This window comes from Delftia sp. NA_296.1 (assembly GCF_052692095.1).
Map to the genome: position 1 here is coordinate 227,180 of NZ_JBQZGF010000010.1, position 54,369 is coordinate 281,548.

Consider the following 54,369-nt stretch of genomic DNA (forward strand, 5'->3'; position numbering starts at 1 on the left):
CGCTGAACGCACAGGGCACGGCCATCCAGGGCGCCACCATCGAAGAGCAGACGCGCGCCGTGCTGGACCACATCGGCGCCAAGCTCAAGTCCCAGGGACTGGGCTATGAGGATGTGCTCTCGACCTCGGTCTTCATGAAGGACCTCAACGAGTTCGCCGCCATGAACAAGGTCTATGGCGAGTACTTCAAGACCGGCGCCCCCGCTCGGGCCACGGTGGAAGTGGCGCGCCTGCCGCGCGATGTGAAGATCGAAATCTCGGCCATCGTCGGCCGCCGCTGACCGCTTGCGCAACGACAGGAGGACCGCATGAACGCACGACACCCCCAGATCGCGGCCGAGCAGGCCACATCCCTGACCGCCACTGCGGCCGCCGGCGAATCCGGCTATCCCGCGCGCTGGACTTCCAAGCGCCGCGACTTCCTGCGCATGCTGGGCTACGGCACCGGCGCCGCCACGCTGGGCCCGCTGCTGGCCGCCTGCGGCAGCGGCAACGCCCAGACCTCGGCCGCCGCGCTGCGCGAGCAGCTCATGCGCGACGAGGCCTTCTGGACCGACGTGCAGAGCATGTTCATCCTCAAGCCCGAGAAGACCTACATGAACATCGGCACGGCCGGCTCCATGCCCAAGCTGGTGCTCGATGTGTTCGATACCGAAAACCGCAAGAAGGCCGCCGACTCGGGCAACGGCTACAGCAACCTGCTGGACCTGCGCAAGCAGGTGGCGCCGGGCTTTGGCGTGGATGCCGACGAACTGGCCTTCTCGGCCAACACCTCCTCAGGCATGTGCCATGCCATCCTGGGCATCGACTGGCAGCGCGGCGACGTGGTGGTCACCACCAACCACGAGCACGGCGGCGGCGACACGCCGCTGAAGATCGCGCAGGACCGCTACGGCATCGAGGTCTCGCGCATTGCGCTGCCCGTGGGCAACAACCAGACGGCCGCCACCTACGTGAACCTGTTCGACGAGCGCATCCGTGCGCTCAAGGCCCAGGGCAAGCGCGTGCGCGCCATGATGTGGTCCTCCCCCACCTACAAGACCGGCACCATGCTGCCCATTGCCGACCTGATGGGCGTGGTCAAGGCGCATGGCCTGATCAGCATCGTGGACGGCGCCCATCTGCCGGGCATGATGGCCTACAACTATGCGGAGCTGGGCATGGACTTCATGTCCGGCGCGGGCCACAAGTGGCAGTGCGGCCCGGGCTCGACGGGCATCCTCATCATCCGCAACAAGATGCGCGCCTCCAACCCGCTGCCCCTGCCCAAGTGGTACCCGGTGCACACCAGCGCCTACCCGGCGCTGGAGCGTACGACCACGGCCAAGGAGACCTACGACATCGCCGCCTCGGTCACCTCCTGCGGCAGCGTGCACACGCCCATGTTCATGGCGCTGGCCCAGGCCTGCGCGCAGTGGGACAGCATCGGCCGCAAGAAGATCGAGACCTATGACCTGACGCTGTCGTCCTACCTCAAGGAAAAGATCGTCGAGCGCTGGGGCGTGGACTCGCTGTACTCGCCCAAGGACGATCCCAAGCTGCTGTCGGCGCTGACCTGCTTCAACCCGTTCCAGAACAAGGACGACGTGATGAACGGGACCAAGTCATCGACCTTCGTGGCGCGCATGCTCAGCGACTATCCGCAGGGCTTTGTGATCCGCAACTCCAACTTCCCCGTGATCGGCGCGGCGGCAGACCACTACGGCGTGCGCGTCTCCACGCACCTGTGGCATGACGCGCGGGACGTCGATCTGCTGGTGGATGCGATGTGGGATTTGTCTAGAAAGATGTAGCCCCCTGAGGCGCTTACGCGCCTTCCCCCCGTTGCACGGCGCCTCTCTACCCGCTTCGCGGGGGAGGGGGACGACACCCTCGGTGCGGGGCGGCGCGGCCGGCATAGGCCCTTCCTCGGTGTCTCTGAGGTGGGCCGTGCTTGTTTTGAGGGCGCGCTTTCTGGCGCAGAGCGCTGTCCTCTGCCTTTCATCGTCAGCCGGGCTGTCCTTCGTCGCGGATGGCGGCGCGGACCTGGGGGAGCTGGCGGCGGGAGACCATGAGCAGTTCGGGGATGCCGTGCAGGCGCAGGGCCCAGCCTTCGCCTTCGGTGGGGTCGTCGTGGCGTTCCAGGGCGCGCAGGGCGCTGCGGGCCACCAGCGCGTTGCGGTGCACGCGCAGCAGGTGGTCGGCGTGGCGGGTCTCCAGGTCGGCCAGGGCGCCGTCGAGGATGTAGCTGCGGCCCACGGTGCGCACGGTCACGTATTTCTGTTCGGCCTTGAGGTAGAGCACTTCGGACAGGGGCAGGCGCACGGTGGTGCCCCGGTCCTGTATCAGCAGCACGGGGCCGCTGTCGCGCTCGGCCGTCTGGTGCACCGCCGTGCGTGCGGCCTTGGCCAGGGCCTGCTGCAGGCGCTCGCGGCGCACGGGCTTGGTCAGGTAGTCGGCGGCGTCCAGGTCGAAGGCCTCGACCGCATGGCCGGCATGGGCGGTGACGAAGACCACGGCAGGCGGCAGCGGCAGGCGGCGCAGTGCGTGCGCCAGGGCCAGGCCGTCCTGGCCCGGCATGTGGATGTCCAGCAGCGCCAGTTCCACGGCGCGCGGGCCCGGCGCCTGCAGCACGGCCATGGCCTGGCGCGCGTCTGCCGCTTCACTGACCTGGTGCGGGCCGGTGCCCGTGCAGGCTTCCACATCGGCCAGCAGGGTGCGCAGTCGCGCGCGGGCCAGGGCTTCGTCGTCAACGATCAGGATGTGCATGGTCCTTCTTCTTCGATACGGCCTTCGTGGGGTGGCTGGCAGGCGCAGCCAGCGGCAGGCTGATGCGCACCACGAAATGGCCCTTGAGCGTGCGCGCCGTGAGGTGGGCCTGCAGGTCGTGCAGCAGCGACAGCCGGGCGCGCACATTGGCCAGCGCAATGCCGTTGCCGCGCGTGCCAGCTGCGCTGGCGGAATCGATCTCGGTGGGCAGGGTGTTGGTGATGCGCACCTCCACCAGATCGCCACGGCGCTCGGTGCGCACCTGCAGCTTGCCGCCGCGTGCGCTGGGCTCCACGCCATGGCGTATGGCGTTTTCCACCAGCGGCTGCAGCAGCAGCGGCGGCAGCAGGGCGCCGTGGGCGGCAGGGTCCAGTTGCCAGCGCACCTGCAGCCGTTCGCCGAAGCGCACCTGCTCGATGGCCAGGTAGCGCTGGGCCAGCTCGATCTCCTCGGCCAGCGTGGTCGTGCTGTGCGGCTCGGCCAGCGCGTAGCGGAACAGGTCGCTGAGGTCTTCCAGCAGGGCCTCGGCCTTGGCGGGCTCGGCGCGCACCAGGGCGATGGCGCTGTTGAGCGTGTTGAACAGGAAATGCGGACGTATGCGCGACTGCAGCTCGGCCAGCCGCGCCTGCGTGTCGGCGGGGGTGTGGCCGCGTGCGCGCAGCACCAGGGCGGCCACCAGCAGGGCCGCCAGCAGTCCGCCGGACATGGCGCTGGCCAGCCAGGGGGCGCTGGTGCCGCCGGCCAGTTGCAGCATGGCGCAGGCATACAGCCCGGCCGCCATGCCCAGCAGCACGCCGGCTGCGTACTGCCCGGTGGACGGCAGGCGCTGCAGCGGATGCTTGAGCAGGCAGGCCGCCACCAGCCAGACCAGGGTGCCGGGCAGGCTGGCGCCGGTCAGCAGGGCCATGTTCTCCAGCCACTGCAGCAGCGAGTCGGCGCCGAACATCGCAGCCGTGGCCGCCACGGCCTGCACGAAGAGCACGGCGCGCAGTACCACGCCGACGTTGCAGGCGTCGAAGACCAGCGCCGCAGGCAGGGGCGGCGGGGCGGTGGTGGCGGTCGGCTGGGTCGGCAAGGGGCGGCAGGTAGTGTTTCGGCGGGTGGGGTTCGCGCCGCATGCCCGGATTATGGTCATGCCGGGCGGGCCTGCACAGCGGTCACACCGCCCATGCAGGCCCCTGCACGGGCGTGGCGCCGCCCAGGTCGATAGAATCTTCGCTTCCTGCCCGCGCGGGGGGCGTGCCGCCCGCCGCCTGCACCGCCTAATCGAAGATCGCGTCCTCACATGTCTGCCAATCAACCAACGTCCGCCTCGCACAACCAGCTCGACACCAAGGCCCAGGCCTGGTCCGCTCTCTTTGAAGAGCCGATGAGCGATCTGGTCAAGCGCTATACCTCCAGCGTGTTCTTCGACAAGCGCCTGTGGCAGGCCGACATCACGGGCAGCCTGGCGCATGCCGAGATGCTGGCGGCCCAGGGCATCATCGCCGCCGCCGACCACGAGTCCATCCGCAAGGGCATGGCGCAGATCACGCAGGAAATCGAGTCCGGCCAGTTCGAGTGGAAGCTCGACTTGGAAGACGTGCACCTGAACATCGAGGCCCGCCTGACCCAGCTGGTCGGCGACGCCGGCAAGCGCCTGCACACGGGCCGCAGCCGCAATGACCAGGTGGCCACCGACGTGCGCCTGTGGCTGCGCGGCGAGATCGACCTCATCGAAGGCCTGCTCGGCGAGCTGCAGCTGTCCCTGGTCGAAGTGGCCGAGAAGAACGTGGACGTGATCCTGCCCGGCTTCACCCACCTGCAGGTGGCCCAGCCCGTGAGCTTTGCCCACCACCTGCTGGCCTATGTGGAAATGTTCAAGCGCGACGCCGAGCGCATGCTGGACCTGCGCCGCCGCGTCAACGTGCTGCCGCTGGGCAGCGCCGCCCTGGCCGGCACCACCTACCCGCTGGACCGCGAGCGCGTGGCCCGCACCCTGGGCATGGAAGGCGTCTGCCAGAACTCGCTGGACGGCGTCAGCGACCGCGACTTCGCCATCGAATTCACCTCGGCCGCCAGCCTGTGCATGGTGCACGTGAGCCGCCTGTCCGAAGAGCTGATCATCTGGATGAGCCAGAACTTCGGCTTCATCCGCATCGCCGACCGCTTCACCACCGGCTCGTCGATCATGCCGCAGAAGAAGAACCCCGACGTGCCCGAACTGGCACGCGGCAAGACCGGCCGCGTGGTCGGCCACTTGATGGGCCTGATCACCCTGATGAAGGGCCAGCCCCTGGCCTACAACAAGGACAACCAGGAAGACAAGGAGCCGCTGTTCGACACGGTGGACACCCTGAAGGACACGCTGCGCATCTTCGCCGAGATGATCGGCGGCCAGGCCGACCCGGCCACGGGCGGCAAGAAGGGCGGCATCACCGTCAACGCCGAAGCCATGCGCGCCGCCGCGCTCAAGGGCTACGCCACGGCCACCGACCTGGCCGACTACCTGGTCAAGAAGGGCCTGCCCTTCCGCGACGCGCACGAGACCGTGGCCCATGCCGTCAAGCTGGCCTCGCAAAAGGGCGTGGACCTGACCGAGCTGCCGCTGGCCGAACTGCAGGCCTTCAACCCCGGCATCGAGGCCGATGTCTTCGAGGCGCTCAGCCTGGAAGGCTCGCTCAATGCGCGCAACACCCTGGGCGGCACGGCGCCGGCCCAGGTGCGCAAGCAGCTCGCAGGCCACCAGGCGCGCTTGAATGCACGCCTGAACGCACGCCTGGGCTGATCCCCCCGTTCGCCGGAGCCGCGCCATGACATCCTCCCGCCGCCAACTGCTGACCGGGGCGCTGCGCGCCGCCGGCGCAGTGACTGCCGTTGCCGCCTCGTCGGCCCTGGCTCCGCTGGCCTGGGCACAGCCCGGGCAGGCCATCCGCATCCTGGTGGGCTTTCCGCCGGGCGGCGGCACGGATGCCATCGCACGCCTGCTGGCCGACCGGCTCAAGGACGTGCTGGGCACAACGGTGCTGGTGGACAACCGCCCCGGCGCGGGCGGGCAGATCGCGGCGCAGCAGCTCAAGGCGGCTGCGGCCGATGGCCACACGCTGTTCCTCACGCACGACCACACCATCTCCATCCTGCCCCAGGTGGTGAAGAAGCCGGGTTTCGACCCTGGCCATGACTTCGTTCCCGTGGCCGGCTTTGCCACCTTCGTGAACGCGCTGGCTGTCTCCGCCAACACGCCGGCGCGCAACCTTGCCGAGTATGTGGAGTGGGTGCGCCAGGGCGCAAAGCGCGGCAGCATCGGCATACCCGCGCCCGCGTCCACGCCGGAATTCCTGGTCAGGCTGCTGGGCGAGCACTACAGGCTGGACCTGGTGGCCGCGCCCTACCGGGGCAGCGCGCCCATGCTGGCCGACATGCTGGGCAACCAGATTCCGGCCGGCATCGCCTCGGTGCAGGACTTCATGGAAAACCACAAGGCCGGCAAGCTGCGCGTGATCGGCGTGCTGGGCACGCGCCGCCAGGCCACCATGCCCGAAGTGCCCACGCTGGCCGAGCAGGGCGTCAAGGGCTTCGAGGACACGCCCTACTACGGCATCTACGCGCCGCGCGGTACGCCCCAGGCCTTCATCGACCGCTTCTCCGCCGCCGTGGCCACCGTGCTCAAGCAGCCCGATGTGCACGAGCAGCTCACCGCCCTGGGCCTGACCGTGGGCCACATGCCGCCCGCACAGCTGGCCGAGCGCGAGCAGGCCTATACCCAGGTCTGGAAACGCATCATCCAGACCAGCGGCTTCCAGCCGCAGTAAGCGCGCGTCCAGCGGTCCCGCATGTTCTACGCGATTCCGCTGGAGGACCGGCCCCGCTGGAGCAATCCGCCGTGGATGACGCTGCTGATCATCCTCGTGAACGTGCTGGTGTTCTTCGGGCCGCAGCGCTCCGAGGAGCGCGCCCAGCAGGCGGCGGCGCAGTTCTATGCCGCCAGCGCGCTGCCGGGCATCGAGTTGCCGCGCTTCGTGGACTGGCTGCAGCGCACGGATTCGCCCATTGCCAAGCAGGCGAAGGTGCTGCAGAAAAAGGGCCTGGTCGAGCCGCTGTTGCAGCGCATGGAGCGGGAGCCGAAATTCCTGGCGCTGCTGCGCAGCGGGCAGATCGTGCCCGAAAGCGATCCCCTGCACGAGCGTTGGCAGACCGACCGCAGCCGCTACGAGGCGTTGCAGCCGGAACCTTTCACCACGCGCTGGGCCAAAAACTATGCGCTGGACGCGCCGATGCGCCCGGTGACCTGGATCACCGCAGCGTTCCTGCATGTCGACACCAGCCACCTGGTGGGCAATATGCTGTTTCTCTTCATGTTCGGCTTCTCGGTCGAGTTGATGCTGGGGCGCGGCACCTATCTGTTGTTTTATCTGCTGGGCGCCGTGGGTGGCTCGGTGCTCTCGGGCTGGGCCTATGCAGGCACAGGCAGTTACGGTTTGGGCGCCTCGGGCGCCGTGGCCGCCCTGATGGGCATGTACGCCGTCATGTACCGGCTGCGGCGTGTCCGTTTCTTCTATCAGCTGTTTTTTTATTTCAACTACGTCACTGCGCCCGCCTTGATCCTGCTGCCAGCCTGGATCGCCAATGAAGTGCTGCAGCATTTTTTCAGTGGCCAGAGCGCAGGCTACATGGCCCACCTGGGCGGCCTGCTCACAGGCGCGACCCTGATGGCCCTGCATCTGCGCCGCAAGCCACGGGCGGCGTTGGCGGTCCGCCATTCGGCGCCGGACGATGGCTTCGACGCACATGTCGCCAACGCGCGACGCCTGGGCCAGGCGCTGGACATGGAGGGCGCCCTGCGCGCCTGGCGCGCCGCAGCCCAGCTGCGGCCTGCCGACACCGAGGTGCTGCGCGCCTGGTTTGCCGCAGCCCGCTATGCGCCTGCCAGCGAGGACTTCCACCGGGCGGCCCGGCGCATCTTCAGGCTGCCGGCCCGTGATGCCGCCACCCTGGCCTGGCAGCACGCCAGCTACCGCATCTACCTGGACCTGGCCCGCCCAGGCGCCAGGATCGCGCCCGAGGACATGGCCAGGCTGGTGCGCCGCTTCACGCGTGCCCGTGCGTTCGACGATGCCGAGAAGCTGTGCCACGCGCTGCTGCAGGCAGCACCCGGCCAGCCGGGCCTGGGCGAGACGCTGTGCCTGCTGGTCAACGGCCTGCTGCAGCAGGGGCTGGCACAGCGCGCCCGCGCCTGGCTGCCACAACTGCAGCGCTGGGCGCCCGATGAGGCCGTGACCCGGCTGTTGCTCGACGGGCAGGCCCGGTCCCAGGCCACGGCGTGATCAGTGCGGGGCCGGGCGCGGGTCCGGTCCCTGTTCCGGTTCCGGGTCACGCAGCAGCCACCGCACCTCCTGCGTGGCCTCGCTGTCGGGATGGCGCGCCTGCAGCGTGGCCAGGATGCCCTGGGCCATGTCCCGGCGCCCGAAGCCCTGCAGCATCAGGCGCGCCGCCAGTTCATAGGCATGGGGCACGGCGGCATGGCCCTTGAAGCGTTTGTCGAAGCCCGAGATCAGGGTCAGCGTCGCCTGTGCATCGCCCGCGCGCCAGGTGCTGCGCGCCAGGGCCAGTGTCTGGTCGGCATCGTCCAGCGCAAAGCTCGCTTCCTTGGCGCGGCAGGCCTGGAACACCTTGAGCGCCTCGGCGGTCTGGCCCTGGCGCAGCAGCAGGGCGATGAAGCGCCGGCCGTGGTCCAGCAGCGTGGCCGTCTTGTCCGACAGCAGCAGCAAGCGGTGGTAGCGGCGCTGGGCATGCGTGTCGTCGGGGTGGGTGCGCTGGTCCTCGTAGGCCAGGCCCAGCGCGGCGGCCAGGTCGCCAGCGGCCACGTGCTCGGCCACGTCCTCGTCCAGCTGCTGGCGGGCGATCTGTTCGGGCGTGCGCGCAGGCGCCCCGTCGGGCCCGCTGTCTGCCTGGGGCACGGCGTCGATGCCCAGCGCCTCATGGTGCTGGTACATCACATAGCCCAGCAGGCTGGCCATGACCCAGCCGAAATAGATCATGGCGAAGTTGAACAGCGGCAGCAGGATCAGCCCGCTGAACAGCGGCAGCAGCAGCGACATGGCAATCTGCGCACCGCTGCTCAACAGGAACAGAAAAAAGCACAGCAGCGCATAGGGCTTGCCGATGATGCGCACCGTGTCCAGGATCAGCAGCGGATTGAGTGCGGAGAAAAAGCCCGTCGTCTGCACCAGCACGATGATGCTGGCCGGCAGCAAAAAGGACAGCAGCAGCAGGGCCAACTGCGCCATGCCCAGGCTCACCCGCGCACACCAGCCGACGATGATGCCGTGCACCACCAAAATGGCGAACAGCTTCCAGGGCAGATGGGTCCAGTCCGGGTCCAGGTGGCGAGGATAGTCCGCAGCGCGCGATATGCCCTGCGAACCCAGCGCTGCCACCTTGAAACCATAGCGGCTGGCGGCCAGCAGGATACCGATCTGCACCAGCCCGATGGCCAGGGGTGCGGGCAGGAAGAACAGCGTCTTGAACAGCAGGCTGCCCAGCGACAGCAGCAGCGCATAGCCCAGCGGCTGTGACTGGAACGGAAAGGCGAAGAACTGGTTGATCCGGTGCCAGAACGGCTGAGGCACGGCAACGTGGTTCGGCTTCATGGACGGACTCTCTCCCTGTGTTGTATCCGCGCAGTATAGGCAGCACGCTGTATGTAGTCTGACGGGACCTGTGGTGGGAGGTGAGCCCTGTGATTGCACGGATATGACGCGTTGATGCGCCGATGTCTTACAGATGGATACACCGCAGACCCGGTTCCGGGCACCCGCAGCAGGGCCTGCAGCGGATGCGGGCCGGTATCATCCCGCGCAGTGGTTTTCAGCCGCAGCGGATGCGGCCCTGCATTCGGTGCATTCGGTGCATGCGGGCGACAGGCCTGCGCCTTGTTCCAGCCCTTGCCGCCGAGCCCTGCCTGCAGCGCAGGGTTTTTCATTTGCAGCGTGTCATGCGGACAGCTCGCATCGCAGTGCTGAAAGCCTGCTCATTCCAAGAAAACAGCGGGCCATCTGAGCCCGACAGAAGGGATTGCCATGGGGGTGCTTCGCACGAAAGCGATCAGTGGGTTGCAGGGGGCTCCGGCGCACAGCCGGCCCTGGAGCCGGTGGGGGTTGGGGCTGCTGCTGGGATCGGCGGCGCTGACGGCGCAGGCCGTGGGCGTGCGCCAGTTCAGCCCGCAGGGAGAGGTGGCCAAGGTCGAGCAGGTGGTGGTGCAGTTCGATGGCACGGCCGTGCGCTTTGGCGACCCCAAGGCGGCCGCGCCGGTCACGCTCAGCTGCAGCGATGCGGCGGCCACCCAGGGCACGGGCCGCTGGAACAGCGACCGCGAATGGGTGTTCGACTTCAAGCAGGCCCTGCCGCCAGGCGTGCGCTGCACGGCCCAGCTGGTGGCCGGCTACAAGTCGCCTGCGGGCACGGCCGTGACGGGCGCTGCCAGCTACCAGTTCCAGACCGGCGGCCCGGCCGTGCTGGACATGGCGCCCGACACCTATGAACAGATCGACGAGGAGCAGTACTTCGCGCTGCGCCTGTCGGGCCCGGCCACCGTGCAAAGCCTGCAGCAGCACATGTGGTGCACGGCCGAAGGCGTGGGCGAGCGCATTCCCGTGCGCCTGATCGAAGGCAAGGAGCGCGACGAGCTGCTCAAGCACCGCGGCTGGGACAAGGCCGCCGCCAAGAACCCGCTGCAGTACGCCACGCTGGCCTGCAACCGCCGGCTGACGGCGGGCACGACCATGAAGCTGGTTTTTGGCGCCGGCATCGCCACGCCCAATGGCGTGGCCAGCCGCCAGGACAAGCGCTTCGAGTACCGCGTGCGCGAGCCCTTTGCGGCCGAGTTCAGCTGCGAGCGCGAGAACGCCCAGGCCGCCTGCCTGCCGATCCGCCCCATGCGCCTGAACTTCAATGCCCCCGTGCCGCGCAAGCTGGCCGAGGGCATTCGCCTGAGCAGCGGCGCCTCCAAGGTGGCGCCCGTGATCGACGGCGAATACGGCGAAAAGCTCAGCGAGGATTCGCTGGTGCAGAACCTGAGCTTCCCGGCCACCATGCAGGCCCAGGCGCGCTACACGGTGGAGCTGCCTCCGCAGTTCAAGGACGCGGCGGGCCGCAGCCTGAGCAATGCCGACATGTTCCCGCTGCAGGTGGCCACGGGCGCGCTGCCGCCGCTGGCCAAGTTCGCGGCCTCGCCCTTCGGCATCGTCGAGCGCTATGCAGAGGGACCGGACGGCCCGGCCCTGCTGCCCGTGACGCTGCGCAATGTGGAGTCCGAGCTGGCCACCAAGTCCCTGGACGCCAGCCGCGTGAGCACCAAGCAGCCCGGCAGCGATGCCGAGATCATTGCCTGGATGCGCCGCGTGGCCGACTACGAGTCCTCCGACATGGACCGCAAGCGCGCCTCGCGCGACATCAAGGGCCCGCTGCCGCCCGTGATCGACAACGAAAACCGCGACTATGTGCAGACGCGCATGCTGTCGCTGCTGGCCGGCCAGGGCGACGTCAAGACGCTGGAGCTGCCCAAGCCCGTCAAGGGCGATCCGCGCCCCTTCGAGGTAGTGGGCATTCCGCTCACGCCGGGCTTTCATGTGGTCGAGATCGCCTCGCCGCTGCTGGGCCAGTCGCTGCTCGATGAGCGCTACGGCTCGGCGCGCAGCATGTATGTGCGCACCTCCGCCCTGGTGACCAATCTGTCCGTGCACTTCAAGCTCGGCCGCGAGAACGCGGCCGCCTGGGTGACCACGCTGGACAAGGGCCAGGCCGTGGCCAATGCCAAGATCCAGGTCTCCGACTGCAATGGCAAGGTGCTGACCTCGGCCACCACCGACGCCAGCGGCGTGGCGCGCCTGGAAGGCCTGTCGCCCGAGCCGCCCCAGTGCACGGGCGGTGTCGGCTACCGCTCGCCTGCCTACTTCGTCAGCGCACGCGCCCAGGGCAAGGACGGCCAGCAGGAGCTGGCCTTCACCTGGAGCGACTGGCAGCGCGGCATCGAGTCCTGGCGCTTCAACGTGCCCACCAGCCGCAGCGCCCAGCGCGACGAGGTGGCCCACACCATCTTCGACCGCACGCTGCTGCGCGCCGGCGAGACCGTGTCCATGAAGCACCTGATGCGCACCCAGACCGGCATCGGCCAGGGGCAGGGCGGCTTTGCGCTGCCCGAGCAGCGGCCCACGCAACTGGTCATCACCCATGAAGGCAGCGGCCAGCAGTACACGCAGCCGCTGCAGTGGCGTTCCACGGGCACGGGCGGCCTGAGTGCGGAAAACAGCTTTTCCGTGCCCAAGGGCGCCAAGCTCGGCTCGTATTCCGTGGAGCTGCGCGGCGATGGCAACGGCTCGCGCGGGCGCAACAACCGCTTCGGCACGGGCAGCTTCCGTGTCGAGGAATTCCGCCTGCCCGTGCTCGAAGGCCGTGTGGGCCCCGAAGGCAAGCAGGCCCTGGTCGGCGTCTCCAGCCTGCCGGTGCAGGTGCAGGTGAACTACGTCTCCGGCGGCCCGGCCGCCAACCTGCCGGTGCGCGTGTCCGCCCTGGTGCGCTCCACCTGGATGGACCGCAGCGACTGGCAGGGCTTCAGCTTCTCGGCACCGCGCAGCGCCCAGGACACGGGCCAGAGCGATGACGAGGAGGCCACGGCCTCCCAGGACAGCAAGGTGGTGGCCGACAAGCTGCCCGTGACGCTGGACCGTGAAGGACTGGGCAAGCTCAAGATCGAGAACCTGCCCAAGCTGCGCGAGCCGCGCGAGCTGCTGATCGAGGCCACCTATGCCGACCCCAACGGCGAGGTGCAGACCCTGCGCAGCACGCAGATGCTGTGGCCCGCGGCCATCGTGGCCGGCGTGCGTGCCGAAAGCTGGATCACCACGGGCCGCAAGCTCCAGTTCCAGGCGCTGGCGCTGGGCGTGGACGGCAAGCCCCAGGCCGGCGTGCCGGTCAAGGTCGAGGCCATCTCCCGCGTCACCACCAGCAGCCGCAAGCGCCTGGTGGGGGGCTTTTACAGCTACGACAACCAGACCACGCTCAAGTCCATGGGCACGGTATGCACGGGCAACAGCGATGCCCAGGGCATGGTGCAGTGCGAAGCCCAGCTGTCGCAGCCCGGCGAGGTGGAGCTGATCGTCACCGCCTCCGACAAGGATGGCCGGCCCGCCCAGGCCGCCTCCAGCGTCTGGGTCACGCGCCAGGGCGAACTGTGGTTCGGCGGCGAGGACCATGACCGCATGGACGTGCTGCCCGAAAAGCGCAGCTACGAGCCCGGCGAGACCGCGCGCTTCCAGGTGCGCATGCCCTTCCGCTATGCGACGGCCCTGGTCGCCGTGGAACGCGAAGGCATCGTCAGCACCCAGGTCATGCAGCTCAATGGCCAGAACCCCACCGTGGAGCTGAAGGTCCAGCCCGACTGGGGCCCCAACGTCTACGTGAGCGTGCTGGCCCTGCGCGGGCGACTGCGCGAGGTGCCCTGGTACAGCTTCTTCACCTGGGGCTTCAAGGCGCCGCGCGAGTGGTGGAACGCCTTCTGGCACGAGGGCAAGGAGTACATCGCGCCCACGGCCCTGGTCGATCTGTCCAAGCCCGCCTACCGCCTGGGCATGGCCGAGATCCGCGTGGGCACCAAGGCCCACCGCATCGACGTCAAGGTCACGGCCGACCAGGCCAGCTACCAGGTGCGCGGCACCGCCAAGGTCACCATCAGCGCCACGCTGCCCGACGGCAAGCCAGCCGCTGGCGCCGAGGTGGCGCTGGCGGTCGTGGACCAGGCCCTGCTGGAGCTCATGCCCAACACCAGCTGGCAACTGGCCGACGCGATGCTGCGCCGCCGCGAGTGGGGCGTGCAGACCTCGACCGCGCAGATGGAGGTGATCGGCAGGCGCCACTACGGCCGCAAGGCCGTGGCCGCTGGCGGCGGCGGTGGCCGCAGCCAGACGCGCGAGCTGTTCGAGACGCTGCTGCTGTGGAATCCGAGCGTGGTGCTCGATGCCCAGGGCAAGGCCCAGGTCAGCGTGCCGCTGAACGACTCGCTGACCACCTTCCAGGTGGTGGCGGTGGCCGACCATGGCGTGTCGATGTTCGGCACGGGCCAGGCGCCCATCCGCACGGCCCAGGACCTGCAGATCATCAGCGGCCTGCCGCCGCTGGTGCGCGAGGAGGACCAGTTCCGTGCCATGGTCACGCTGCGCAACACCTCGGCCAAGGCCATGAAGGTGCAGGTCACGCCGCGTGCCACGCTGCTGGAGCTGGCAGCGCAGACCGTGGAGATTCCCGCGGGCGAGGCGCGCGAGGTGGCCTGGAACGTCACTGCGCCGGCCCAGCTGGGCCAGACGCGCGCCGAGGCGCTGATCTGGGAGATCGAGGCCCGTGACACCGCAGGCGGCGACAAGCCGGCCAGCGACAGGCTGAAGGTCAGCCAGCGCATCATCCCGGCCGTGCCGCTGACGGTGCAGCAGGGCACGCTGATGCAGGTCGATGGCAGCATCAACCTGCCCGTGCAGCTGCCGGCCGATGCGCTGTCCGGCCGCGGCGGCCTGCGCATGTCGCTGGCGCCCAAGCTGGCCGAAGGCCTGCCGGGCGTGCGCGACTGGTGGGCGCGCTATCCCTACAGCTGCCTGGAGCAGGTCACCAGCAAGGCCGTGGGCATGAGCGACGCCACGCTGTGGCAGTCCACCATGGGCCAACTGCCCAGCTACCTGGACAGCGACGGCCTGGCCAGCTACTTCCCGCTGGCGGGCGACGGTTCGGGCCGTGCGGCCCGCGGCAGCGATACGCTGACGGCCCACCTGCTCAACCTCTCGGCACTGGCACAGGGCGTGGACAAGCGCTTCGTGCTGCCGGTGGCCGAGCGCGAGCGCATGGAAAACGGCCTGATCGCCTTCGTCGAAGGCCGCATCCAGCGCAGCTTCTGGAGCCCGCGCAAGGATCTGGACATGCGCAAGCTGGCCGCCATCCAGGCGCTGGCGCTGACGGGCCGCGCCAATCCGCGCATGCTCGACAGCATCACCATCGCGCCCAACGACTGGCCCACGCATGCCGTCATCGACTGGGTGGCCCTGCTCAAGCACATGCGCGAGCTGCCCCAGCGCGAACAGCAGCTGGCCCAGGCCCAGCAGATCCTGCGCGCCCGCCTGAGCTACCAGGGCACGCGCGTGGCCTTCAGCAACGAGCAGGACGACCAGTGGTGGTGGCTGATGCAGGGCCCCGAGGTCAACCTGGCCCGCCTGATGCTGGTCAACATGGACGACCCGACTTGGAAGGAAGAGCTGCCGCGCCTGGCCAACGGCTTCATCTCGCGCCAGAGCAACGGCGCCTGGGGCACGACCACGGCCAACCTGTGGGGCGCGCTGGCACTGCAGCGCTTCTCGCAGCAGTTCGAGGCCACGCCCGTGACGGGCGCCACCCAGGCGGCTTTGGGCGCGTCCCAGGCCCGCGTGGAGTGGAGCCAGGTCACGCGCATGCGCGCCAGCGACACCGAGGGCGCGGCGCACCAGGCGTCCAGCTTCGGCGCGACCACGGTGGTCGGCGGCCTGCGCAACAACACCATGTTCCTGCCCTGGAGCGCGGTGGGTGATGCCCGCAAGGGCCAGCTGACGGTGACCCAGCAGGGCACCGGCAAGCCCTGGCTCACGCTGCAGTCGGTGGCGGCCGTGCAGCTGAAGGCGCCGTTCAGCGCCGGCTACACCGTCACGCGCACGGTCAAGCCCGTGGAGCAGGCCGACAAGAGCCTGCCCGCAGGCCAGTACTCGCGCGGCGACGTGCTGCGCGTCACGCTGGAGGTGCAGGCCCGCACCGACATGACCTGGGTGGCCATCACCGACCCCGTGCCCACGGGCGCCACCATCCTGGGCGGCGGTCTGGGGCGCGACTCGGAGATCGCCTCGGGCGGCGAGCGCGCGGAAGGCGCGGGCTGGCTGGCTTATGAAGAGCGCAGCTTCGAGGCCTACCGCGCCTACTACCAGTACCTGCCCAAGGGCAATACGCGCGTGGAGTACACCGTGCGGCTGAACAATGCCGGCGACTTCGCGCTGCCGCCCACGCGGGTGGAGGCGCTGTATGCGCCCGAGATGTTCGGCGAGGTTCCCAACGCCCGCATCAAGGTGAGCGACAAGCGCTGATGCAGCGTTGATGGCGCCCTGACAAGGGGGCGGCCCTGCGGCCTATGATGGCTGCAGGACCGCCCCCTTTTTTCATCACCCTCCGCTCCATGGCACAAGTCATCCTCTCTCCGGTTCCCGCAGGCAGCGCCCTGCAGGACCGCCTCAAGACCGCCCATTTCCACGACAGCTACCAGCTGCAATTGCCGGACGACGGCAGCAGCCCCATGGCGCTGTACCTGCGCTGCGTGGGCCGCACGCCGGGCTGGATCGACTTTCTGATGCGCCTGCGCAACCGCGTGGTGGCGCCCTTCGGCATCAAGGACCTGGGCACGCTCAGCGGCGTCGATGCGCAGCGCCAGCCATCGAGCTACCGCGTGGGCGACCGCGCCGGCATCTTCCGTGTCCATGCCCTGAGCGACAGCGAAGTGGTCCTGGGCGACAGCGACAGGCATCTGGACGTGCAGGTCTCCCTCATGCGGCTGCCCAGCCCCGAGGGCGCGCCGTCCGGCACCTTCACCGCCGCCATGTCCACCGTGGTCCATGTGCACAATGCCCTGGGCCGTATCTACATGCTGGGCGTGGCGCCGGCCCATCGCGTCATCGCCCCGGCCGTGGTGGCCAAGCTGGCCGGCTGAAAGCTGCGGATGGAGCCGTCGGCTGTCCAGGCCATCAAAATGGCCGTCGTGGGTGCCTCGGGGCTGTCCAAGGACGCCTTGCATATCTACGTGGGCCTGACGGTGGCGCTGGTCGCCTGCGCCGTGCTGCGCAGACCCCTGGGCAGCTGGACGCCCCTCCTGGCGGCCCTGGTGGTGGCCATGACGGGCGAGCTGCTGGACATGCGCGACGATATCGCGAGCCTGGGGTACTGGCGCTGGGGCGCCAGCCTGCACGACATTGCCAATACCGTGTTCTGGCCCGCCGTACTGGCTGCGCTGGCGCGCTGGAGCAGCGTGCTGGGGCGTCGGCCCTGAAGTCAGCAAATCGGAAGCCTTTGGCGTTGGCGTCCGACGCCTGCTTCCACGCCGCCCTTGCATACTTGCGGCCTTTGCCCGGCGGACATCCCCCGAGCAGGGAACGCGGCCCGCCCCACAAGGGCAGGGCCGCCACCATTGCGAATCGGTTCCCGGGCACACCATTGATCACAAGAGAGAGGGTATATGCCAGACACGACCACCGATCCCCGACCGGCGCCACCCGCGCCACCAGTGGTTCCGCCACCGGATGCACCGCAGGCGGCCACGCCATCGCCTGCCGAGCCTGCACCGCGCATCACCTTCTCAGGCCCCGTCGTCATTCCTTCCCTGCTGGTGCTGGGCCTGCTGCTGCTGTACTGCGGCCTCATGCCCGACAGCGCCGACCGGCTGTTCTCCAGCGCCCAGGCCTGGGTGGTGGGGCACATGGACTGGTTCTATGCCGTCTCGGTCACGCTGTTCCTGGTCTTTCTGATCTTCGTCGCGTCCAGCCGTTTCGGTGATATCCGCCTGGGTCCTGATGATGCGGAGCCCGAGTTCAGCTTCATCTCCTGGACCGCCATGCTGTTCGCCGCCGGCATGGGCATCGGCCTGATGTACTTCGGTGTCGGCGAGCCGCTGCAGCATTTCCTCAAGCCGCCCACGGCCGTGCCTTCCACGCCGGCTGCCGCGCGCGAGGCGCTGCAGTCCACCTTCTTCCACTGGGGCTTTCATGCCTGGGCCGTCTACGGAACCATGGGCCTGGTGCTGGCCTACTTCGGCTTTCGCTACAACCTGCCGCTGACCATGCGCTCGGGCCTGTACCCGCTGCTGGGCAAGCGCATCAACGGCCCCATCGGCCACAGCGTGGATGCCTTCGCGCTGGTGGGCACCATCGCGGGTATCGCCACCACGCTGGGCTATGGCGCGCTGCAGCTGGCCGCCGGCCTGCACACGCTGACGGGATGGGACACCTCCACGGCGCTGTTCCGCATCTCGGTCATCGTCATCGTGGTCGGCCTGGCCGGGCTGTCGGCCGTCTCGGGCCTGGACAAGGGCGTGCGCCGCCTGAGCGAGTTCAACCTCGTGCTGGCCTTCATCCTGCTGGCCTTCGTCATCGTCGCCGGGCCCACGGTCTTCCTCTTCGAGGCGCTGAGCGAGAACATCGGCAACTACCTGTCTGGCCTGGTCCAGCTGTCGTTCCGCACCTTCGCCTACGAGCCGCCCAGCCAGGAAGGCTGGTTCGGCGGCTGGACCATCCTCTACTGGGCCTGGTGGATCTCCTGGTCGCCCTTCGTGGGCATGTTCATCGCGCGCATCTCGCGCGGGCGCACCATCCGCCAGTTCGTGACCGGCGTGCTGCTGGTGCCCACGGCCTTCAACCTGCTGTGGATGACGGCCTTCGGCAACAGCGCCATCTGGATAGACACCCACGTGGCCATGGGCGCGTTGGGGCAGACGGCCTCGAACGTGGATGCGCTGCTGTTCCGCTTCTTCGAGTACCTGCCCTGGTTCAAGCCCGTGGCCTGGCTCACCATCGTGCTGATCGCGGTGTTCTTCGTCACCTCGGCGGACTCCGGGGCCTTCGTGGTGGACAACATCGCCTCGCGCGGCCATGCGCGTTCGCCGGTCTGGCAGCGGCTGTTCTGGGCTGCCGTGCTGGGCGTGACGGCCATGGTGCTGATGCTGGCCGGCGGCCTCAAGGCGCTGCAGGCCATGACCCTGGTGGCGGCCCTGCCGGTGGCCGTCATCATGCTGGCCCTGTGCTACGGGCTGTGGCGCGGGCTGCAGGCCGACCGCGCACACTTCTCGCCCGACCTGGCTCCGGCCACCAGCTTCTGGAGCGGCCAGCACTGGCGCAAGCGCCTGGAGCAGATCGTGCACCAGCCCTCGCGCGCCGATGTGCGCAGGTTCCTGGCCGGCGTTGTGCTGCCGGCCATGAACGAGGTGGCCGCCGAGATGCAAAGGCGCGGCGTGCAGGCCGTGGTCACCGAGGACCTGGACGGCGAGGGCGCCGTGCGCCTGACCGTGCCCGATCCCTCGCTGCGCGACTTCGTCTACGGCGTGCGCGCCACGCGCCGCACGGTGCCCACCTTCCTGGTGAGCGAGGCGGCCAGCGAGCAGGAGCGGCGCCATGTCTACGAGCCCATCACCTTCTTCGAGGACGGTCGCCTGGGCCACGACATCCAGTACCTGCGCAGCGAGGAAGTCATCGCCGACATCCTGCGTCACTACGAGCGCTACCTGTCGCTGAGCGCCGACCAGCGCACGCATCTGCTGAACCGGGCTCCGGGCCACAGCTGAGCCGTGCCTGGCAGCGCCGCCGTCGCGGCACCCCGGGCCTTTGGGTAAACACCGGGGTGCCAGCCGGCGGCCGCCTGCGGATACTGGGCGCTGCCATGCAGCTCGAATACTCTACCCATTCGCAGGAGCCACGCCATCGTTTCGACTACTGGCACGAGGTGGTCTGCCGCCACTGCATCCCGGCCGACAGCCACCGCGCGCAGGGGGATGGTGCCGGTCCCGGCGGCTTCGGGGCCACGCTGTCCGTGCGGTCCCTGGGACTGCTGGAGATCAGTGCCATGTCGGCGCCCAGCCACCGCTGGGTGCGCAACGCAGCCCACCTGCGCCTGCATGCCCGCGACGAGCTGTGGCTGGGCTATCTGCTCCAGGGCCAGGCCGAGGTGCGCCAGGGCGGGCAAGTGGCCCGGCTGAGTGCGGGCAATCTGGTGCTTTATGACGCTGCGCAGCCTTTCGAATTCTCGGTGGCGCCCCGCGATATCTTGCTGATGCGCATTCCGCGCAGCGAATTGTTGAATCGCTTTGCCCGTGCACCCTTGCACGCGGGCCGGGTGCTGCATGGCCATGCCCCGGCCGTGGCGCCGCTGCGGGCCATGCTCGGCGAGGCCATCGCCATGCCGCCTGCGCCGCACGGTGATGCCTTGGCGCAGCGCTTCGGCATGGCGCTGCTCGACGTGCTGGCCCTGGCGCTGGAGATGCAGGAAATGGCCGTGCAGCCCCGCGCGGAACGGGACCTGCACGGCCGCATCCAGGCGTTTATCCAGGACAACCTGGGTTCGCCCGAGCTGTCGCTGCAATGGCTGGCGCAGCAGCACAACGTCTCGCCGCGTACCGTGACGCGGGCCTTTGCGCGGCACAACCAGACGCCCATGGGCCTGGTATGGCAGCTGCGGTTGCAGGCCAGCCGCCAGGCCCTGATGCAGGGGCGCTGCTCCAGCGTGACCGAGGCGGCCTTCGCGCATGGGTTCTCCGATGCGGCGCACTTCAGCCGAGCCTTTCGCAAGGCGTTCGGCTGCACGCCCCGCAGCCTGCTGGCCGCCTGAGCAAGGTCGCTGACCCTCACGAACAAGCGTCGGCGCCGCCGGCTCCCTAGCATGGGCCTGCCGCGCGTCCCGTGCGGCTTTCCTGTGCAACAACGGTGGCGCCCCGGAGCCGGGCGCCGGGAGACATGCCATGAACGACAGCGAACTGCACCATCTCGAACTGCTGGAGGTGGGGCGCGAGATCCAGTCCCGCCGCATTTCCTCGGAAGAGGTGACCCGCCACATGCTGGCGCGCATCGAGGCCGTGGATGCGCGGCTGCACAGCTACGTGACGGTGATGGCGCAGCAGGCGCTGGAGGACGCCCGCCGCGCCGACGCCGAGATTGCGCAGGGCCGCCGCCGTGGTGCGCTGCACGGCGTGCCGCTGGCGCTCAAGGACCTGCTGTGGACCCGGGGCGTCCCCACCACGCATGGAATGACGCTGCACCGCGACCATCGCCCCACGGAAGATGCCACCGTGGTGCGCAGGCTGCGCGAGGCCGGCGCCGTCATCCTGGGCAAGCTGCAGCAGACCGAAGGCGCCTTCGCAGACCACCATCCCGAGATCACTGCCCCCGTCAACCCCTGGGGCGCCCAGCTGTGGCCCGGGGCCTCGTCCAGCGGCTCGGGCGTGGCCACGGCGGCGGGGCTGTGCTTCGGATCGTTGGGCACGGACACCGGGGGCTCCATCCGCTTTCCATCGGCCGCCAACGGCATCACGGGGCTCAAGCCCACCTGGGGCAGGGTAAGTCGCCACGGCGCCTTCGAATTGGCCGCGTCCCTGGACCACATAGGCCCGATGGCGCGCAGTGCCGCCGATGCCGCAGCCATGCTCGCGGCCATCGCCGGGGCGGACCCGCTGGACCCTACGGCCAGCCAGTGCAGCGTGCCCGACTATCTGGCCATGATGACGCGCGGATTCTCCGGCCTGCGCCTGGGCATGGACCGGCAATGGGCACTGGACGGCGTGGATGCCCCCTCCCGCCAGGCGGTGGAGCAGGCCCTGGCGGTGGCGCAGCGCCTGGGTGCCAGCGTGCAGGAGGTCCGCTTTCCCGATGCCACCCAGGCGGTGGAGGACTGGCCGGCGCTGTGCGCGGTGGAGACCGCCGTGGCGCACGGCGCCACTTTCCCTGCACGGCGCGAGGCCTATGGCCCCGGGCTCGCCGGGCTGATCGACCTGGGGCTGGGCCTGTCTGCCACCGACTACCAGCGGCTGCTGCTGCGCCGCGCGGACTTCACGGGCCGTGTGCGTGCACTCTTCGCGCAGGTGGACCTGCTGCTGGTCCCCGCCACGGCCTTTGCGGCCCCCACGCTGCAACGCATGGCGCATTTCGGCTCCGATGCCGAGCTGTTCTCGGGCATGCTGCGCTACACCTGCCCCTTCGACCTCACGGGCAGCCCCACGATCACGCTGCCCGGAGGACGCACTTCTGAGGGCGCGCCCGTGGCCTTCCAGTTCGTGGCCCCCGACTTCCGTGAAGACCTGCTGGTGCGCGCGGGCTGGGCGTTCCAGCAGGCCACGGACTGGCACAGACGGCACCCTGCTGCCTGAGCCGCCTGAGCCGCCAGTCCGAGGGCGCGACACGGGCCTGTCACACAGCCTTCCTAGACTGGCGTGATGTCCTTGATCGAGATGGAAGGTGTCGCCAAGTCCTGGGGCGGCACCACGGCACTGCAGGCGCTGGATCTGCGCATTGAACCCGGATCCTTTTGCGTGCTGCTCGGTCCCTCGGGCTGCGGCAAGTCCACCACGCTGCGCATCATCGCGGGCCTGGAAAGCGCCACCTCGGGCCGCGTGCGCATCGATGGCCAGGACGTCACCCACCTGCCGCCCGCACGGCGCGGCATTGCCATGGTGTTCCAGAACTACGCGCTGTTCCCGCACCTGACGGTGGCGCAGAACATCGGCTTCGGCCTGTCCGTGCGCAAGGTCCCGGCGGCCGAGGCGCGCCGGCGCATCGACGAGGCCGCCGCGCTGCTGGGCCTGGACGCGCTGCTGGCGCGCCGGCCCGGGCAATTGTCGGGCGGCCAGCAGCAGCGCGTGGCGCTGGGCCGTGCCCTGGTGGCCCGCGCCCGGGTCTGCCTGATGGATGAGCCCCTGTCCAACCTCGACGCCCAGCTGCGCCAGGAAATGCGCACCGAGCTGCGCGAGCTGCAGCGGCGGCTGGGCCTGACCGTGGTCTATGTCACGCACGACCAGGCCGAGGCCATGGGCATGGCCGACCAGGTGGTGCTGCTCAGCCAGGGGCGCGTGGAGCAGTGCGCCGCGCCCCAGGAGATCTACAGCCGGCCCGCCACCACCTTTGCCGCGCGCTTCATCGGCACGCCGGCCATGAACATCGCGCGCCTCGACGGCCTGCACATCGCGGGCAGCCATGCCAGCGCCGCGCCCGCCGGCCTGCAGCAACCGGGCCAGGCGCGCTGGCTGGGCGTCAGGCCCGAGGACATGCGCCTGTCGCTCCATGGCGATGTCGGCAGCGGCCCCGTGGTGGCTGCCGACATCGAAAGCCTCGAATACCTGGGCGCCGACCTGGTGCTGCGCTGCCGCGTGGGCAGCGAGCAACTGATGGTGCGCACCGCAGGCAGCCAGCTCGGCGGCCTGCAGCCGGGCCAGCTCGTGGGCCTGCGCTGGGCGCGCGAGGCCACGCATTTCTTTGACGAACAGGGGCGGCGCTGCGCGGGCTGATGCCGAGGCACCGGCCCCCAATTCCTTCGCCAATTCACCGTTTCAGCCGTTCCGGCTTTCGCATCCGAAGCACCTTCCAGGAGAGTCCGCCATGCAACGCCATGCCTTCCTCAAAACCCTCGCAGCCGCTGCCGCCCTGGCCGCCACGGGCCTGCTGAACACCGCCAGCGCGCAGACGCCGCTGGAGGTGCCGTTCTACTACCCCGTGGCCGTGGGCGGCCCCATCACCAAGGTGATCGACGGCTATGCGGCCGAGTTCAACAAGGCCCATCCGCAGTACCGGATCACGCCCGTCTATGCGGGCACCTACCAGGAGACCATCGTCAAGGCGCTGACGGCCCACAAGTCGGGCAAGCCGCCGGCCAGCTCGGTGCTGCTGTCCACCGACATGTTCACGCTGATCGACGAGGACGCCATCGCCCCCATCGACGACTTCGTGAAGACCGATGCCGACCGGGCCTGGCTCAAGGGCTTCTACCCGGCCTTCATGGCCAACAGCCAGGCGGGCGGCAAGACCTGGGGCGTGCCCTTCCAGCGTTCCACCGTGGTCATGTACTACAACAAGGAAGCCGTCAAGGAAGCCGGCCTGGACCCGAACAAGGCGCCGCAGAACTGGAAGGAACTCAAGGAAGCCGCCCACAGGCTGACGAAGAAGGACGCCAGCGGCAAGGTCGTGCAGTACGGCATACAGATCCCGTCCACGGGCTTTGCCTACTGGATGCTGCAGACGCTGACCACGCCCAATGACGTGCTGCTGGCCAACGAGGCCGGCACCCAGGTCACGCTGGACAGCCCCAAGGTAGTGGAGGCGCTGGACTTCTGGGCGGGCCTGGTCAAGGAAGGCGTGCACCCGGCCGGCGTGGTGGAGTGGGGCACGACGCCCAAGGACTTCATGGAAAAGAAGGCCGCCATCATCGTCACCACCACGGGCAACCTGACCAACATCCACGCCAATGCCAAATTCGACTTCGGCGTGGGCCAGATCGCAGGCAACGTGCGCAAGGGCTCGCCCACGGGCGGCGGCAACTTCTACCTGTTCAAGAAGGCGCCCAGGGAGCAGCAGGAGGCGGCCTTCCAGTTCATGAAGTGGGTCACCCAGCCCCCGCTGGCCGCGCAGTGGAGCATGGACAGCGGCTACGTTGCCGTCTCGCCCGCCGCCTATGACACGCCCGCGCTCAAGAAGTACGGCCAGGACTTCCCGCAGGCCCTGGTGGCGCGCGACCAACTGCCGGTATCGGTGGCCGAGTTCTCCACGCATGAGAACCAGCGCGTGACCAAGGTGCTCAACGACGCCGTGCAGGCCGCCCTCAACGGCAGCAAGACCTCGGCCCAGGCCCTGCAGGATGCGCAAAAGGAAGCAGACCGCATCCTGCGCCGCTACAAGTGATGGCGCAGTGCCGCTGACCGCATGAGCTCCGCTCCCGCCTCCCTTGTCCGCGGCCGCCAGGCCGTCCATGCCTGGCTGATGCTGCTGCCGGCGCTGGTGCTGCTGGTGGCCTTCACGCACTGGCCGGCCGTGGCCACGCTGATCGACAGCCTGCATGCCACGCCGCGCGGCGGCCAGCCGGGGGCATGGGTGGGGCTGGAGAACTACGCAATGATGGCCGACGACCCGGTGTTCTGGCAGGCCGTGCGCAACAACCTGTGGTTTGCGGCGGCCACGATTCCGCTGTCCATGGCGCTGGCGCTGGCCATGGCGCTGTGGGTCAACGAGAGGCTGGCCGGCCGCGCCTTCGTGCGCATGGCGTATTTCACGCCCACGGTGCTGCCCATGATTGCCGTGGCCAATATCTGGCTGTTCTTCTACACGCCGCAGTACGGGCTGCTGGAGCAGCTGCGCGGCGCACTGGGCCTTCCCGCGCACAACTGGCTGGGCGACCCGTCCACGGCGCTGGCCTGTGTGACCGTGGTGGCGGTGTGGAAGGAGGCGGGCTTTTTCATGATCTTCTACCTGGCCGCGCTGCAGACCCTCAACCCCAGCCTCAAGGAGGCGGCGGCCATCGAAGGCGCCTCGCGCTGGTACTTCCTGCGCCGCGTGCAGTGGCCGCTGCTGATGCCGACCACGCTGTTCGTGCTGGTCAACGCGGTGATCAATGCCTTCCGCCTGGTGGACCATCTCTTCATTCTCACGCGCGGCGGGCCCGACAACGCCTCCACGCTGCTGCTCTATCACCTGTACGAAGTGGGCTTCAAGTTCTGGGACACGGGCTATGCGGCCGCCATCACCGTGGTGCTGGTCGCCGTGCTGGCGGCCGTGGCGCTGCTGCAGTTCTTCGTGCTCGACAAAAAGGTGCACTACCAATGAGCGCCGCACCCATTGCCCCGCGCCATGCGCCGCCCGCGCTGTACGGCGCCACCTGGCTGGACACGCTGGCCGCCTGGCTGCTGGCCCTGCTGTGGATACTGCCGCTGGCCTATGCGTTCTGGACGGCCTTCCATCCGCCCGAATACTCGGCACGCTTCGACCTGGCCGCGCCCTGGACGCTGGAGAACTTTCGCCGTGCCTGGCAGGCCGCGCCCTTTGCGCGCTATTTCCTGAACACGGCCGTGCTGGTGGTCATGATTTTGGCGGCCCAGCTGGTGCTGGGCACGCTGGCGGCCTATGCCTTTGCACGCTACCGCTTTCGCGGCCAGGGCCTGGCCTTTGCCCTGGTGCTGGTGCAGCTGATGATCATGCCGGACATCCTGCTGGTGGCGAACTACCAGACCCTGTCGCGCCTGGGCGCCGTCGATACGCTGCTGGGCATAGGCCTGCCGTACTTCGCCTCGGCCTTTGCGATCTTTTTGCTGCGCCAGACCTTCCTGGGTATTCCCCGGGAACTGGACGAGGCCGCGCGGGTGGAGGGTGCCAGCACCCTGCAGATCCTGTGGCGCGTCTACGTGCCGCTGGCGCGGCCCGTGTACCTGGCGTTCGCGCTGGTGTCGGTGAGCTTTCACTGGAACAACTTCCTGTGGCCGCTGATCATCACCAACAGCGTGCAGGCGCGCCCGCTCACCGTGGGGCTGCAGGTGTTCTCCAGCGTGGAGTCGGGCGTGGAATGGGCCACCATCACGGCCGCCACGCTGATGAGCTCGGGCCCGCTGCTGGTGTCCTTCGTGCTGTTCCAGCGCCAGTTCGTGCAGAGCTTCATGCGTGCGGGGATCAAGTGAGGGCGGTGCTAAAGTTCCTTGTCCCAGCCTTTCACCCCGAGGTCCACCATGTCCGGTCCCGCATCCGCAGGTCTGTTCATCTACGCCAAGCAGCCTGACCGGCTGGCGCTGTTCTACATGGAGGTGCTGGCCATGCGCATGCTGCACCACACCAGCGAGCTCATGGTGCTGCAGTCGCCGGACCTGCAACTGGTGCTGCACGCCATTCCCGAGGCGATTGCGCGGCACATCACCATCACCGAGCCACCCCAGCCGCGCGAGAACGTGGCCCTCAAATTCTTTGCCACCGTGACCAGCTTCGCGGCCGTTCGTCCCCTGGTCATCGCCCATGGCGGCCAGCTGTGGGAGCAGTCCTGGCAGGGTCCGGGCTTTCGCGTCTGCAACGCCATGGACCCCGAAGGCAACCTGTTCCAGCTGCGCGAGCCGCTGCCCGCATGATGCAGATCCTCACCTGGAACACCCAATGGTGCCTGGGCCTGGACGGCCGCATGGACCCGGAGCGCATCGTGGCGCATGCGCTGTCCATGGCCAATATCGACGTGCTGTGCCTGCAGGAAATCGCCATCCACTATCCCGGCCTGCAGGGCGCGCCCGGCGACCAGGTGGCGCAGATCCGCCAGGCCCTGCCCGAAGGCTGGAAGGTCTTCTTCGGCGCCGCCGTGGACGAGTTCACGGCCGTGGGCCGGCAGCGCTTCGGCAACCTGGTGGCCACGCGCCTGCCGGTGCTGCAACTGGCCCACCACCGCCTGCCGTATCCGCACGATGGCGGCGTGCGCAGCATGCCGCGCTGCTGCACGGCGGCCACGGTGATGGATGCCGCGCTGGGCCCCGTGCGGGTGATGAGCACCCACCTCGAATATTTCTCGCGCCGCCAGCGCATGGCCCAGGCGCTGGCGCTGCGTTCCCTGCAGATCGAGGCCCTGGGCCAGGCCGAGGCGCCGCCCCAGCCCGCCAGCGACGGCTCGCCCCAGCAGACCAAGCCGCACACGCCGCATGCCGTGCTCTGCGGCGACTTCAACTTCGAGCCGCACGAGGACGAATACGCCGGCCTGTCCGCCCCCTGGGCGGCCGGCGAGCAGGGCGCCCTGAGCGCCGGCCAGTGGCACAACAGCTGGAGCGTGCTGCACCCGGACCAGCCCCAGCCACCCACCTTCCGGTTGTTCGACCGCCAGTGGGGTCCCGAGCCCGGCGCCTGCGATTTCGCCTGGGTCAGCGACAGCCTGCGCGGCCATGTGCGTGGCTGGGCCGTGGACAGCGACACAAGGCTCTCGGACCACCAGCCCGTGCTGCTGCAGCTGGCTTGATCCAGGTCAGGGTCCGCCGCCAAGCCGGCCTTGGCCTACAGACAGTGTGGCGGGCCTGCTCCAAGGTCATGGGGACTGTTTTGAAGGAGCATCCATGAGCCCCAATCCGCTGTCCACGATTCTTCACCGCACCTGGTGGGTGCTGCTGCTGCGCGGCCTGGTCGCCATCGCCTTCGGCGTGCTGACCTGGGCGCAGCCGGCGGTATCGCTGGCAGCGCTGGTGCTGACCTTCGGTGCCTTCACCTTTGTCGATGGCCTGCTGGGCGTGTACTCGGCCATCCAGGGGCGCGACCAGATGCGCCATTGGTGGGTGCTGCTGCTGTGGGGCCTGGCCGGCGTGGTGGTGGGCGTGCTCACCGTGGTCGCGCCCGGCGTCACGGCGCTGGTGATGACGCTGTACATCGGCGCCTGGGCCCTGGTCACGGGCCTGCTGCAGATCGTGGCGGCCGTGCGGCTGCGCAAGGAGATCACGGGCGAGTGGCTGCTGATCCTGGGCGGCGTGCTGTCCGTGCTGTTCGGCGCCTTCGTGCTGGCCCAGCCGGGCGCGGGCATGATGGCCATGCTCTGGGTGCTGGCCACGTATGCGGTGGTCTTCGGCGTGCTCATGGTGCTGCTGTCCTTCAAGCTCAAGAAGGGCATACGCCATTCTTCCTGAGCCGCTGGTGCAAAGGCGGACAATGCCGGCTCCATGATCGAATCCCGGCGACCTTCTCCCTTCATGCGTCTTCCCCGCGCGGCCCTGGCGGCCGCGCTGCTGTTCGCGGCGGCAGGTGCCGCCCAGGCGCTGCCCAGCTTTTCCGAGGTCCGCGAAGGCCACCGTTCCTCCGAGACCGAACTGCTCTCGCGCGAGGGCGAGGTGCTGCAGCGCCAGCGCACCGACGCCAGCGTGCGCCGTGGCGACTGGGTGGCCCTGGCCGACATCTCGCCCGCGCTGCGCACGGCCCTGGTGCTCAGCGAGGACAAGCGCTTCTACGAGCACAGCGGCGTGGACTGGGCGGCCGTGTCCTCCGCCGCCTGGGGCAACCTCTGGAACCAGCGCACGCGCGGCGCCAGCACCATCACCATGCAGCTGGCGGGCCTGCTGGATGGCGACTGGCGCCAGGGCCCGGGCGGGCGCAGCGTGGTGCAGAAACTGGGCCAGACCGTGTCGGCCCAGGTGCTGGACCGGCGCTGGCGCAAGGACCAGATCCTGGAGGCCTACCTGAACCTGGTGCCCTTCCGGGGCGAGATCGTGGGCATCGATGCGCTGTCGCGCACTCTGTTCGGCAAGGCCGCGCACGGGCTGGACGCGCGCGAGGCCGCCATTGCCGCCGCCCTGGTGCGTGCCCCCAACGCCTCGCCCGAGCGCGTGGGCCGGCGCGCCTGCGGCGTGCTGCAGTCGCTGGCGCCCGAGGATGCGGCGGCGCGCGACTGCACGGCCATGGAACTGCTCACCGCCAGCGTGCTGCTGCGCCGGCAATGGGCGGCCAGCGAAGGCCAGGCCCCGCATCTGGCGCGCCGACTGCTGGCCGAGCCGCAGTCCAGGGGCCAGGCGCGCGTGCGATCCACGCTGAGCGCGCCCGTGCAGCGCTTTGCCGTGCAAAGCCTGCAGCAGCAACTGCGCGAGCTGCAGGGCCGCAACGTGGAGGACGGCGCCATCGTCGTGCTGGACAACGCCACGGGCGAGGTGCTGGCCTGGGTGGGCTCGTCGGGCGAATTGAGCCAGGCGGCCGAGGTGGACGGCGTCACGGCCATGCGCCAGCCCGGCTCCACGCTCAAGCCCTTTCTCTATGCCCAGGCCATTGCCGAGCGGCGGCTGACGGCGGCTTCGCTGATCGAGGATTCATCGGCCCACATTCCCACGCAGAACGGGCTCTACATTCCGCAGAACTACGACCGGCGCTTCAAGGGCTGGGTCTCGGCGCGCACGGCGCTGGCATCCTCGCTCAACGTGCCGGCCGTGCGCACCCTGGTCATGGTCACGCCCGATGCCTTCTTCTCGCAACTGCAGCGCCTGGGCCTGCCGCTGCGCGAAAGCGGCGGCTACCACGGCTTCAGCCTGGCGCTGGGCAGCGCCGAGGTGCCGCTGCTGCAGCTCACCAACGCCTACCGCGCCCTGGCCAACGGCGGGCAACTGACGCCCGTGCGCTGGGCGGCGCAGCCCACGGGCGCGGGGTCCGCAGCGCAAAAGTCGGCTGCGCCCGTGCAGGCCATCGACGCACGCGCGGCCTTCATCGTGGGCGACATCCTGTCCGATCCCATGGCGCGCGCGCCCACCTTCGGCACGGACAGCGTGCTGGCCACGCGCTTCTGGTCGGCCGTCAAGACCGGCACCAGCAAGGACATGCGCGACAACTGGGCCGTGGGCTGGTCACAGCGCTACACCGTGGGCGTGTGGGTGGGCAATGCGCGCGGCGAGGCCATGCACTCGGTCAGCGGCACCAGCGGCGCGGCACCTGTCTGGGCCGCCGTGATGGGCTTCCTGCATGCCCGCACACCCAGCCGCGCGCCCAAGGCGCCGGCGGGTGTGCTGCAGCAGGCGGTGCGCTTCGGCCCCGATGCCTCGGGCCTGCCGCTGGAGAGCGCACGCAGCGAGTGGTTCGTGGCGGGCACGCAGCAGAGCCTGTTCGCCATGGCGGGCAGCGGCCTGCCTGCCGCATCCGCATCAACACGCGGGACTTCGGCAGCCTCGCCCGTGCGCATTGCGCGCCCGGCCAACGGCACCATCCTCGCGCTGGACCCCGACATTCCGCCAGACCGCCAGCGCGTGCAGCTGTCGGCCCGGCCCTCGGGCACGGCCGCCACGCAGGAATGGCAGGACGCCAGCCTGCGCTGGCGCATGGTCAGCGCCGCCCCGCCCGGCGCGGCCGAGCCTGCGCCTAAGGAGATCGGCCGGGGTGCTGCCGCCGCCTGGATGCCCTGGCCCGGCCGCCACCGGCTGGAACTGGTCGATGCCAAGGGGCAGGTGCTGGACAGCGTGCAGGTGGAGGTGCGCGGCGCCGGCGTGGTGGCTTCGCGCGCGGGCGGGCGCTGATCAGGCGCCGGTCGTGATCACTGCGCCGCGCGGGGGCCCGCCGCACGGAAGCCCGCCGCAGTGAAGGCCACCAGCTCGTCGATCACATGCTCCACGGGGTCGGCGCGGTGGCCGCCGCCCAGCATGCGGCTGACTCGGCCGTTGTCGGAGCGGATGTACATCATGGCGCCGTACATGCATTCCAGGCGCCACTGGAAATCGTGCTGTGACAGCTGCGGCAGAGCCTGGCGCAGCAGGGCCGCAAAGCGTTTGGCAGCCTCGTCGTAGGCGGCAAAAACCACCTCCCTGACTGCCTGGTCGGGATCGACCGAACACAGGGCCGTGACGCGGTTGAAGTCGGCCTCGCCCTCGCTGTGGGCGGCGCGCAGCGCGGGGGCGATGAAGGCCCGAAGAATGTCCTCCACGGCGGGCTGCGGCGACTGCTGCTCCAGCCTTTGCAGCAGCGCATGGCGCTGTCCGTTGACGGCCATCACGCGCTGCTCGAACAAGGCCTTGAGCAGGCCCAGCTTGTTGCGGAAGTGGTAGTGGATGGCGCCCGTGTCCACATCGGCCAGCGCCATGACGGCGCGCAGCGACGTGCCCGCGTAGCCATGCCGCGCAAACAGCTGCTCGGCGGCTTGCAGAAGGCGTTCGCGGGCCTGGGCGCGGGGTTCCTCGGCCGCGGTGTCATCGGTGCTGGACGTCATGGCTGCGGATCATAGACAGCGCCAGGCCCTTGCCGCACCAAACCATGGCATGGTGGTGACATGGATTGATTCAGTCGACTGACTGAATTAACATGCGCAGCCATCACACAACGACAAGGAGACACAGCATGACCACCCGCAAGTGGCTCGGCGCCCTGATGGCGCTGGGCTGCACCCTGGCCACCGCGCAGGAGCCGTTCCCGTCGCGGCCGCTGACCCTCATCAACCCCTGGGCGGCGGGCAGCTCCACCGATGTGATGGCGCGTACGTTGGCCGAGGAGTTCCGCAAGCAGCTGGGCCAGAGCGTGGTCGTGGTCTCGCGCGACGGAGGCTCGGGCGTGATCGGCATGAATGTGCTGGCCCAGGCGCCCGCCGACGGGCTGACGCTGGCCTTCACGCCCATGACCCCCATCACCGTGCAGCCCCACTACGTCAAGGGCCTGAAGCTGGGGCCCGACAGCGTGCAGCCGCTGTGCGGCGTGACGGAGAACATCCTGGGCGTCAGCGTGCGCGCAGACAGCCCTTTCAAGACGATAGGCGAGCTGGTGGCGGCGGCGAAGAAGGGCTCGCTGAGCTACGGATCGCCGGGACCGAACTCGGCGCCCTTCCTGGCCATGGACCAGCTGGAGCGCGACCAGGGCCTCAAGCTCGTGCATGTGCCCTACAAGGGCGATGCCGGCTCGATACAGGAATTGCTGGCCGGGCGGCTGGACTTCGTCAGCAGCATCGCGGCCTCGGCTGCGCCCCAGATACGCGCGGGAAAGCTGCGCCTGCTGGCCGTGGCCTCGGAGCGCCGCCACCCGGCCTTCCCCGAGGTCCCCACCTTCAAGGAACTGGGCATGGCGGTGCAGGAGGAATCGTTTGCGGGCCTGTTCGTGCCGCGTGGCGTGCCCGAGGCGGTGCTGGGCCGGCTGGACGCTGCCTGCGCCGCCGCCGCGCGGTCCGATGCCGTCAGGCAGGTGGCCCAGCGCGGCGACCAGGTGGTCTTCCACCAGGACCGCCGCCAGTGGGACCGGCGCATCCACGACGAATTCCGCAAACAGGGCGCAGCGGCCGAACGCCATGCGCAGTGACCTCCTTTCCGCCATCTCTTCATCCATGACCGATTCCAGCCTGCCCCCCATCCGCCGCGTGATCACGGCCAACGACGCACAAGGCCGCTCCTTCATCGCCGAGGACGGCGCCTCGCCCGCCGTGCGCCTGGTCGAGGAACGCCCCGGCTACCGCATCACCAACCTGTGGCGCACCGATGCCTCACCCGCGCAGATCAATGCGCCCGACACCATTGCCATCCACCAGGGCGTGGCACCGCCGCCCTATGGCACGGTGCTGCGCATCCTGGACATTCCGCCCGAACCTGCCGATCCGCAGGAGCTGGCGCGTGCCCTGCATGCCACCTTTACACGCATGTACGGCGACGCCCACCGCAACGTGCAGCCCGGCGAGCATCCGGGCATGCACCGCACGGATACCGTGGACTACGCACTGATGCTGGAGGGCGAGCTGGTCGCCATCCTGGACCGCCAGGAAACCGTGCTGCGCGCCGGTGACGTGCTCATCCAGCGCGGCACCAACCATGCCTGGGCCAACCGCTCGGGCCGGCCTGCGCGCATTGCCTTCGTGCTGGTGGCGGGCGAGCAGGGCTCCTGACTCAGGGGGCCTGGCCTGCCCATGCCGCCACGGCAGGGCGTGGCCGCACGAAGCGCTGCTCGATCACTGGCTCGCCCCATTGCTGGCCCGGCCATTCCTCGGCCAGGGTGAAGCCTGACGATTCGTAGAGCCGGCGTGCTGCATCCAGGCCCCGGAAGGTCCACAGCTGGGTGGCCTCGAAGGCCTGCTGGTCGCAGAACGCCAGGGCCTGCTGCAGCAGCTGGCGCCCCGTGCCGGCGCCGCGCAGGCCGTCTTCCAGGATGAACCAGCGCAGATGCGCCTGACGGTCCTCGGGGTGCTTGCCCAGGTCCTCTCCATCGATGGCCACGGAGCCCACGATGCGGTCGCCGTCCAGCGCCGTCCACAGCTGGTTGCAGGGCTTGTCCAGCCGGCCTGCGAACTCGGCCAGGCCGCTGGCCACGCGGCTTTCGAAGAAGACGCCAAAGCCTGCGTGGCGCGCATAAAAGCGCGCATGCATGTCCACGATGCGGCCCAGGCAGCCGGGCCGGTATCCGGGCAGGACCTGTATCTGTGCGGGTACGGGCTGGGGCTCCTCCTGCCGGTGCGCCTGCAGCGCCCGGGCGTACAGTGCCAGCCCTTGGGCGACGGCCTGCTGCTGCGGCGCCTGCATGCGGTCCAGCGCCGCCGTCACCTGCTGGCGCCCGAAGGCCTCGATGGCGGCCAGCGTGCGCCGGCCCTTGGCGGTCAGGGCCAGTTGCTTGACGCGGCCATCCTCTCCATCGGCGGCTTCCTTCAGCTCGCCCGCCTCCACCAGCTTGCGCACCATGCGGCTGACGCTGGATTTCTCCAGGCCCAGCGCCTGGGCCAGCTGCGAGGCCGCCATGCGCCCCTGTGCGCCGATCTCCAGGATGGCATGCACGGCCGAGGGCGGGTAGTCCGTGGCCGCCAGCGTGGCCTGCATGAAGCCCAGCTCGCGCACCATCAGGCGCGAGGCGGCGCGGATGCCATCCACCAGGGAAAGATCGTGCTGCGGCATGGGTGCTCCTTGGGGCCGTGCAGGGTTTGAATATGGTTGCATGGTACAACCATAAATGCCGCTGCGCATCTGTTGATGCAGCGATGCATGCCCCAGGCGTAAAAAAGCCGCCCGGCGCATGCGGGCGGCTGGGGCCTGGCGCAGATGCGCAGGGCTCAATTGACCATCAGGCGGAACGGCCAGACATAGGCCTGCAGCGTCACGAAGATGCCCATCAGGCAGGCCAGGGCGACGGAGTGGAAGAACACGTAGCGCAGGATGTCGCCCTCATGGTTGAACCAGCGCGTGGCCGTGGAGGCGACGACGATGGACTGCGCATCGATCATCTTGCCCATCACGCCGCCCGAGCTGTTGGCCGCGCCCATGAGGTTGGGCGACAGGCCCAGCTGCTCGGCCGCCACCTTCTGCATGCCGCCGAACAGCACGTTCGATGCCGTGTCCGAACCCGTCAGCGCCACGCCCAGCCAACCCATCAGGGTGCCGAAGAAGGGGTAGAACACGCCCGTGTTGGCGAAGGCCAGGCCCAGCGTGGTGTCCGTGCCCGAGTAGCGCGTCAGCGTGCCCAGGGCCAGCATCAGCACGATGGTGATGAGCGAATAGCGCACCAGCCAGATGGTGCGCACGAACTGGCTGACCAGTTGCACGGGGTTGTACTTCATGACCAGGCCGCCCACGATGGCCGACAGCAGGATGCCCGTGCCCGTGGCCGACAGCAGGTTCAGCGTGTAGATGGCGCCTTCCTTGGTGGGCTGGCGCACGACGGGCGGCACCTTCTCGATCAGGTTGTGCAGGCCTTCCATGGGAAAGGCCGGGGCGAACAGGCCGTTGAGCGCGGCCTTGACCGAGGGCAGGCCCCAGATGAAGACGAAGACCGTGAGGATGGCCCAGGGCGTCCAGGCGCGGATCACGTCGGCGCGCGGGTGCTGGGTCACGGCGCGGGGCGCCTGGGCCTCGCCGCCGCTGTTCTCATGGCCCTTGAGCGAGGTCGAGCGCCAGATGGTCCTGGGCTGCCACATGCGCAGGAAGCCGACCGTGCAGACCATGGAGACTATGGCCGCGATGATGTCCACCAGTTCGGGGCCGATGAAGTTGGACACCAGGTACTGCGGAATGGCGAAGGACACGCCGGTCACCAAAATGATGGGCCAGATCTCCATCATGGCCTTGCGCCCGGCAAAGGCCCAGATCAGCCAGAACGGCACCAGCACCGAGAAGAACGGCAGCTGGCGGCCGACCATGGCCGTGACTTCCATCAGGTCGTAGCCGTGCACCTTGGCCAGCGTGATCACCGGCGTGCCCAGCGCGCCGAAGGCCACGGGCGCGGTATTGGCGATCAGCGACAGGCCCGAGGCGGCCAGCGGCGAAAAGCCCAGGCCGATGAGGATGGCCGCCGTCACGGCCACGGGCGTGCCGAAGCCGGCCGCGCCCTCGAAGAAGGCGCCGAAGGCGAAGGCGATCAGCAGCAGCTGGATGCGCCTGTCCTCGGTGATGCCGGCAATGGAGTCCTGCAGGATCTTGAAGCTGCCGTTCTTCTCGGTCAGCTGGTGCAGGAAGATGATGTTCAGGACGATCCAGCCGATGGGCAGCAGCCCCGTGAAGCCGCCGAACAGCGCCGCGCGCCCGGCCATGCCTGCCGGCATGTTGTAGACGAAGACCGCGATCACCAGCGCCGCAATCAGCCCGGCGCCGGCCGCCAGGTGGGCCTTCATGTGCAAAAAGCCCAATCCCACCAGCATGACCACGACCGGGATGGCCGCGAGCAGTGTGGACAGCCACATGTTGGAAAGAGGGTCGTAGACCTGCTGCCAAACCATAGGAGCGTCTCCTGAAGAGTTTTTAGGATGTTGTGCGGGGCGGATCGTCGCTCTCATGGCTGGTTGGCACACTAGCGTTAGCCCTCGGTTGGGCTGCGAGAGAGAAAATTTCAATCGGCGCACAAATCACTTCAAACCCGAACGGGTGACTGGAATGCGCCCTGCGCACTACCATGCTCGGCAGTCCCGCGGCATGCGGGTTCCAGAAAGCCAGAAAACGTGTCCACCGACCTTTCCAAAATCACCTGCATCGAAGACCTGCGCGTCGTGGCCCAGCGCCGCGTGCCGCGCATGTTCTATGACTATGCCGACTCGGGCTCCTACACCCAGGGCACCTACCGCGCCAACGAGGACGACTTCCAGAAGATCAAGCTGCGCCAGCGCGTGGCCGTGAACATGGAGGGGCGCAGCACGCGCACCACCATGATCGGCCAGCAGGTGGCCATGCCCGTGGCCATTGCGCCCACGGGCCTGACCGGCATGCAGCACGCCGATGGCGAGATCCTGGGCGCGCGCGCGGCCCAGGCCTTCGGCATTCCGTTCACGCTGTCCACCATGAGCATCTGCTCCATCGAGGACATTGCCGAGCACACGGCCCGCCATCCGTTCTGGTTCCAGCTCTATGTGATGCGCGACCGCCGGTTCATGGAGCGCCTGATCGAGCGCGCCCGTGCCGCCAACTGCTCGGCCCTGGTGCTGACGCTGGACCTGCAGATCCTGGGCCAGCGCCACAAGGACATCAAGAACGGCCTGTCCACGCCCCCGAAGCCCACGCTGCGCAACCTGGCCAACCTGGCAACCAAGCCGCACTGGTGCCTGGGCATGCTGGGCACCAAGCGCCGCACCTTCGGCAACATCGTCGGCCATGTGGATGGCGTGGCCGACATGAGTTCGCTGTCGTCGTGGACCGCCAGCCAATTCGACCCCAGCCTGAACTGGGGCGATGTGGAGCGCATCAAGAAGCTCTGGGGCGGCAAGCTCATCCTCAAGGGCGTCATGGACGCCGAGGACGCGCGACTGGCGGCCGACAGCGGCGCCGATGCGCTCATCGTCAGCAATCACGGCGGCCGCCAGCTCGACGGCGCACCCTCGTCCATCGAGGCGCTGCCCGGCATTGCCGAAGCGGCGGGCAAGGACATCGAGGTCTGGATGGACGGCGGCATCCGCAGCGGCCAGGACGTGCTCAAGGCGCGTGCCCTGGGCGCCCAGGGCACGATGATCGGCCGCAGCTTCCTCTACGGCCTGGGCGCCTACGGCCAGGACGGCGTGACGCGTGCACTGCAGATCATCCAGAAGGAGCTGGAGACCACGATGGCCTTCTGCGGCCATACGCAGATCGATACCGTGGACCGCAGCATCCTGCTGCCCGGAACCTATCCGGGTGCCGTTCGCTGAACCGGCAAAAGCCGCACGAAAAAAGGACCGCCTCGGCGGTCCTTTTTCCTTTCAGGCTGCGCCTCAGGCTTGGGCAGGTACGCGCCGGCTTTCCGGCTGCGCCGCCACCAGCCGGCCCGCCGCATGCAGCACGGCCAGGATGGACGCGGTCACGATGTTGGCATGGCGCCCCGCGCCGAAGCGCGTGCCCGCCACGCCGGGCAGGGCGGCCTCGACGATGGCCAGCGCCATGGCCCCGGCGCCCTGGCCCAGGCTGCGTTCCTCGTAGTGGTCAATGCGCAGCGCCACGCCCAGGTGCTGGCCGATGGCGGCGGCCACGGCATCGATGGGGCCGCTGCCTTCGCCATACAGCTGCAGCCGAAGGCCGTCTGGCCGGACCACTTCCAGCGCAATGCCCTGGCCCTGGGCGCTGTCGAACAGGTGGTGGCTGCGGTAGTGCCAGGGACGCTGCAGGGGTGCGAGGTAGGTCGCCTCGAACAGCTTCCACAGGTCGTCGCTGGCCAGCTCGGCCTCGCAGGCGTCCGCCTGTTTTTGCACCACGGCGCTGAACTCCACCTGCATGCGCCGCGGCATGGTCACGCCATGGTCGCGCTGCAGCAAAAAGGCGATGCCGCCCTTGCCCGACTGGCTGTTGACGCGAACGATGCTGTCGTAGGTGCGGCCCAGGTCCTGCGGGTCGATGGGCAGGTAGGGAACGCGCCAGGGCGCATCGGGCCGCTGCGCCGCAAAGCCCTTGGCGATGGCATCCTGGTGCGAGCCCGAGAACGCCGTGAACACCAGGTCGCCCACATAGGGGTGGCGCGGGTGGATGGGCAGGGCCGTGCATTCCTCCGCAATGCGCGCCACGGCGGCGATGTCCGAGAAATCCAGGCCCGGCGCGATGCCCTGCGTGTACAGGTTCAGCGCCAGCGTCACCACATCGAGGTTGCCGCTGCGCTCGCCGTTGCCGAACAGGCAGCCTTCCACGCGCTGGGCGCCGGCCAGCAGCGCCTGCTCGGCGCAGGCCACGCCCGTGCCCCGGTCGTTGTGCGGGTGCACGGACAGCACGATGTGCTCGCGCCGTTCCAGGCGGCGGTGCATCCACTCGATCTGGTCGGCGAAGACATTGGCCGTGCTCACCTCCACCGTGGTCGGCAGGTTGATGATCATGGGCCGCGCGGGGCCTGCATCCCAGGCGCGGATGGCTGCGTTGCACACGGCCAGCGACACGTCGAGCTCGGCCATGCAGAAGGTCTCGGGCGAGTACTGCAGAACCCATTCGGTCTCGGGGTGGGCATCGGTCAGTTCGCGCAGCAGGGCGATGTGGTGCTCCACCATGGCGATGATCTCGGGCACCTGCATGCCGAAGACGATCTCGCGCCAGGCCGGGGCAATGGCGTTGTAGAAGTGCACGATGGCGCGCCGCGCTCCGGCCACGCTGTCCACCGTGGCGCGGATCAGGTCCTCGCGCAGCTGGGTGATGACCATGGGCGTCACGTCGCCGGGGATCAGCCCGTTGTCGATCAGGTGGCGCACGATGCCGTAGTCGGTCTGCGAGGCCGAGGGAAAGCCCACCTCGATCTCCTTGAAGCCTATGCGCACCAGTTCGTGGAACAGGCGCAGCTTGCGCTCGCGGTTCATGGGCTCGAACAGGGCCTGGTTGCCATCACGCAGGTCGGTGGACAGCCACACGGGCGCCTGGCTCAGCTGGCGTGAGGGCCATTGGCGCTCGGGCAGGTCGATGGCAGGGAAGGGAAGGTATCGGGACGCGGGATTCTTCAGCATGCGGGCCTCGCAGGAAACGCTGGGGTTTGCAGCCACCGGATCGGCCGGCGGCGCCGCTCTCCTGGCTTCCCAGTTTGGGGAAGCTGCGCCAGGCCGGGATCAGGGAGAGTCGGTGCGAAATGCGGCGCCTGCGCAGGCGCCCGGACCCCGGCCATGGGCCAGGGATAGTAGGGAGGGCGAGGGCAGGCAGTGCATGGTGCGATGGCGGTGAATCACAGGGAACGGGTGCCAGTTTGCGGGCAGGGTGCTTGTCTGTCTTTATAGAATTTCTCATTTTCTATATGGATCTGGACAATATGCGCACGACCCATGCCCCGGCTTCGGCAGCCGCCGTTCCCTGCAGCCATGCCGGGCTGCCCGAGCTGCAGGCCGCCGCACCGCTGCCGGTCACGGGCGTGGCCGCCGACTATCCGGCGGGGCTGGAGGTGGAGGAACACTCCCACGAATGCTGCCAACTGCTCTACGCCGTGCAGGGGGTGCTGGAGGTGCGCGCAGGCAGCGGGCGCTGGGTGGTGCCGCCCACGCGCGGCGTCTGGCTGCGCTCGGGCGTGCCCCACGGCCTGCGCATGCGCGGCGCGGTACAGGTGCGCAGCCTGTTCGTCGATGCGCAGGCTGCTGCAGACCTGCCGGGTACGGACTGCGTGATCGAGGTCTCTCCCCTGCTGCGCGAGCTCATCAGCGAGGTGGCGCGCTGGCCTGCATCGGCACCGCCGGGGCGGCGCGAATCCATGGTGGTCGAGCTATTGCTGCAGGAGCTGCGCCAGCCGCCCGTGGTGCCGTTTCACCTGCCCTGGCCGCAGGATGCGCGCATGGCCGCTGTCTGCCATGCGCTGGCCGAGGCAGACGGGGCGGATGGCTTTGCCACCGCAGCCGCCGCAACCGCCACCGCCGCTGATTGGGCCGCGCGGCTGGCCATGGGCGAGAAGACCTTCCATCGCCACTTTCTGCAGGCCACGGGAATGAGTTTTGGCCGCTGGCGACAGCGCGCACGGCTGCTGTCATCCATGCAGGCGCTGCTGGCCGGAAGGCCCATCGTGCAGGTGGCGCTGGAGGCCGGCTATGAAAGCCACAGCGCCTATTCGCTGGCCTTCAGGCGCCAGTTCGGCATGCCGCCCTCGGCCTTCGGGGCCAGGGGCGACAGGCCGTAGGAGGGCCGGGCCGCGTCAGGCGGCCTTCCAGATGATGTAGTCGGCCTGGTACTGCACGACCTGCTTCTGGCCCAGCGTGGAGCTGTTGCAGGCCATGGCAGGGGCCACGCCGCCGCGCGTGGCCACGCGCTGGATATAGGTCACGCCCTGCATGGCGCCCATGCCGGTGGCGGGCTCGGCCTTGACCAGTTGCATGGGGATGTTGCCCGCGCTGGACGGCGCCACGGCGACCTGGGTGGCCGTGACCTTGGAGCCGTCCTGGTGCGCCCAGGTGGCGGGCGGGCCGAAGTAGCGGCCGATGACGCGGCCCTGGCGGTCCGTCAAACGCGCATCGGGGCCGACAAAGGCCCATTCCTGCTCCATCGCCTGGTCCTTCTTGGCGCGGCATTCATAGGTGATCTGGCCTATGCCCACCGTCTCCATGGCAACCTTGTGGCCTGCGGGCACCTGCACGGCGGCCGGCAGGTCGGACTGGGAATAGCTCTTGCCCATGTCCATGGAGGAGCAGGCGCCAAGGGTCAGTGCGGCCATGGTGGCCAGGCCGAGGGGGAGGATGTAGCTCATGAAGGTCTCCAGGTCGATGGGTTGAGGGGTGTCGCCTTGGACCGCTTTCCGGTGCGCGACACAGGGAATACGCAGCAAGGCAGCGGCTGGATTCACCTGAATGGAAAAAAAATTTATCCGCATCCGGTTCGCAATGCGCTGCGTATTGCTCACGGAGAGCCGGTACAAGCCGGGAGACCCCCGCCAGACCTTCTGCAAACCCCCGGCTGAGTACCGATATGCCCCTTGAATCCGATCGAAAGACAGAACAAGCCCCCGGGCGGCCACGCAACAGTGCGGGCCACGGGGCCGCCCGCTCGCCCACAATGCGTGCATGGGCACCACACCAACCGACCAAGAGCTGATGGACCTTCTGGACCGCATCGCAGCGCAGGACGAGCCCGCGCTCCGCAGCCTGTACGAGGCCACCTCGTCCCGGCTGTACGGGCTGGCGTTGCGCATCCTGCGGCACAAGGACTGGGCCGAAGACGTGCTGCAGGACAGCTACCTGCACATCTGGCGCAGCGCCTCGGGCTACCGGGGCACGCTGAGCCCGCCGCTGGCCTGGATGGGCCTGGTGGTGCGCAGCCGGGCTCTGGACTTTCTGCGCCGGCGCCGCGCCGAACGCCTGCACCTGAACGAAGAGTTCGACGAGGCGCAACTGGCGGCCCATGGCGGTGGGAACGATGAAAGCCAGGGCCCGCTGCAACTGGCCGAGGCCAGCGAACAGGCCGTGGCGCTGTACCAGTGCCTGGAGCGGCTGGAAGGCCGCCAGCGCGAGGTGGTCAGCCTGGCCTATCTGCGCGACCTCAGCCATGGCGAGCTGGCGGGCCAACTGCAACTGCCGCTGGGCACGGTCAAGACCTGGATACGGCGCGGCCTGGAGCAGCTGCGCCGCTGCCTGTCACGCCATGCGTGAAGCAGTTGACATGCTCTGAGCGGCCAAAGGATTTGCCATGAATATTTCCCGACACCCCGAACTGCTGGACCGGCTGGCCGCCGCTTACGCCCTGGGCACGCTGCGGGGCGCGGCGCGCCGCCGCTTCGAGCAACTGGCCCGTGACCAGGCCCCGGTGCGCGCCGCCGCCCTGCTGTGGCAGGGCCGCTGGTCGGCCCTGTCCGAAATGCAGGCGCCCGTGCGCCCTGACGATGCGGTCTGGGTCCGCATCGACAACCTGCTGCAGGCCGAAAAGGCCCGCGCCGCCCAGGCGCACCGGCGGCGCGCCGACGATGCGCCTGGCATGGCCCGGCGCACGGAATCCGCCGTGGGCCGCGCCCTGGCCTGGTGGCGCGGCGCCGCCGTGCTGGGCGCCTGCGCCACCGTGGCGGCCGTGGCCGTGGGGCTGTGGTCGCACCAGGACCTGCGCCAAAGCGGCGAGCGCCAGCTGGCCGTGCTGAACAACCAGTTGCAGGCCACCCAGGCTGCGCTGCAGGCCGCGCCCCAGATCCAGTACGTGGCCGTGCTGGCCGACGACAAGGCCGATGCCTCCATGCTCGTGACCTTCGACCCCGGCAAGAACACCCTGGTGCTGCAGCGCGTGGGCGACTTCCATGAGGCCTCCGACAAATCGCTGCAGCTGTGGGCCCTGCCGCCCCAGGGCGGCCCGCAATCGCTGGGCGTGCTGGGACGCGACAAGCTGGTCAAGCTGACCGCCGCGGCCGCCGAGGTCCAGGGCGTGCCTGCCCTGGCCATCAGCCTGGAGCCCAAGGGCGGCGTGCCCAGCCAGACCGGGCCCACGGGACCGGTGCTGTTCAAGGGCGCTTTGATCCGGCGCGACCTGTAGCGCGCCGCGCAGGCCCGCTCGCCATTGGCGACGGCCGTGCTGCTGCACAACGCAGCCTGCTTGCCCTGGCCAGAGCAGGGCGCGCGTGCAGCGCTGGCTGGCCGGCCTCTGTTTCGCTGCCGGGCGCGGCAGCCTTCTCCAAGCGCGTGCGCCTGGTGCCCGACCGGCGGCTATGCTGGCCGGCACTCAGTCGCCCGCGCCTTGCCGGCGGTGCCTTCCCTTTTTTGCCGACATGCTTTCTTCCCTCCAAGACCTGACCTGGCTGTGGGTGCCCGTGGTGCTGTTCGCCGCAGCCGCCCAGACCGTGCGCAACACGGCGCAGCGCTCGCTGACCGCCGAGCTCGGCACCCTGCCGGCCACCCTGGTGCGCTTTCTGTACGGCCTGCCGTTTGCAGGCATCTACCTGCTGGCGCTGTACCTGGGAGGCGATGGCGCCTGGACGCTGCCCCGGTTCTCATGGGCCTACCTGGGCTGGATCGCGCTGGGGGCCTTCTTCCAGGTCGCGGCCACGGCGGCGCTGCTGCTGGCCATGAAGGAGCGCAACTTCGCCGTGGCCGTCACCCTGTCCAAGACCGAGGTGCTGCAGGTGGCCCTGTTCGCCGGCATCTTCCTGCATGAGTTGCCCACCGCCGTGGCGCTGGCGGCCATGGCGCTGGCCACCTTCGGCGTGCTCATCCTGTCGCTGCCGCCGCGCGGCCAGATGCTGTCGCTGTCGGCCTGGGCCAGCCGCTCGGCGCTCTACGGCCTGGCCTGCGGTGCCTGCTTTGCCATTGCCACCGTGGGCTATCGGGGCGGCGCCGTGGAACTGGCGCGCCTGGGCGAGATATCTCCCTGGCTGTCGGGCGCCTGGGGCGTGCTGATCGCCCAGCTCATGCAGACCCTGGGCCTGGGCGCCTGGATCGCGCGCACCCACGCGCAGGGCATGCGCCCCATCTTCCGCGCCTGGCGCGTCTCGCTGCTGGCCGGCGGCATGGGCGCGGCCGCCTCGCTGGCCTGGTTCACCGCCTACGCCATGCAGGGCGCGGCACCCGTGCGCACGCTGGGCATGGTCGAGGTGGTGTTCAGCTATATCGTTTCGCGCCGCGTGCTCAGCGAAAGCCTGAGCCGCCAGGAAATGATCGGCATGGCTCTGATGGTGCTCGGACTGGTGCTGATCTGCCTGCAGGGATGAATGGTCCAGGGCCTGTGTGAACAAGCCTTGCAGGCTGTATGAATGCACAGTTGCCGCAATAATGGCGGCGTGCCTGAAACGACACCCACGACACCCCCGACACCCGCAAGCCCTGCCGATGCTGCGCCCCCGCGCCGCATCGCCCATCTGGACATGGACGCCTTCTATGCCTCGGTGGAGCTGCTGCGCTATCCGCAGCTCAAGGGACTGCCCGTGGTCATCGGCGGCGGACGCCGCGCGCACGACGAGGCGCTGGATGCGCGCTACGCCGGCCGGCTGCACGAGATTCCGGTGGACGAGTTCTCGCGCCTCAAGGACTACGTGGGCCGGGGCGTGATCACCACGGCCACCTACCCGGCGCGCCAGTTCGGCGTGGGCTCGGCCATGGGCATGATGAAGGCCGCGCGCCTGTGCCCCCAGGCCATCCTGCTGCCCGTGGACTTTGCCGAGGTGCGGCGCTTCTCGCGCATGTTCAAGGAAATCATCGTCTCCATCGCCCCGCTGATGGAGGACCGCGGCGTGGACGAGGTCTACATCGACTTCACCGATGTGCCCGGTGGCCAGCGCGAAGGCGGGCGCGTGCTGGCGCGGCTGATCCAGAAAACCATCACCGACGCCACGGGCCTGACCTGCTCCATCGGCGTGGCGCCCAACAAGCTGCTGGCCAAGATGGCCAGCGAATTCAACAAGCCCAACGGCATCTCCATCGTCCAGCCCGACGATCTGCAGGCCGTGATCTGGCCGCTGGCCTGCCGCAAGATCAACGGCATAGGCCCCAAGGCCGACGCCAAGCTGCAATCGCTGGGCATACAGACCATTGGCGAGCTGGCCAAGCAAAGCCTGCCCCAGCTCGTGCAGTGGTTCGGCCGCGCCTACGGCAACTGGCTGCATGGCGTGTCCTGGGGGCGCGACGAGCGGCCCGTGGTCACGCACAGCGAGCCCGTCTCCATGAGCCGCGAAACCACCTTCGAGCGCGACCTGCACGCCGTGCGCGACCGGGCCGAACTGAGCGCCATCTTCACCGACCTGTGCGAACGCCTGGCCCAGGACCTGCAGCGCAAGGGCTACATGGGCCGCACCGTCGGCATCAAGCTGCGCTACGACGACTTCAAGACCGCCACGCGCGACCACACGCTGGAGCTGCCCATGGCCGATGCCGCCACCCTGCGCCGCGCCGCAGGCCAATGCCTCAAGCGCGTGCCCCTGGCCAAGCGGCTGCGCCTGCTGGGCGTGCGCGTGGGCAACCTCGTTCGCACGGCCGACTGGAACGCCACCGCCCACGACCCGCTGGCGCGCGAGCAACTGCTCAGGGGACCGGCCCAACCCGCGCCGGACAGCGATCCCTTTACACCTCAACTGTTCTGAATCATCACCACGAATCTGGCGCACACGCTGTAAACCCATGCACCAGTTCCGAGCATGAGACTGCGGTTGCCGTGCTGTGAGATGATTTGGAAATGTGAATTTGTGTTTCCGTTTGATGGATTCCGGTGGCTTCTGAGCGTTTTGCCATGCCATTTCACAAGAACAAGAGACATCCCAAAGGAGTGGTACCCATGCGCGTGAATTTGCCCGTCAGCCAGCTCAACTACGACTTTCCGGGCGATGAGCTGCTGGTATCCGTCACCAACACCAAGGGCGAGATCACCCATTGCAACCCGGCCTTCGTGCGGGTCAGCGGCTATTCCTACGAGGAACTGATCGAGCAGCCGCACAACCTGATCCGCCACCCGGACATGCCGGCCGCCGCCTTCAAGGACATGTGGCGCACCATCGCCCACGGCTACCCATGGACTGCCCTGGTCAAGAACCGGCGCAAGAACGGCGACCACTACTGGGTGCGCGCCAACGTCACGCCCATCATGGAAGGCGGCCGGCCGCGCGGCTACCTGTCGGTGCGCACCAAGCCCCGGCCGGACGAGATCGAGGCCGCCGAAGCCCTCTATGCCCGCATGCGCGCCGAAGCCGATGCCGGCCAAGAAACCCTGCGACTGCGCGGCGGTGAACTGCGCCGCCTGGGCCTGGCAGGCCTGTGGGACCGCCGCAGCGACCTGGGCCTGACAGCCCGCATGGCGCTGATGCTGGGCGGCGTGGGCCTGGCCGCCATGCTGCCCGACCTGCTGGGCTGGCAGGGCGCCGCAGCCTGGGGCACGCGCCTGGCCGCCTTGCTGGCGGGGGGCAGCTTTGTGCTGTGGCGCTTCCAGCAGCGCTGCGTGGCGGGCCTGGAGCAGGCCAGCGGCTTTGCCGCCGACATTGCCAGCTGCCAGCTGGGCACCAACATGCAGCACGACTACAGCGGCCCCATGGGTGCCCTGATGCAGCGGCTGCAGCAAATCCAGATCAACCTGCGCGCCGTGGTCGGCGACGTGCGCACCGAAATGCGCGGCTTTGCCACCACCGCCCACGAGATCGCCCAGGGCAGCTTCGACCTCGCGCAGCGCACAGAATCCCAGGCCACCAGCCTGCAGCAGACGGCGGCCTCGATGGAAGAGATATCGGGCACCGTCGCACAGACCGCCGACACGGCCCAGCTCATGGCCCATGAAAGCGACCAGAGCCGCCAGGTCGCCGGCAAGAGCGGCGCCGCCATCCAGGAAGTGGGCTCTGCCATGGAGCACATCCGCGGCTCCTCGCGCCGCATGGGCGAGATCATCGGCGTCATCGAAAGCATTGCCTTCCAGACCAACCTGCTGGCCCTGAATGCCGCCGTCGAAGCCGCACGCGCAGGCGAGCAGGGCCGCGGCTTTGCCGTCGTGGCCGGCGAAGTGCGCGCCCTGGCCCAGCGCAGCGCCTCGGCCGCCAAGGAAATCAGCGGCCTCATCAACCGCACCGTGGACGGCATCAACGACGGCAACGCCCGCATGGACGCCGCAGGCCGCACCATCGACGGCATGGTCGACGCCGTGGGCCGCGTCAGCGACCTGGTCCACCAGATCAGCATCGCCACGCGCGAACAATCCGTAGGCATCGCCCAGGTCAACGACGCCGTGGCCCAGCTCGACTCCGTCACCCAGCAAAACGCCGCCCTGGTCGAACAATCGGCCGGCGCGGCGGGCTCGCTGCGCGCCAGCGCCCAGTCGCTGGAGCGGTCGCTGGAGGTGTTTACGTTGCGGTGAGGGGAAAGGCCGGCAGGATGAGGCCGACTTGGGGCAGGCCACAGTCAGGCCATGGGCTGTGGCTGCCTTGAAATGCCGGGACAGCTCAGAAATCCCGGCTTTCGATAAAACAGAATTCGGTGCGGTTGGCGCCTGAGTCGGTTTTGAGGCGAGAGTCCGCGCTGACGATATGCAGCTCGTTGCCATAAGCATGCACGTAGTTGAAATCATTGCCGGATGCCACTACACCTGATTCTGTATCTATGCTTGTATGGACTGATTGGTCTTGCTGACTGATGCGGTGCACTAGGAGCTTCCTATCATTTACGCCAACCCAGGCAATGTCTTTGTCCACCTCTACCATCTTCCCAAAAATGGAAGCAATATTCTGACGTTGATGAAGCTTGGTTCTCCATAGAAATCCAAAATTCCCCGAACGTTTTCTACATAGAGCTGCTCACCGATCCAGTAGCTGATGGCCAGGCCTCCATCTTTGAGTGCAATGCCTGTGGTTGCAGTTGAATTCAAAGGGATTTCAACCAACAGATTTCCTGTGGCACCATAGACTCTCAGTGCCGATCCGATAGATTGCTGAGAGATTTTTTCTACGTAATAGTTGATGATTCCGATGATGCGCCCCTGGCTTTCGAACAGCGCCGTTATCTCCCCTTGGCGATTGCCTTGTATTTTTAGTGGCTTGCTTTTCTGTAGGTCATGGCTGAGATGCTGTAGGGATGGCATATCTTTTTCTGTTATTCCTCCTATGAAATAGCCCTTGGCACTTGCGGCGATGCTGCGGACAAGTGTCATTTCGGTCAATGGTCTGGTGCGCGATACCATTGACAAGTCTTTCTTCAATTGCAGAATTGTCGAATCACCTTTGTGGCCCATGTGAACTAGTAATGGACGGTATTGGGTGGTTTGTGCAAATGACGGGAGAATATAGAGGCTGATCGGTGAATTTATTATCTCGGTGGATTTTTCTGAGCCACATCTCATCTCCTGGGTATATAGAGGTGGGGTGTTTTCAGATGAGTGTGTTTTTAATCTTGACTTGATTAGATGCGAGGTGCCATTTGGTGAGATTAATTGTGCATACGGAGGATGTGCTGGCTTTGTATTTGTAGTGGATAAATTTAACTTTGCGTACGCTTGAGTGATGCTGGTCGCAAAATATATGATCAATAATTGGAATATTTTCATGAAATATTCCGAATGGTTTGATGAATGATTGTCTGGCGTACGACATGTTGTGGAATGTGTTCTGGATTGTTCATGCATAGGCATAAAGTACAACATGAAAGAACACAGGCTTACGGGGTTTGCATCCATATCGTCATGGATGGGCTGGAGTTTATTTTCCTGCATATGCCCCTTGTTGAATGTCCTGAGTAATTGCTTCTGTCTAGCGCCATTTATAAGGTTCAGCGCTGATTTCTACTTTGTCATCTCGAAATATGACAATCATCTTCAATTGAGTATTTGGGCGGTCTGCTCGGATTTTTGAAATAAGCTCTGGAGTCAGTATGGGAGTCAGGTCCACACGCTGTACGTAATGGGGGTTGGTGGCCCAGAGTTTCTCATAAATTTCATCGCTTTTGCTCGAGTACTTTATTTCTTGCGGAGTGTTTTTTGACCAATCGAGAAATTCATTGCTATAAATAAACCACTCTATTTCTACAGATCTTGGTATTCCTCCTTGTGTATCTCCTGGCATAAAACTCATATGTGATCCTCCTCCTCCTGGGCCAAGTGGACCAGGAAATGGTCCTCGTTGTCCGTCAAAATCAAAACGCTTTGCTAATAATGAGCTTATTCCTTTGTTGTAAAAAGACAATGACAAGCCAATGCCTTGCTTTCTATTTGCGCAACTGGCTAATGGTAATAAAAATGATGAGGAAAAATAAACTATCGCAGTGCGACGGTGAGTCCATAATTTTCTTGTAGCCATTTTGCATATTCCCTTATATCTATATCTCCAGTAATAGCTGATACACCATCCCTATCAAATCCCGGCCTGTCTCTATATTTGATGAATTTTTGGCTCTCGGCGTGCGTCAGTCCTTCTATCTCTGCAACACGTCGATAGATACAATCACCTTTCTTTTCATTGTTCTTTTTTAAACAAAAAAGGCTGTCTTCTGGAATTCCGCCGGGAGGTGTAGTGCTTTTGTCGTGAAGAACGGGCTCGGTTACTGTTCCCCATTTTCTGTCACCAGCCTCCTCCCAGCTTCTCATCGCTAAACCACTCTCCTTTGCCTTCTCTGTAATCCAGTTCAGCGCCACATTGGACAAGTCGCCCGCCCCAAAGCTGCCGCCAATATCGGAATGGCTTCCAATAAAGCCTAACTGGATGCCTCGATCAATAGCTTCACCAGGGAATATTGAGCGATTCTCATTCAGCGCCACGGCCTGGAATACATGTTGAATTTCAGCAGGAATAGCGAGTTGCCATTCGTCATTGCTGGCTCCAAGGGCACCAAACTGTGCTACGGTATCCCACAGCCCCAGGAAACGCATTTCCACACAGTCGGATTTTTCTTCCATCGACGCTCCTTGGTACGAGTGATCACCCGGTTTGCAAAGTCCCTGGCCATGGCGGCACCACGGCTGAAACCTACAATATCGATACTTCTGCAAACTGATGAGACTCCATGTACTCATCCAGCTGTCCCAGCATGTAGTCCACACGTTCGCGGGCTGTCACACCCCTGGAATAGTCTCCCATTCGTGTGCGGATACCTTTATCCAAGTCGTCACGGCCCACACCATTGATATGCAGGCGTGGGCCATTAACTGTTTCGTCATATGCTAGAAAGAACTTGTAGACGTTGGAGACAGTATCTTTCTCTGGCGGTGGATTGGAATTTCCACTCCCATAACTCCCAGCGGGTCGGGTGTGAGGTATTGGCTCCGGTCCGGGGCGTAGTCGCGGTGCTGGTGTAGTGCAGCCCGGTTTCGGCGTCTTGGTACTGACTAGGCAGGCGTCGTCCGACACCTTTGACAGTACCTGCTGCTGCCCAAGCTGCGTTGCTCTGGGCGCCACGTCTTGCTGGTCTAGGGTATGCCAGCCTGCCTCTCATATGCGGAATTGCTCCGAATGCAGAAATTCATCGCCACTTATAAGGTTCAGCGGTGATTTCCACTTTGTCATCTCGAAATATGACAATCATCTTTAACTGAGTGTTTTCCCAGTCTGCTTGGATTTTTTCTATGAGTTCTGGAGTCAGAATAGGAGTCAGATCTACGCGCTGTACGTAATGGGGATTGGCGGCCCAGAGTTTTCTATAAATCTCTCTATGTTCACTGGAGTTTTTTTCTTCACGGGATGTGTTCTTTGACCAATAAGTATATTCTTCACTATGAATAACCCATTCCGTCTCTACAGATTTCGGTACTCCGCCTTTAATATCTCCTGGCATGAATCCCATATTTTTGCTATTCGTTAAACTTGGTCCAAGATAGCCCGGCATCGGTCCTTTTTTTCCATCAAAATCAAATCTCCTGGTAGCTAGCGGACGAGAGCCTTTATTGTAAAATTCCAGTGATAGGCCAATACCCTCCCTCCGACTGGCACAACCGATTGCTGTCAATGTTACCGTTGCAAGAAAGCAGCTTGTTGCAGTGCGACGGTCAGTCCGTAATTTTCTTTCAACCATTTAGCATACTCCTTTATATCTATATCGCCGGTGATTGTTGATGAACCATCCCTGTCAAACCCAGGTCTGTCTCTGTATTTGATGAATCTTTGGCTTTCAGCATGCGTCATTCCCTCTATTTCGGCAACACGGCGGTGCGTACATTCGCCTGTTTTTTCGTTGTTCTTCTTCAGGCAAAATAGACTATCTTCTGGAATGCCGCCAGATTGAGTTAAGCTTTTGTCGTGGAGAACTGGTTCGGTGACCATTCCCCATTTGGCATCCCCCACATCTTCCCATTCATTCATTGTGAGTCCACTCGCCTTCGCCTTCTCAGCGATCCAGTTCAACGCCACATTCGATAAATCACCAGTACCAAAGCTGCCGCCAATATCCGCATGGCTGCCTATGAATCCGAGTTGGGTACCCCGATCTATAGATTCCCCCGGAAATAATTGGCGATGTTCATTGAGTGCGACTGCTTGAAAAACATACTGCACTTCCGAAGGAATGGCCAGTTGCCATTGGTCATTGAGGCGTCCAGTTGCACCGAACTGTGCCACCGTATCCCATAGGCCTAGAAACCGTAGCTCCATGCATTCGGACTTCTCTTTCCAATGCTGTTCTTTGATACGGGTGGCAACCTTGTTTGCAAAGTCCCGGCCCATGGCTGCGCCACGGCTGAAACCAATGATGTCGATACTGACCTTTTTGCCTTCTGCAAACGTATGCTCTTCCATGAATTTGTCCAGATTTTTCAGCATATGGTCTACGCGCGCACGTGCGGTACTGGCTACCATGTGGTCATTCCATGGTGCTGTAATTTTGCTTTCGTCGTCATAGCGGCCAACGCCGTTCATGTACCATGATTTTCCGTTGATATTTTGGTCATACGCTAAATAGAACTTATAGACGTTGGACCAAGTATCCTTATCTGGCGGTGGATTGGAATTATTGGTCCCATCAAACGCAAAAAGAATCAACCCCTCCGGATCCACATACCGCAGCGGATTGCCCCGCACATAGCTGTAGGGATTGGGTCCATCCGGCATGCCCAACGGATCGGGCGTGAGGTATTGGCCCCGGTCCGGGTCGTAGTAGCGGTGCAGGTTGTAGTGCAGCCCGGTTTCAGCATCGTGGTACTGGCCCGGCAGGCGCAGCGGCATTTCAAAGCCGGGCTCCGATGCCTTGGACAGCACCTGCTGCCGGCCAAACGCCGTGTAGCGTGCACGCCAGATCAACTGGCCCTGCGTGTCGGTGGCCGCTTCCACGGCACCCAGGTGGTTGGTGTGCAGCCAGGCCAGGCGTTCGCCGCCGCCGCCCAGCCAACGGCCCGCGATGGTGCCCAGGTCCTGCACGATGCGCAGCGTGCCGGGGCCATCCGCAGGCTTGCGGCCTTGGGGCGTGTCGATGACGGCCAGGGGCCACTGGCCCAGGTGGATGTACTGGCGCGTGATGCGGCCCTGGGCATCGAGTTCGGCGCTGAGTTGGCCGGATTCGTAGAGGTACGCCCGGCTGCCTCCTTGGGCCTTGCCGGTGTGTTTTGCAATGCGCTCGCCCCGGTGGTTGTAGCGGTAGCGGGCCAGCGGGGCGCCCTGTTCGCTGACCTGTTCCAGCCGCCCCAGTGCGTCCCAGCGGTAGCTGTGCGGGCCTGCCTGCAGGGGCTGGCCGTTGGCGTTGTACTGGGTGCGCTGGGTGGTTGTGTCTTTCTGGTCCGCTGCACGCTCGGCACTCCAGCGGTGGCTGCCTGGCAGGTAGGCGATGGCCCGCGTGCCCGCCTGCAGATCGCCGGAGGCCACGTTCTGCTGGTCCAGGGTGCGCCTGCCGGCCTCGTCATAGTGGTAGCGGCTGGAGCGCAGTTCCTGGCCAGTGCGCTGGACCTGGACGATCAGGCGGTCGTGCATGTCGTAGGCATGGCTGTCCTGGTGCAAAGTCTGCGGGGCTTGGCTGTAGTGGTCCTGGCGCAGCAGCAGGTTGCCTTGGCTGTCCCACAGGTAGCGCATGTCCAGCAGGGCTTGGGGGTCGGTGGGCTGGCCCAGGGCTCCGGGCTGGTCGGGCGCCGGTTCGGCTGTCGTTTGCGCGGCAGTTGCTGCAGTGGCCTGTGCCTTGGCTTGCATGGGCTCGGCCGCATGGGCCGGGGTCAGGCCTAGCAGTTGCTCTGCAATGTCGGTGGGCCGGGCGCCCAGCATCCAGTCATGGGATGTGCCAGAGGCAGTGCGTGTGTTGTTCTTGCCGGTCTGGCGGTAGACGATGCGCGCCAGCAGGCCTTCGCGGCTGCGTTGATAGCGGGCCTCGATGCCGTTGCCTGCCTGCCAGCTGCGCAGTCCCACCAGGTCGCGCTCGAATCCGGTGGCAATGGTTTGCGCCGGGCTGAGCCAGCGCAGCCAGGGAGTGCGCACGCGCTGCCGCTGCAGGCCGGTGATCTGGCCATGGCCGTCGCGCAGGTAGTGCAGCCAGCTGCCGTCGGGAAGGCTGGCGGCGGAGAGTCTGCCGTGGCTGTCGTATTCGTAGTGGAGGGTGTGGTGCTGGCTGCTCTCCCCGCTTTCACCGTTTGCACCGCTTTCTTCATGGCGGGTGATGCGCTTGCGTACACGCAGGCCGCGGTCGTTGTATTCGTAGGCCTCGCTTTGCTCGGGATGCTCCAGCGCCACCAGCCTGGGGCCCTGGTAGCGCCAGCGGGTGGTGGTGGTTCGTGGCCGCGCGCCATCTTGCGGCAGTTGCGTGATGGTCTGGCGCAGGATGCGGCCGCGCAGGTCGTATTCGTAACGCGCCTGCTGGCCCAGGGCGTCGCGGCCCGAGACCAACCGGTCGGTGGCGTCGTAGCCGCGAATGCTCAGGCCGCTGTCGGGGCTGAGGGTGGCGACGCTGCGGCCGAAGTCGTCGTAGAACTGGCGTGCCTGCGGTGCAGGTTCAGTGCCGGCCTCGTCTGCGGCGGATGGCGGCTGCTCTGGCGCGCCGGGCTGGTAGGTCTGCACCTGGGCCATGAGGCGGCTGCCGTCATCGGCGCGGCCACCGTAGCGACCGGACTGCAGCAGGCGGCTTTCCGTGTCGTAGCGGTGCTGTGTGAAGCTGCCTCGGACATCGGCGCTCCACAGCAGGCGGCCCAGGGCGTCATGGTGCTGGCGGCTCTGGGCCGCATAGGCGGCATTGCTCGTCTTGTCCCCGTTGCCGGGCCAGCCGCCGGTGCCGGTTTCCGTGAGGTGGCCCAGCGCGTCGTAGCGCCAGCTTTGCTCTTGCAGCACGCTGGCGTCGGGGGCCAGGCTGCGCATAGCCACCAGTCGGGCCTGGGCGTCGTGGTGCAGTTCGGTGCGCCAGCCCGTTTCATCCTCCTTGGCCGAGGGATCCCGGCTGTGCATCTGGATGATGCGCCCGGCCTTGTCATGCTCCAGCGCCACGGTCGTGCCATCGGGCTGCAGCACGCGCGTGACGTGGCTGCCGCTGCGGTCCCAGCGCAGCCGCGTGAGATCGTTCTGCGCCGGGCTTCCGTCGTCATAGCCTGCCAGCGAGGTGGGCAGCGGCCCATCGATGTCCACCAGCACGCTGCGGCCGTTGATCTCGGTGTAGCGGTAGCGCGTGCTGCGTTCGATGGGCGTGGCGCCGTCCGCATTGCCTGCGGGCTGGCCCTGGGCGTTCAGCGGACTGAAGCCCGCCTCGGTGATCTGCAGCGGCTGGCGGCTGCTGTTGTAGCGGATGCGGATCTGGTGTTCGCGCCCGGGCACGACGCTGGGCCGGGCGATGCGTTCGGGCGCGTATTGCTTCCAGGGTTCCTTGCCGTAGCCGTAGCGCACCTGCAGCTGCGGGGCCCGGGCTTGGCCTTGTGTGTAGGGAATGCGGTACACGGCCAGCGGGCGGCCGAAGGGGTCCAGCTCGGTGCGCGTGCCTTCCAGCGGGCGGCCTGCGGGATCGAGCCGCGTGGCTTCGGTCAGGCGCCCTTGCGCGTCGTACCGGTAGCGCATGTCGCCGGGGCCGCAGCTGGCGCAGCCCGGGCCGCGCACTTCAAGCAATCGCCATTGCCCGCCGATGGTGTCGTAGTGGTAGGTGGTCGTTTGCCCAAGGCTGTTGGTGAGGGTGTTCTTCCAGGGCTGGCTGAGGTCCAGGGTGACTTTTTCCTGCTGGCTGTCCGGTGGTCCGCGCACGCTCAAGGTGGCGCGGCCGTTGTCGCCGTAGCCGTAGCTGGCGATGCGCTCGTCCATGGGCTTGCCGTCGCTGCCCTGGCCCTGGACGCTGATGCCGGTGAGCAAGGTGGGGTGGCGTGGGTCTTCATAGTGGTAGTGGCGCTGGACCGGGGCTTGGCCATCGGCCGATGGGAGGCTGACTTGCACGAGGCTGGCGTTCAGCTTGGCCTGGGGCTGGGTGCTGCCGGGCAACGGTGCGCTGCCGTGGCGGTAGTCGATGCGGCCCAGCGGG

General features: G+C 67.1%; 42 protein-coding genes (1 of these 42 running past the window's edge). 28 read left to right on the forward strand and 14 right to left on the reverse strand.

Going from position 1 to position 54,369, the window contains the following annotated elements; translation table 11 throughout:
* Both ACUTR7_RS23470 and ACUTR7_RS23475 read left to right on the forward strand, forming a co-directional pair.
* A protein-coding gene (locus ACUTR7_RS23470; RefSeq protein ID WP_012207118.1) for a Rid family detoxifying hydrolase crosses the window boundary here: on the forward strand, positions 1-281 show its 3' portion. It extends 190 nt beyond the left edge of the window; 281 of the gene's 471 nt are visible here — the last part of the coding sequence; the start codon falls outside the window, past its left edge; it ends in the stop codon at positions 279-281.
* A gap of 27 nt (positions 282-308) precedes the next feature.
* Positions 309-1,793: an aminotransferase class V-fold PLP-dependent enzyme gene (locus ACUTR7_RS23475; protein ID WP_088163943.1), complete on the forward strand. Its 1,485-nt coding sequence runs from the start codon at positions 309-311 to the stop codon at positions 1,791-1,793.
* Between the two features lie 193 nt (positions 1,794-1,986).
* Here the strand turns inward: ACUTR7_RS23475 and ACUTR7_RS23480 are convergent, their stop codons facing one another.
* Positions 1,987-2,748 carry a LytR/AlgR family response regulator transcription factor gene (locus ACUTR7_RS23480; RefSeq protein WP_012207116.1) on the reverse strand — a complete coding sequence of 254 codons (762 nt, stop codon included), beginning with the start codon at positions 2,746-2,748 and terminating at the stop codon, positions 1,987-1,989.
* Positions 2,729-3,883: a sensor histidine kinase gene (locus ACUTR7_RS23485; RefSeq protein ID WP_445609924.1), complete on the reverse strand. Its 1,155-nt coding sequence runs from the start codon at positions 3,881-3,883 to the stop codon at positions 2,729-2,731. Before ACUTR7_RS23485 ends, ACUTR7_RS23480 begins: the two co-directional genes overlap by 20 nt.
* Before the next feature lie 150 nt (positions 3,884-4,033).
* On the opposite strand from ACUTR7_RS23485, the gene argH reads away from it, so the two are divergent.
* The 3 genes from argH to ACUTR7_RS23500 are packed head-to-tail and all read left to right on the forward strand — an operon-like array spanning position 4,034 to position 8,051.
* A complete protein-coding gene (gene argH, locus ACUTR7_RS23490; protein WP_012207114.1) occupies positions 4,034-5,515 on the forward strand; it encodes an argininosuccinate lyase in 1,482 nt (493 codons plus the stop codon).
* Positions 5,516-5,540: 25 nt separating this feature from the next.
* A complete protein-coding gene (locus ACUTR7_RS23495; RefSeq protein WP_099732953.1) occupies positions 5,541-6,539 on the forward strand; it encodes a Bug family tripartite tricarboxylate transporter substrate binding protein in 999 nt (332 codons plus the stop codon).
* Between the two features lie 21 nt (positions 6,540-6,560).
* Positions 6,561-8,051 carry a rhomboid family intramembrane serine protease gene (locus ACUTR7_RS23500; protein ID WP_445609925.1) on the forward strand — a complete coding sequence of 497 codons (1,491 nt, stop codon included), beginning with the start codon at positions 6,561-6,563 and terminating at the stop codon, positions 8,049-8,051.
* Here ACUTR7_RS23500 and ACUTR7_RS23505 read toward each other — a convergent pair whose 3' ends face one another.
* Positions 8,052-9,377 (reverse strand): tetratricopeptide repeat protein, encoded by a 1,326-nt coding sequence (locus tag ACUTR7_RS23505; RefSeq protein WP_445609926.1) that lies wholly within the window; start codon positions 9,375-9,377, stop codon positions 8,052-8,054.
* Between the two features lie 429 nt (positions 9,378-9,806).
* On the opposite strand from ACUTR7_RS23505, the gene ACUTR7_RS23510 reads away from it, so the two are divergent.
* From ACUTR7_RS23510 to pbpC, 14 genes are all read left to right on the forward strand, one after another.
* Positions 9,807-15,869, forward strand: coding sequence for an alpha-2-macroglobulin family protein (locus tag ACUTR7_RS23510; RefSeq protein WP_445609927.1), 6,063 nt, complete (start codon positions 9,807-9,809; stop codon positions 15,867-15,869).
* An 89-nt stretch (positions 15,870-15,958) separates the two neighbouring features.
* The gene (locus tag ACUTR7_RS23515) at positions 15,959-16,486 is read left to right on the forward strand and encodes a DUF2867 domain-containing protein (RefSeq protein ID WP_445609928.1); all 528 of its coding nucleotides are present in this window, start codon (positions 15,959-15,961) and stop codon (positions 16,484-16,486) included.
* Between the two features lie 39 nt (positions 16,487-16,525).
* Positions 16,526-16,822: a hypothetical protein gene (locus tag ACUTR7_RS23520; RefSeq protein ID WP_081816177.1), complete on the forward strand. Its 297-nt coding sequence runs from the start codon at positions 16,526-16,528 to the stop codon at positions 16,820-16,822.
* A 186-nt stretch (positions 16,823-17,008) separates the two neighbouring features.
* A complete protein-coding gene (locus tag ACUTR7_RS23525; protein WP_445609929.1) occupies positions 17,009-19,105 on the forward strand; it encodes a BCCT family transporter in 2,097 nt (698 codons plus the stop codon).
* 95 nt (positions 19,106-19,200) lie between these two features.
* Positions 19,201-20,145 carry a helix-turn-helix domain-containing protein gene (locus ACUTR7_RS23530; RefSeq protein ID WP_445609930.1) on the forward strand — a complete coding sequence of 315 codons (945 nt, stop codon included), beginning with the start codon at positions 19,201-19,203 and terminating at the stop codon, positions 20,143-20,145.
* 130 nt (positions 20,146-20,275) lie between these two features.
* The gene (locus ACUTR7_RS23535; protein ID WP_088163951.1) at positions 20,276-21,676 is read left to right on the forward strand and encodes an amidase; all 1,401 of its coding nucleotides are present in this window, start codon (positions 20,276-20,278) and stop codon (positions 21,674-21,676) included.
* A gap of 66 nt (positions 21,677-21,742) precedes the next feature.
* Positions 21,743-22,810 carry an ABC transporter ATP-binding protein gene (locus ACUTR7_RS23540; RefSeq protein WP_216294122.1) on the forward strand — a complete coding sequence of 356 codons (1,068 nt, stop codon included), beginning with the start codon at positions 21,743-21,745 and terminating at the stop codon, positions 22,808-22,810.
* Between the two features lie 91 nt (positions 22,811-22,901).
* Entirely contained in the window at positions 22,902-24,197 is a 1,296-nt protein-coding gene (locus ACUTR7_RS23545) for an ABC transporter substrate-binding protein (RefSeq protein WP_445609931.1), read from the forward strand.
* Positions 24,198-24,218: 21 nt separating this feature from the next.
* A complete protein-coding gene (locus ACUTR7_RS23550; protein ID WP_445609932.1) occupies positions 24,219-25,115 on the forward strand; it encodes a carbohydrate ABC transporter permease in 897 nt (298 codons plus the stop codon).
* Positions 25,112-25,960 carry a carbohydrate ABC transporter permease gene (locus ACUTR7_RS23555; protein WP_445609933.1) on the forward strand — a complete coding sequence of 283 codons (849 nt, stop codon included), beginning with the start codon at positions 25,112-25,114 and terminating at the stop codon, positions 25,958-25,960. The genes ACUTR7_RS23550 and ACUTR7_RS23555 overlap by 4 nt, the downstream gene beginning before the upstream one ends.
* A 48-nt stretch (positions 25,961-26,008) precedes the next feature.
* On the forward strand, positions 26,009-26,398 hold the full coding sequence (locus ACUTR7_RS23560; protein WP_012207101.1) for a VOC family protein: 390 nt from the start codon (positions 26,009-26,011) through the stop codon (positions 26,396-26,398).
* A complete protein-coding gene (locus ACUTR7_RS23565) occupies positions 26,395-27,264 on the forward strand; it encodes an endonuclease/exonuclease/phosphatase family protein (protein WP_445609934.1) in 870 nt (289 codons plus the stop codon). The genes ACUTR7_RS23560 and ACUTR7_RS23565 overlap by 4 nt, the downstream gene beginning before the upstream one ends.
* A gap of 94 nt (positions 27,265-27,358) precedes the next feature.
* Entirely contained in the window at positions 27,359-27,919 is a 561-nt protein-coding gene (locus tag ACUTR7_RS23570; protein ID WP_012207099.1) for an HdeD family acid-resistance protein, read from the forward strand.
* Between the two features lie 33 nt (positions 27,920-27,952).
* Complete coding sequence (pbpC, locus tag ACUTR7_RS23575; protein ID WP_445609935.1) at positions 27,953-30,277, forward strand: penicillin-binding protein 1C; 2,325 nt, start codon at positions 27,953-27,955, stop codon at positions 30,275-30,277.
* Positions 30,278-30,294: 17 nt separating this feature from the next.
* On the opposite strand, the gene ACUTR7_RS23580 is transcribed toward pbpC, so the two are convergent.
* A complete protein-coding gene (locus ACUTR7_RS23580) occupies positions 30,295-30,963 on the reverse strand; it encodes a TetR/AcrR family transcriptional regulator (protein WP_445609936.1) in 669 nt (222 codons plus the stop codon).
* A gap of 128 nt (positions 30,964-31,091) precedes the next feature.
* Here ACUTR7_RS23580 and ACUTR7_RS23585 point away from each other — a divergent pair, with 128 nt between their 5' ends.
* Positions 31,092-32,036, forward strand: a complete 945-nt coding sequence (locus tag ACUTR7_RS23585) for a tripartite tricarboxylate transporter substrate binding protein (RefSeq protein WP_012207096.1) — start codon at positions 31,092-31,094, stop codon at positions 32,034-32,036.
* 25 nt (positions 32,037-32,061) lie between these two features.
* A complete protein-coding gene (locus ACUTR7_RS23590) occupies positions 32,062-32,613 on the forward strand; it encodes a cupin domain-containing protein (protein ID WP_012207095.1) in 552 nt (183 codons plus the stop codon).
* Position 32,614: 1 nt separating this feature from the next.
* Here the strand turns inward: ACUTR7_RS23590 and ACUTR7_RS23595 are convergent, their stop codons facing one another.
* Positions 32,615-33,610, reverse strand: a complete 996-nt coding sequence (locus ACUTR7_RS23595) for a bifunctional helix-turn-helix transcriptional regulator/GNAT family N-acetyltransferase (protein ID WP_445609937.1) — start codon at positions 33,608-33,610, stop codon at positions 32,615-32,617.
* Positions 33,611-33,765: 155 nt separating this feature from the next.
* Positions 33,766-35,424, reverse strand: a complete 1,659-nt coding sequence (locus tag ACUTR7_RS23600; RefSeq protein WP_013800968.1) for an L-lactate permease — start codon at positions 35,422-35,424, stop codon at positions 33,766-33,768.
* Positions 35,425-35,643: 219 nt separating this feature from the next.
* Here ACUTR7_RS23600 and ACUTR7_RS23605 point away from each other — a divergent pair, with 219 nt between their 5' ends.
* Positions 35,644-36,819: an alpha-hydroxy acid oxidase gene (locus ACUTR7_RS23605; protein WP_034396710.1), complete on the forward strand. Its 1,176-nt coding sequence runs from the start codon at positions 35,644-35,646 to the stop codon at positions 36,817-36,819.
* Between the two features lie 63 nt (positions 36,820-36,882).
* Here ACUTR7_RS23605 and ACUTR7_RS23610 read toward each other — a convergent pair whose 3' ends face one another.
* Positions 36,883-38,583 carry a 2-isopropylmalate synthase gene (locus ACUTR7_RS23610; RefSeq protein ID WP_445609938.1) on the reverse strand — a complete coding sequence of 567 codons (1,701 nt, stop codon included), beginning with the start codon at positions 38,581-38,583 and terminating at the stop codon, positions 36,883-36,885.
* Between the two features lie 296 nt (positions 38,584-38,879).
* On the opposite strand from ACUTR7_RS23610, the gene ACUTR7_RS23615 reads away from it, so the two are divergent.
* Complete coding sequence (locus ACUTR7_RS23615; RefSeq protein WP_445609939.1) at positions 38,880-39,731, forward strand: AraC family transcriptional regulator; 852 nt, start codon at positions 38,880-38,882, stop codon at positions 39,729-39,731.
* A gap of 15 nt (positions 39,732-39,746) precedes the next feature.
* On the opposite strand, the gene ACUTR7_RS23620 is transcribed toward ACUTR7_RS23615, so the two are convergent.
* Positions 39,747-40,295 carry a DUF3455 domain-containing protein gene (locus tag ACUTR7_RS23620; RefSeq protein WP_013800972.1) on the reverse strand — a complete coding sequence of 183 codons (549 nt, stop codon included), beginning with the start codon at positions 40,293-40,295 and terminating at the stop codon, positions 39,747-39,749.
* A 313-nt stretch (positions 40,296-40,608) separates the two neighbouring features.
* On the opposite strand from ACUTR7_RS23620, the gene ACUTR7_RS23625 reads away from it, so the two are divergent.
* From ACUTR7_RS23625 to ACUTR7_RS23645, 5 genes are all read left to right on the forward strand, one after another.
* Positions 40,609-41,193, forward strand: a complete 585-nt coding sequence (locus tag ACUTR7_RS23625) for an RNA polymerase sigma factor (protein ID WP_013800973.1) — start codon at positions 40,609-40,611, stop codon at positions 41,191-41,193.
* 37 nt (positions 41,194-41,230) lie between these two features.
* Complete coding sequence (locus ACUTR7_RS23630; protein ID WP_043821459.1) at positions 41,231-42,058, forward strand: anti-sigma factor; 828 nt, start codon at positions 41,231-41,233, stop codon at positions 42,056-42,058.
* A 232-nt stretch (positions 42,059-42,290) separates the two neighbouring features.
* Positions 42,291-43,229 (forward strand): EamA family transporter, encoded by a 939-nt coding sequence (locus tag ACUTR7_RS23635; RefSeq protein ID WP_445609940.1) that lies wholly within the window; start codon positions 42,291-42,293, stop codon positions 43,227-43,229.
* A gap of 42 nt (positions 43,230-43,271) precedes the next feature.
* Complete coding sequence (gene dinB / locus ACUTR7_RS23640; RefSeq protein WP_097201541.1) at positions 43,272-44,594, forward strand: DNA polymerase IV; 1,323 nt, start codon at positions 43,272-43,274, stop codon at positions 44,592-44,594.
* 191 nt (positions 44,595-44,785) lie between these two features.
* On the forward strand, positions 44,786-46,345 hold the full coding sequence (locus ACUTR7_RS23645; protein ID WP_013800977.1) for a methyl-accepting chemotaxis protein: 1,560 nt from the start codon (positions 44,786-44,788) through the stop codon (positions 46,343-46,345).
* Between the two features lie 85 nt (positions 46,346-46,430).
* Here the strand turns inward: ACUTR7_RS23645 and ACUTR7_RS23650 are convergent, their stop codons facing one another.
* The 6 genes from ACUTR7_RS23650 to ACUTR7_RS23675 all read right to left on the reverse strand — a co-directional run.
* The gene (locus ACUTR7_RS23650; protein ID WP_445609941.1) at positions 46,431-46,679 is read right to left on the reverse strand and encodes a hypothetical protein; all 249 of its coding nucleotides are present in this window, start codon (positions 46,677-46,679) and stop codon (positions 46,431-46,433) included.
* Positions 46,680-46,681: 2 nt separating this feature from the next.
* Complete coding sequence (locus ACUTR7_RS23655) at positions 46,682-47,527, reverse strand: hypothetical protein (RefSeq protein ID WP_445609942.1); 846 nt, start codon at positions 47,525-47,527, stop codon at positions 46,682-46,684.
* Between the two features lie 202 nt (positions 47,528-47,729).
* Positions 47,730-48,275, reverse strand: a complete 546-nt coding sequence (locus ACUTR7_RS23660; protein ID WP_445609943.1) for a hypothetical protein — start codon at positions 48,273-48,275, stop codon at positions 47,730-47,732.
* Positions 48,233-48,871, reverse strand: coding sequence for a phospholipase effector Tle1 domain-containing protein (locus ACUTR7_RS23665; RefSeq protein WP_445609944.1), 639 nt, complete (start codon positions 48,869-48,871; stop codon positions 48,233-48,235). Before ACUTR7_RS23665 ends, ACUTR7_RS23660 begins: the two co-directional genes overlap by 43 nt.
* Positions 48,872-49,434: 563 nt before the next feature.
* A complete protein-coding gene (locus tag ACUTR7_RS23670) occupies positions 49,435-49,983 on the reverse strand; it encodes a hypothetical protein (protein ID WP_445609945.1) in 549 nt (182 codons plus the stop codon).
* On the reverse strand, positions 49,920-54,369 hold a 4,450-nt coding region (locus ACUTR7_RS23675), incomplete at its 5' end, for an RHS repeat-associated core domain-containing protein (protein ID WP_445609946.1). The genes ACUTR7_RS23675 and ACUTR7_RS23670, both read right to left, overlap by 64 nt.

Bases quoted from the DNA above. Each gene is read 5' to 3' on its own strand.
- ACUTR7_RS23475 (WP_088163943.1), top strand. From the start codon at position 309: ATGAACGCACGACACCCCCAGATCGCGGCCGAGCAGGCCACATCCCTG.
- ACUTR7_RS23480 (WP_012207116.1), bottom strand. From the start codon at position 2,748: ATGCACATCCTGATCGTTGACGACGAAGCCCTGGCCCGCGCGCGACTG.
- ACUTR7_RS23485 (WP_445609924.1), bottom strand. From the start codon at position 3,883: ATGACCATAATCCGGGCATGCGGCGCGAACCCCACCCGCCGAAACACT.
- argH (WP_012207114.1), top strand. From the start codon at position 4,034: ATGTCTGCCAATCAACCAACGTCCGCCTCGCACAACCAGCTCGACACC.
- ACUTR7_RS23495 (WP_099732953.1), top strand. From the start codon at position 5,541: ATGACATCCTCCCGCCGCCAACTGCTGACCGGGGCGCTGCGCGCCGCC.
- ACUTR7_RS23500 (WP_445609925.1), top strand. From the start codon at position 6,561: ATGTTCTACGCGATTCCGCTGGAGGACCGGCCCCGCTGGAGCAATCCG.
- ACUTR7_RS23505 (WP_445609926.1), bottom strand. From the start codon at position 9,377: ATGAAGCCGAACCACGTTGCCGTGCCTCAGCCGTTCTGGCACCGGATC.
- ACUTR7_RS23510 (WP_445609927.1), top strand. From the start codon at position 9,807: ATGGGGGTGCTTCGCACGAAAGCGATCAGTGGGTTGCAGGGGGCTCCG.
- ACUTR7_RS23515 (WP_445609928.1), top strand. From the start codon at position 15,959: ATGGCACAAGTCATCCTCTCTCCGGTTCCCGCAGGCAGCGCCCTGCAG.
- ACUTR7_RS23520 (WP_081816177.1), top strand. From the start codon at position 16,526: ATGGCCGTCGTGGGTGCCTCGGGGCTGTCCAAGGACGCCTTGCATATC.
- ACUTR7_RS23525 (WP_445609929.1), top strand. From the start codon at position 17,009: ATGCCAGACACGACCACCGATCCCCGACCGGCGCCACCCGCGCCACCA.
- ACUTR7_RS23530 (WP_445609930.1), top strand. From the start codon at position 19,201: ATGCAGCTCGAATACTCTACCCATTCGCAGGAGCCACGCCATCGTTTC.
- ACUTR7_RS23535 (WP_088163951.1), top strand. From the start codon at position 20,276: ATGAACGACAGCGAACTGCACCATCTCGAACTGCTGGAGGTGGGGCGC.
- ACUTR7_RS23540 (WP_216294122.1), top strand. From the start codon at position 21,743: ATGTCCTTGATCGAGATGGAAGGTGTCGCCAAGTCCTGGGGCGGCACC.
- ACUTR7_RS23545 (WP_445609931.1), top strand. From the start codon at position 22,902: ATGCAACGCCATGCCTTCCTCAAAACCCTCGCAGCCGCTGCCGCCCTG.
- ACUTR7_RS23550 (WP_445609932.1), top strand. From the start codon at position 24,219: ATGAGCTCCGCTCCCGCCTCCCTTGTCCGCGGCCGCCAGGCCGTCCAT.
- ACUTR7_RS23555 (WP_445609933.1), top strand. From the start codon at position 25,112: ATGAGCGCCGCACCCATTGCCCCGCGCCATGCGCCGCCCGCGCTGTAC.
- ACUTR7_RS23560 (WP_012207101.1), top strand. From the start codon at position 26,009: ATGTCCGGTCCCGCATCCGCAGGTCTGTTCATCTACGCCAAGCAGCCT.
- ACUTR7_RS23565 (WP_445609934.1), top strand. From the start codon at position 26,395: ATGATGCAGATCCTCACCTGGAACACCCAATGGTGCCTGGGCCTGGAC.
- ACUTR7_RS23570 (WP_012207099.1), top strand. From the start codon at position 27,359: ATGAGCCCCAATCCGCTGTCCACGATTCTTCACCGCACCTGGTGGGTG.
- pbpC (WP_445609935.1), top strand. From the start codon at position 27,953: ATGATCGAATCCCGGCGACCTTCTCCCTTCATGCGTCTTCCCCGCGCG.
- ACUTR7_RS23580 (WP_445609936.1), bottom strand. From the start codon at position 30,963: ATGACGTCCAGCACCGATGACACCGCGGCCGAGGAACCCCGCGCCCAG.
- ACUTR7_RS23585 (WP_012207096.1), top strand. From the start codon at position 31,092: ATGACCACCCGCAAGTGGCTCGGCGCCCTGATGGCGCTGGGCTGCACC.
- ACUTR7_RS23590 (WP_012207095.1), top strand. From the start codon at position 32,062: ATGACCGATTCCAGCCTGCCCCCCATCCGCCGCGTGATCACGGCCAAC.
- ACUTR7_RS23595 (WP_445609937.1), bottom strand. From the start codon at position 33,610: ATGCCGCAGCACGATCTTTCCCTGGTGGATGGCATCCGCGCCGCCTCG.
- ACUTR7_RS23600 (WP_013800968.1), bottom strand. From the start codon at position 35,424: ATGGTTTGGCAGCAGGTCTACGACCCTCTTTCCAACATGTGGCTGTCC.
- ACUTR7_RS23610 (WP_445609938.1), bottom strand. From the start codon at position 38,583: ATGCTGAAGAATCCCGCGTCCCGATACCTTCCCTTCCCTGCCATCGAC.
- ACUTR7_RS23615 (WP_445609939.1), top strand. From the start codon at position 38,880: ATGCGCACGACCCATGCCCCGGCTTCGGCAGCCGCCGTTCCCTGCAGC.
- ACUTR7_RS23620 (WP_013800972.1), bottom strand. From the start codon at position 40,295: ATGAGCTACATCCTCCCCCTCGGCCTGGCCACCATGGCCGCACTGACC.
- ACUTR7_RS23625 (WP_013800973.1), top strand. From the start codon at position 40,609: ATGGGCACCACACCAACCGACCAAGAGCTGATGGACCTTCTGGACCGC.
- ACUTR7_RS23630 (WP_043821459.1), top strand. From the start codon at position 41,231: ATGAATATTTCCCGACACCCCGAACTGCTGGACCGGCTGGCCGCCGCT.
- ACUTR7_RS23635 (WP_445609940.1), top strand. From the start codon at position 42,291: ATGCTTTCTTCCCTCCAAGACCTGACCTGGCTGTGGGTGCCCGTGGTG.
- dinB (WP_097201541.1), top strand. From the start codon at position 43,272: ATGCACAGTTGCCGCAATAATGGCGGCGTGCCTGAAACGACACCCACG.
- ACUTR7_RS23645 (WP_013800977.1), top strand. From the start codon at position 44,786: ATGCGCGTGAATTTGCCCGTCAGCCAGCTCAACTACGACTTTCCGGGC.
- ACUTR7_RS23655 (WP_445609942.1), bottom strand. From the start codon at position 47,527: ATGAAAATATTCCAATTATTGATCATATATTTTGCGACCAGCATCACT.
- ACUTR7_RS23660 (WP_445609943.1), bottom strand. From the start codon at position 48,275: ATGGCTACAAGAAAATTATGGACTCACCGTCGCACTGCGATAGTTTAT.
- ACUTR7_RS23665 (WP_445609944.1), bottom strand. From the start codon at position 48,871: ATGGAAGAAAAATCCGACTGTGTGGAAATGCGTTTCCTGGGGCTGTGG.
- ACUTR7_RS23670 (WP_445609945.1), bottom strand. From the start codon at position 49,983: ATGGTTGAAAGAAAATTACGGACTGACCGTCGCACTGCAACAAGCTGC.